At 41.3% G+C, this 54,881-nt stretch carries 45 protein-coding genes, 1 pseudogene and 1 other annotated feature; of the genes and pseudogenes, 7 read left to right on the plus strand and 39 right to left on the minus strand.

Annotated features, from left to right (window positions below):
- The first annotated feature begins 395 nt into the window (after positions 1-395).
- Both H4683_RS14225 and H4683_RS14230 read left to right on the plus strand, forming a co-directional pair.
- Entirely contained in the window at positions 396-1,109 is a 714-nt protein-coding gene (locus H4683_RS14225) for a YjgB family protein (RefSeq protein WP_192599491.1), read from the plus strand.
- 361 nt (positions 1,110-1,470) lie between these two features.
- Entirely contained in the window at positions 1,471-3,102 is a 1,632-nt protein-coding gene (locus tag H4683_RS14230) for a pyridoxal phosphate-dependent decarboxylase family protein (protein ID WP_192599536.1), read from the plus strand.
- 102 nt (positions 3,103-3,204) lie between these two features.
- On the opposite strand, the gene H4683_RS14235 is transcribed toward H4683_RS14230, so the two are convergent.
- The 6 genes and pseudogenes from H4683_RS14235 to H4683_RS14260 form a co-directional block, all read right to left on the minus strand.
- Complete coding sequence (locus tag H4683_RS14235; protein ID WP_192599492.1) at positions 3,205-4,947, minus strand: methyl-accepting chemotaxis protein; 1,743 nt, start codon at positions 4,945-4,947, stop codon at positions 3,205-3,207.
- Between the two features lie 529 nt (positions 4,948-5,476).
- Positions 5,477-5,671, minus strand: a pseudogene (locus tag H4683_RS14240) (NAD(P)-dependent oxidoreductase); the annotation flags it as partial.
- The gene (locus H4683_RS14245) at positions 5,665-5,814 is read right to left on the minus strand and encodes a hypothetical protein (RefSeq protein WP_192599493.1); all 150 of its coding nucleotides are present in this window, start codon (positions 5,812-5,814) and stop codon (positions 5,665-5,667) included. The pseudogene H4683_RS14240 and the gene H4683_RS14245, both read right to left, overlap by 7 nt.
- A gap of 33 nt (positions 5,815-5,847) precedes the next feature.
- Entirely contained in the window at positions 5,848-7,182 is a 1,335-nt protein-coding gene (locus tag H4683_RS14250) for a hypothetical protein (protein ID WP_192599494.1), read from the minus strand.
- A gap of 6 nt (positions 7,183-7,188) precedes the next feature.
- Positions 7,189-8,505 carry an amidohydrolase gene (locus H4683_RS14255; RefSeq protein WP_192599495.1) on the minus strand — a complete coding sequence of 439 codons (1,317 nt, stop codon included), beginning with the start codon at positions 8,503-8,505 and terminating at the stop codon, positions 7,189-7,191.
- Positions 8,502-9,695: a M20 metallopeptidase family protein gene (locus H4683_RS14260; protein ID WP_192599496.1), complete on the minus strand. Its 1,194-nt coding sequence runs from the start codon at positions 9,693-9,695 to the stop codon at positions 8,502-8,504. The genes H4683_RS14255 and H4683_RS14260 overlap by 4 nt, the downstream gene beginning before the upstream one ends.
- Positions 9,696-9,889: 194 nt before the next feature.
- On the opposite strand from H4683_RS14260, the gene H4683_RS14265 reads away from it, so the two are divergent.
- Complete coding sequence (locus tag H4683_RS14265) at positions 9,890-11,410, plus strand: AbgT family transporter (protein ID WP_192599497.1); 1,521 nt, start codon at positions 9,890-9,892, stop codon at positions 11,408-11,410.
- A gap of 225 nt (positions 11,411-11,635) precedes the next feature.
- Here the strand turns inward: H4683_RS14265 and H4683_RS14270 are convergent, their stop codons facing one another.
- Positions 11,636-13,759 (minus strand): serine hydrolase domain-containing protein, encoded by a 2,124-nt coding sequence (locus tag H4683_RS14270; RefSeq protein ID WP_192599498.1) that lies wholly within the window; start codon positions 13,757-13,759, stop codon positions 11,636-11,638.
- Positions 13,760-14,290: 531 nt separating this feature from the next.
- Here H4683_RS14270 and H4683_RS14275 point away from each other — a divergent pair.
- The 3 genes from H4683_RS14275 to H4683_RS14285 are packed head-to-tail and all read left to right on the plus strand — an operon-like array spanning position 14,291 to position 18,208.
- Positions 14,291-15,625 (plus strand): tyrosine-type recombinase/integrase, encoded by a 1,335-nt coding sequence (locus H4683_RS14275; RefSeq protein ID WP_192599499.1) that lies wholly within the window; start codon positions 14,291-14,293, stop codon positions 15,623-15,625.
- Between the two features lie 2 nt (positions 15,626-15,627).
- On the plus strand, positions 15,628-17,769 hold the full coding sequence (locus H4683_RS14280) for a site-specific integrase (RefSeq protein WP_338062476.1): 2,142 nt from the start codon (positions 15,628-15,630) through the stop codon (positions 17,767-17,769).
- Positions 17,735-18,208, plus strand: coding sequence for a hypothetical protein (locus H4683_RS14285; protein WP_192599500.1), 474 nt, complete (start codon positions 17,735-17,737; stop codon positions 18,206-18,208). Before H4683_RS14280 ends, H4683_RS14285 begins: the two co-directional genes overlap by 35 nt.
- 102 nt (positions 18,209-18,310) lie before the next feature.
- On the opposite strand, the gene H4683_RS14290 is transcribed toward H4683_RS14285, so the two are convergent.
- The 17 genes from H4683_RS14290 to H4683_RS14370 all read right to left on the minus strand — a co-directional run bounded on the left by H4683_RS14290 (position 18,311) and on the right by H4683_RS14370 (position 37,735).
- Entirely contained in the window at positions 18,311-18,658 is a 348-nt protein-coding gene (locus H4683_RS14290) for a hypothetical protein (protein ID WP_192599501.1), read from the minus strand.
- A 225-nt stretch (positions 18,659-18,883) separates the two neighbouring features.
- Positions 18,884-20,110, minus strand: coding sequence for an MFS transporter (locus H4683_RS14295; protein WP_192599502.1), 1,227 nt, complete (start codon positions 20,108-20,110; stop codon positions 18,884-18,886).
- Between the two features lie 64 nt (positions 20,111-20,174).
- Positions 20,175-20,439: a binding site (T-box leader), on the minus strand.
- 392 nt (positions 20,440-20,831) lie between these two features.
- Positions 20,832-21,770 (minus strand): alpha/beta fold hydrolase, encoded by a 939-nt coding sequence (locus H4683_RS14300; RefSeq protein WP_225942102.1) that lies wholly within the window; start codon positions 21,768-21,770, stop codon positions 20,832-20,834.
- Between the two features lie 353 nt (positions 21,771-22,123).
- Positions 22,124-23,095: an alpha/beta hydrolase gene (locus tag H4683_RS14305; protein ID WP_192599504.1), complete on the minus strand. Its 972-nt coding sequence runs from the start codon at positions 23,093-23,095 to the stop codon at positions 22,124-22,126.
- Positions 23,096-23,299: 204 nt separating this feature from the next.
- On the minus strand, positions 23,300-24,298 hold the full coding sequence (locus H4683_RS14310; protein WP_192599505.1) for an alpha/beta fold hydrolase: 999 nt from the start codon (positions 24,296-24,298) through the stop codon (positions 23,300-23,302).
- Positions 24,299-24,486: 188 nt separating this feature from the next.
- Positions 24,487-25,857, minus strand: a complete 1,371-nt coding sequence (locus H4683_RS14315; RefSeq protein WP_192599506.1) for a sensor histidine kinase — start codon at positions 25,855-25,857, stop codon at positions 24,487-24,489.
- Positions 25,854-26,528, minus strand: coding sequence for a response regulator transcription factor (locus H4683_RS14320; protein WP_192599507.1), 675 nt, complete (start codon positions 26,526-26,528; stop codon positions 25,854-25,856). Before H4683_RS14320 ends, H4683_RS14315 begins: the two co-directional genes overlap by 4 nt.
- A 549-nt stretch (positions 26,529-27,077) precedes the next feature.
- The gene (locus H4683_RS14325; protein ID WP_192599508.1) at positions 27,078-28,397 is read right to left on the minus strand and encodes a YjiH family protein; all 1,320 of its coding nucleotides are present in this window, start codon (positions 28,395-28,397) and stop codon (positions 27,078-27,080) included.
- Between the two features lie 63 nt (positions 28,398-28,460).
- Positions 28,461-29,714 (minus strand): imidazolonepropionase, encoded by a 1,254-nt coding sequence (gene hutI, locus H4683_RS14330; protein WP_192599509.1) that lies wholly within the window; start codon positions 29,712-29,714, stop codon positions 28,461-28,463.
- Positions 29,711-31,384 (minus strand): urocanate hydratase, encoded by a 1,674-nt coding sequence (hutU, locus tag H4683_RS14335; RefSeq protein ID WP_192599510.1) that lies wholly within the window; start codon positions 31,382-31,384, stop codon positions 29,711-29,713. The genes hutI and hutU overlap by 4 nt, the downstream gene beginning before the upstream one ends.
- Positions 31,385-31,544: 160 nt before the next feature.
- Positions 31,545-32,981, minus strand: a complete 1,437-nt coding sequence (locus H4683_RS14340) for a helix-turn-helix transcriptional regulator (protein ID WP_192599511.1) — start codon at positions 32,979-32,981, stop codon at positions 31,545-31,547.
- 669 nt (positions 32,982-33,650) lie between these two features.
- Positions 33,651-34,661 carry a GTP 3',8-cyclase MoaA gene (moaA, locus tag H4683_RS14345; protein WP_225942103.1) on the minus strand — a complete coding sequence of 337 codons (1,011 nt, stop codon included), beginning with the start codon at positions 34,659-34,661 and terminating at the stop codon, positions 33,651-33,653.
- A 4-nt stretch (positions 34,662-34,665) separates the two neighbouring features.
- Positions 34,666-35,238, minus strand: coding sequence for a molybdenum cofactor guanylyltransferase (gene mobA, locus H4683_RS14350; protein WP_192599513.1), 573 nt, complete (start codon positions 35,236-35,238; stop codon positions 34,666-34,668).
- On the minus strand, positions 35,235-35,468 hold the full coding sequence (gene moaD, locus H4683_RS14355) for a molybdopterin converting factor subunit 1 (protein WP_192599514.1): 234 nt from the start codon (positions 35,466-35,468) through the stop codon (positions 35,235-35,237). Before moaD ends, mobA begins: the two co-directional genes overlap by 4 nt.
- Positions 35,465-35,911, minus strand: coding sequence for a molybdenum cofactor biosynthesis protein MoaE (locus tag H4683_RS14360; RefSeq protein WP_192599515.1), 447 nt, complete (start codon positions 35,909-35,911; stop codon positions 35,465-35,467). Before H4683_RS14360 ends, moaD begins: the two co-directional genes overlap by 4 nt.
- Before the next feature lie 4 nt (positions 35,912-35,915).
- On the minus strand, positions 35,916-36,434 hold the full coding sequence (gene mobB / locus H4683_RS14365; protein ID WP_192599516.1) for a molybdopterin-guanine dinucleotide biosynthesis protein B: 519 nt from the start codon (positions 36,432-36,434) through the stop codon (positions 35,916-35,918).
- A gap of 44 nt (positions 36,435-36,478) precedes the next feature.
- A complete protein-coding gene (locus tag H4683_RS14370; protein ID WP_192599517.1) occupies positions 36,479-37,735 on the minus strand; it encodes a molybdopterin molybdotransferase MoeA in 1,257 nt (418 codons plus the stop codon).
- Positions 37,736-37,798: 63 nt separating this feature from the next.
- Between H4683_RS14370 and moaC the strand changes: the two genes are divergently transcribed.
- The gene (gene moaC, locus H4683_RS14375; protein WP_192599518.1) at positions 37,799-38,293 is read left to right on the plus strand and encodes a cyclic pyranopterin monophosphate synthase MoaC; all 495 of its coding nucleotides are present in this window, start codon (positions 37,799-37,801) and stop codon (positions 38,291-38,293) included.
- 19 nt (positions 38,294-38,312) lie between these two features.
- Here the strand turns inward: moaC and H4683_RS14380 are convergent, their stop codons facing one another.
- The 15 genes from H4683_RS14380 to H4683_RS14450 form a co-directional block, all read right to left on the minus strand.
- Positions 38,313-38,831, minus strand: coding sequence for a MogA/MoaB family molybdenum cofactor biosynthesis protein (locus H4683_RS14380; RefSeq protein WP_192599519.1), 519 nt, complete (start codon positions 38,829-38,831; stop codon positions 38,313-38,315).
- 105 nt (positions 38,832-38,936) lie between these two features.
- Positions 38,937-39,956: a ThiF family adenylyltransferase gene (locus tag H4683_RS14385; RefSeq protein WP_192599520.1), complete on the minus strand. Its 1,020-nt coding sequence runs from the start codon at positions 39,954-39,956 to the stop codon at positions 38,937-38,939.
- A 68-nt stretch (positions 39,957-40,024) separates the two neighbouring features.
- Entirely contained in the window at positions 40,025-41,515 is a 1,491-nt protein-coding gene (locus H4683_RS14390) for a nitrate/nitrite transporter (RefSeq protein WP_192599521.1), read from the minus strand.
- A gap of 298 nt (positions 41,516-41,813) precedes the next feature.
- On the minus strand, positions 41,814-42,461 hold the full coding sequence (locus tag H4683_RS14395; protein WP_192599522.1) for a response regulator: 648 nt from the start codon (positions 42,459-42,461) through the stop codon (positions 41,814-41,816).
- Positions 42,439-43,524, minus strand: coding sequence for a sensor histidine kinase (locus H4683_RS14400; RefSeq protein ID WP_225942105.1), 1,086 nt, complete (start codon positions 43,522-43,524; stop codon positions 42,439-42,441). The genes H4683_RS14395 and H4683_RS14400 overlap by 23 nt, the downstream gene beginning before the upstream one ends.
- A complete protein-coding gene (locus H4683_RS14405) occupies positions 43,521-43,985 on the minus strand; it encodes a GAF domain-containing protein (RefSeq protein WP_192599523.1) in 465 nt (154 codons plus the stop codon). Before H4683_RS14405 ends, H4683_RS14400 begins: the two co-directional genes overlap by 4 nt.
- A 50-nt stretch (positions 43,986-44,035) precedes the next feature.
- Entirely contained in the window at positions 44,036-44,716 is a 681-nt protein-coding gene (gene narI / locus H4683_RS14410) for a respiratory nitrate reductase subunit gamma (RefSeq protein WP_192599524.1), read from the minus strand.
- Positions 44,709-45,278, minus strand: a complete 570-nt coding sequence (gene narJ / locus H4683_RS14415) for a nitrate reductase molybdenum cofactor assembly chaperone (RefSeq protein ID WP_192599525.1) — start codon at positions 45,276-45,278, stop codon at positions 44,709-44,711. The genes narI and narJ overlap by 8 nt, the downstream gene beginning before the upstream one ends.
- Positions 45,271-46,863: a nitrate reductase subunit beta gene (narH, locus tag H4683_RS14420; RefSeq protein WP_192599526.1), complete on the minus strand. Its 1,593-nt coding sequence runs from the start codon at positions 46,861-46,863 to the stop codon at positions 45,271-45,273. The genes narJ and narH overlap by 8 nt, the downstream gene beginning before the upstream one ends.
- Positions 46,853-50,527, minus strand: coding sequence for a nitrate reductase subunit alpha (locus H4683_RS14425; protein ID WP_192599527.1), 3,675 nt, complete (start codon positions 50,525-50,527; stop codon positions 46,853-46,855). The genes narH and H4683_RS14425 overlap by 11 nt, the downstream gene beginning before the upstream one ends.
- Before the next feature lie 307 nt (positions 50,528-50,834).
- Complete coding sequence (gene ric / locus H4683_RS14430; protein WP_192599528.1) at positions 50,835-51,533, minus strand: iron-sulfur cluster repair di-iron protein; 699 nt, start codon at positions 51,531-51,533, stop codon at positions 50,835-50,837.
- Positions 51,534-51,806: 273 nt separating this feature from the next.
- Positions 51,807-52,295 carry a GyrI-like domain-containing protein gene (locus H4683_RS14435; RefSeq protein WP_192599529.1) on the minus strand — a complete coding sequence of 163 codons (489 nt, stop codon included), beginning with the start codon at positions 52,293-52,295 and terminating at the stop codon, positions 51,807-51,809.
- A 72-nt stretch (positions 52,296-52,367) separates the two neighbouring features.
- Entirely contained in the window at positions 52,368-53,291 is a 924-nt protein-coding gene (locus H4683_RS14440; RefSeq protein ID WP_192599530.1) for a helix-turn-helix transcriptional regulator, read from the minus strand.
- A 42-nt stretch (positions 53,292-53,333) separates the two neighbouring features.
- Positions 53,334-53,795, minus strand: a complete 462-nt coding sequence (locus H4683_RS14445) for a DinB family protein (RefSeq protein WP_225942110.1) — start codon at positions 53,793-53,795, stop codon at positions 53,334-53,336.
- Positions 53,796-53,822: 27 nt separating this feature from the next.
- Positions 53,823-54,596: a Cof-type HAD-IIB family hydrolase gene (locus H4683_RS14450; protein WP_192599532.1), complete on the minus strand. Its 774-nt coding sequence runs from the start codon at positions 54,594-54,596 to the stop codon at positions 53,823-53,825.
- Between the last annotated feature and the right edge of the window lie 285 nt (positions 54,597-54,881).

The following is a 54,881-nucleotide window of genomic DNA, read 5'->3' on the forward strand; positions in this document are numbered from 1 at the left end:
ATCAGTCGCTTCGCTAGTGGGATTGGTCGCTTGTGCGAAAGATCAGTCGCTTCGCTAGTGGAATTGGTTGCTTGCGCGAAAGATCAGTCGTTTCACTAGTGGAATTGGTCGCTTGCGCGAAAGATTGGTCGCTTCGCTAGTGGAATTGGTCGCTTACGCAAAAGATTAGTCGCTTCGCTAGTGGGATTGGTCGCTTAAGCGAAAGATTAGTCGCTTCGCTAGTGGGATTGGTCGCTTGAGCGAAAGATTAGTCGCTTCGCTAGTGGAATTGGTCGCTTGGCCGAAAAATTGGTCGCTTGCGCGAAGTTTGTAAAGATTTCCTCCCGATTGACTTTCTAAGATTACAAGTATACCCTTTTAAATAGTACATCTAGAGTTTAAAAGGAGATTTTTTTATGATTAAAACCATTAAACCCAAATCCATCAGTTTATCTGCATTAGTGATTGCCACTGTCGTTCTTTTTAGCGGATGCGCTATGGCAGATGAGAAATCCGATGCAAAACAAGAAAAAGGGCCAACCGAGCAAACAGAAACAGAAACCCCCACTAAAGATTACGGAATCGATAAAAAAGTGCATATTTCAGAAATAAATAAGAGTAATACGCCTCCTAAAAAGGGAAGGGTTGAAGAAAAAAACCCACCTACAAAAGTCAATGCCGCATTAATTCAACAAATCTATCAGTTTGGGCAAGAAGGGAAGGTCCCAGGTTCAGATTTTGTTTCGGGAATAGATCTAATCGATAATGTTCACGAATCTTGGGGAGATCCAGACGAACCTATCGGACCAGGTAACCCTTATGAAACCTATAGTTCAGGCGTAGGGAAAGGCACATTCGCCTTTGGTATTGGCCGGGGAGATATTATTTATGATATTCATTCCTTTGGTTCAGGCATTGATCAGAGTGTAGATTTTAGCCAAGTTTCGTTTCAAGATATTAAACAAACATTAGGAAATCCGACAGCCATTCGGAAAAATAACAAAGACGAAATTCTCGTTTATGCAGTTCAGGACTATGAAATAAAATTCATTGGTCCCCATGCCACACAAATGCTGCACCACATTTCTGTTTATTCACCAAAAGCAGCTGCACCTATGGGAAATAAATAAGGTATGGTAAAGATTTTTCTAACAAAAAATACGGAAAACCCCATCATTATAAGGGTTTTCCGTATTTTTAATTCAACGTGAGCCCTAAACTACTCCATCATCAGTTCATACACTAATCATTTGTTCATGCTCTTATTCTTGTTAACTTCACAAAAAAAAATGAAAACATTTTTAGAAATGATTTCCTTGATTAGTGACAATAATCCTCGAATAGGATACGATTATACAAGGCCTTTCGCATTATATTTAATAGCGTAAAAGAATTAAAAAGCAGAGACCTAACAAGGACATTAGGTTTATTTCATTAGTAATTCAATTAGACAACTAGATGAATCAGATGGAGGAAGTACACATGGAAATTATGAAAGAACTGCAACAATTATTTCCGAGCGCTGATGGTAATCAACAGCAAAGAGATGAATTAGTAGGCCACTTTAAAACGATTCTCGCTAGAATGGATGAACTAAAAGACCCTTTAAAATTAACATTGGGTGGTATGCCGAACTATACAGAAGATTATTATAACCGGATCATCCAAAATGCAGGGGTTCCAAATGAAGGTATTTCCATAGAGGAAACGATTGATAAACTAATGGAATTAGTGGAAGGTCATCGCTTTCTGAATAGTAACTACGTTGCAAATGCAACACCCTTACCAAACATTGCGAGTCTTTTAGGAAACTTAGTCATGGTTCTCTTAAACGGGAACAATCTGTGGGATGTGGATGGTTCCGCTGCAGCTAATGCAGAAGTGCGCATAACAAGCATGATTTCCAAAATTACTGGTTATGATCCACATCAAAGCGCCGGTTATACAACATGGGGAGGCCAGGGATCTATTTTCACTTCTCTACGTTTAGCGATTTCCCGTCAATTCCCTCATTCAAATAAAGAAGGTATTCCGAACAACCTTTACTGTTTTTGCTCAGAATTATCCCATTTCAGTCTCTATAAATCTGTAGAGGCGACCGGAATCGGTATTAATCATATGGTGCGCGTAAAAACGAATGATGATCATTCGATGAACCTGCTAGACCTCCATTGTAAAATGAATCAAGTAATCAAAAACGGGGGAATTCCCGTCTATGTATTAGCGACAATGGGTACAACCGACACGTTTGGCATCGATGATCTATACGGTATTAAGCAATTATTATTGGAAATCGAACAACAACATAACCTTCAGTCAATTTACATTCACGCGGATTCTGCGATGGGGGGCATGTATACATTTTTTAATGACTACAACTTTGATGTCAACCCACTCCAATTCGAGGTAGAAGTTTGTGACATACTAAAAAGGTATCATTCCCATTTAAAACATATGAATTTAGCGGATAGTATGGTTTTCGACTTTCACAAGTTAGGTCAAACCCCTTATATTACAAGTTTATTTTTGATGAAAGATAAAGAGATTCTGAAGTATGTTGACTTGGATGCCTCAGAAACGCCATATGTAGGGAACCGCAGTTACGGAAGCTATCATACCAGTTATACGCTTGAATGCACGCGGATGGGAAGCTCCATTCCAATCTATTCCTCTCTTTTGGCGTTCGGCATTGAGGGTTACCAACAGCTATTGGCGAATTATTTACGCGTCAATATAGCATTTAGAGACGCTCTAAAAAAAGAATTTTCAAATGTGGCGGTTACAAACGAAGTGTCTCCGGTTACGACGTTCAGATTCTATCCTGAAAGTGTTCGATGGCAAGCCGAACTTGCGGGTGATTTGATGAGCAAGGAAGTACATGAAATTAATGCGTATAATGAGAATTTCGCTGAATTGATTGGAATGGAAAGACATCGTATCTTCTTCGGTAATACCAAGAAGCAACGCTTGATTTCTGTTACTGATTCTGACAAACCCTTACCTGTATATGTTCATAAATTTTACACAACATCCCCGTACTCAACCGTTGAGGAAGTAGACCGATACATCCTTTTTTTGAAAGAGCATATGGACATTTATCTTAAGTCTCCCATTTTAGTATAAAGTAATAAAAAAGACAGGTGCGCGCTCACCTGTCTTTTTCATATAGTCAGTCTAGTCTCCGACGTACAGGTCGTGCTAATAGCACCCTCAGCCAATCAGTACCTATTTAAATTTAGAAATTGTAGTTTGAAGTACATTAGCCAATTGGTTTAGCTCTTTGGACGCATCAGCCAACTGATTGATTGATTCCACTTGTTGCTTTGTACTGTTTTCAATTTCCCTTGTAAACGTTGAGTTGTTTTGTGCGATTACTGTTAAATCTTTAACAGATGTCGTAACTTCTTCTGTTCCAGCAGATATTTCCTGAGTCGCAGCGGAAACACCTTCGATTTGTTGTGAAATTTTGTCTATAGTCCCCTTGATTTCATTGAATAGATCTCCGGTTTCCCCTGCAATTTTGGAACCTTTCTCCGCTTCCATTGTACCAATTGCCATTGAAGACACCGCATTATTCGTTTCGTTTTGAATTACTTCAATGATTTTTGAAATCTTCTCGGTTGAGTTGCTCGATTCCTCAGCTAGCTTACGAACTTCTTGCGCAACAACTGCAAACCCTTTTCCGTGTTCCCCGGCACGTGCCGCCTCAATAGCCGCGTTCAAAGCCAGCAAATTCGTCTGTTTGGAAATTCCCGTAATCACATCAAGAATACTCGTAATTTCATAAGAACGTTCTTTTAGGGAACCGATAATATCACTCGATTTTTTCACTGTCTTATTAATGATACCCATTTGGGAAACGGCTTCTCCAATGATTATCAGTCCTTGCTCCGCGTACTCTTCCATTTGTCTAGACACTTCAGAGACATCATTCGATGAATTGGCGATCACACTGAGTTCAACTGCAATCTGTTCAATTCCACCTGCTGATTCTATGACAGCCAATTCTTGTGCCTCAATTCCCATTGCCATTCGGTTAATATTGTCGTTTATTTTAATGGAGTTTTCTATAGATTGTTCGGAAACAGCTTTCACTAATTCCGATGATTGCAAGACGGTTTCCGATGTTTGCGTAATCTGTGCTATCATCGTTTGCAATTCCGCCGCCATTTCATTGAATGCCCCATTCATTTGACCCAGATCGTCTTCTCTTGTCGGCAAGGTAATATGCAGATTTCCTCCCCTCATCTCGTTGATGCCTTCCAACAACTGTTTAAGTGGTCTAAAATTTTTTCGGATAATCAATATTTGTAGGATAACAATGAGTATGATAGCAGGGATAAGAACAAGTAGTGATGAAATTAGAAACTTATGTGTACCATGCTTCACCATTTTGGCATCCACATCGACGCCAAAGAAAGCAAAGACTTCACCTGAATCATTGATGATTGGATACAGGACAGTAACCCACGTACCAAATAAGTCATCGTAAATTTCCGAAGTTGTAGTTTCCTTTGTTTCGTTTAATTCTCGGATTGATTTGATGATGGTTTCGGGTTGTTCATACAAATCACCGTTATTCATATCATTTTTTTTCAGCATTTCTACGACATGTGTCGAATTAGCGATGATCGTTGTTTCATTCTTATCCGTCATTGTCGCACCAAACACGTACCCCTGCGCAACGTTGGGGGTGAAAGTTGATATTTCATCCAATTGTTGCATTAATTTCATATGAGCTTCACTGTCAAAGTCTGCTTCCTTTTCCGACTGCGCCACTAAAGAAGCATCAATCTGCTTCCCCCAAAGCTCGGCAATTTCAGTCGCTTGGCGATCCATTTCCTCCGTCAATACCTCGTTTTGAATTTTCAAATTCGTCACGATAAGTATCGTTCCTACTAAAAGAATTAATATCGTCGTAGTAATAATGGACTTTGTACTAAAAGATAGCTTGTTCAATCTGCTCAATGCAAAAATCTCCTTCTACTATAAAAAATTATGTAGCCTACTATTATATCGACCCTCGCAGTAAGATTTATTGTTTTTTATTAAACTTCTATTTTTCTGGCAATATAGAAATGAATATAAGTAATAAAAACAAGATAGCGACGACTGAAGTAACACATTTTAATGCCTTGCATGCGAAATACGGAAAACCCCATTGAGATAAGGGTTTTCCGTATATTCAACTAAATTAATTCAGCCTATAAGTGTCCCAATATACTTCGCTTCGTCCATGCTTCCGGACGCCAAATCCCGTTTCTTCGGATAAGGTTCCCTCCGGGGATTATTTTGCATCATCGCTTCCACATTTGAATTCGCATCCTATACCCTACTAATCATCCACATTCCGTGTTCAGATTCCCTGTCAAGCAAACTCGGCATCATCTACTCATGACCTTTTTCTTTTCATTATAGTGGAAAAATGAAAAACACGGCCCCCTCGACAGGAGTCTACCGTGTTTTCATTCGACGTTAACAAGATGATAGCCTTATTTCAGAAGACCTTATTCTCCGGCTCCCTACCTTCCAATACGTCCATAATTGTTTGTGCATTCATGTTCATCACCGCAAGGCGCGTCTTCATACTGGCACTTCCGATATGCGGTAGAACAGTGACATTTGGAAGTGTTAGTAACGGATTGTCGAGTGGGACAGGTTCCGTTTCAAATACGTCAAGCCCCGCTACCCATCTACTTCAACTACTTCTTGCAATAAAATATCGCGCGGAACTGATTCACTTTCCGATTCCCACATCCCTACATCGAAATTCTTTTGGAGCGGATTTACCGCTTGATTGTCTAATTTTCGCGTAATATAGATTCTAGGTTTCATCAAATTCCCCCTATTTAAGTACCTGGCACGCATTCAATTCGGAATCGTTTCAGTGTCAAGTACTTGTGAAAACCGATAAATCTTCCTCCGTCTTCCACGACCGCCAAGCTGCTCTTCACCAACCAACGAAATCAAACCCAATCGTTCAAGTTCTGTGACAATACGACGACCATTCCGATCTGTACTTTTCATCCATAAAGCGACGTCCTGAGCAGTGAATGCTTTTTTTCTGTATTGGATTGAGTAAGCGTGCACCTTAGACGCAGTTTGGGGACTAATGGATGCTCCAGTAAATAATTTACCCCATTCGGCACCGAAGTTTTTATGCTCATATGACACATCCGAATCAGCAGACTCCAAGAGGCGAATTTGTTCATTTTCATCCACCAACACAAGGAGAGGTTCGTCAGTTTGGCGCGCATGTTGAAATGCCCGACGCACATTTTGTTCCGCTTGCATAGCAGTGCTGCCGTATCCGATTCCAATCCTAATTTGAAGCCCACTCTGCTTTTCAACCTGTTGCATTAGAAGATGAATTGTCCCTTTTTGTAACTCCTCTTCAATTTCACCAAACGTGGTGTAAATGAAATACAATCCATCTCCTAAAGTCATTAAAGAACCATGTAACACTTCCGCGGTCGATAATAATATTTCATGAAGCAACAGGGCTTGTCTTTTCAAGCGGAAAGAATAAGGCAAATTCCGAGTATGTTCTTCCGATAAAATTGCTTCGACACCGAGCAATACAATTTGTGACTGTTTGTACCTCGCGGTGTGAATACGCTCTTCCAACAATTCAATGACCATCATAATGGAAACATCCGATGGTATTATACGATATACCGGAAATCCTCGTTTTTTCAATTCATTGCGAACCGCCAAAATACATGTGAAGGCTATTTCTGTGTGACCCTTTTCAAATGCCTCAATATGAAAGTCTACAATTCCTTCCATAGGTTTATAGCCCTCATAGGGAAACGTTGTGAATTTTATATCCCCAAGGTTATAAAAGGATGTATTGCGCTTAATCGCTTCATCAGATAGCGTATCAATGCTCGCATGCTTGAAGATTTTACTTTCTACAAATATTCCTTCCAATAGGGCTCCTAAAAATCCAGAGCCCTGTAACGGAGCAAACGCAGCTTCTTCTGGCCGAATCCATCCCCGTTCGTAAGCGTAGTAATAGGGAGATTGACCTGAAAAAAACCATTGCTCTACAAGCTCTTTGTTCTCCTTCAGTATTCGGCCTACCTCGTCGACGACGGTATAGGTGAAGGGTACAAACTCAATTGTTTCATACTGTTGTCCAATTTCAAGGATTCTTTTCACTGAATCTACTGGTCCAATGACCCCGATTTTCACTTGCATTCACACTCAGTCCTTTACATTATTCCTACTATGATGATAACTGAGTAATCGAGTGAATGTCGAGACGGCTACAGGTAAAACTTTTTCATCATAATCAAATTCTGGATGGTGATGTGGTGCTTTTAAAGGGGATGCGATGATTATATACGTCGCTTTGCCACCTTGTGATTGGACGTCATTGATATAGGCAGTGGCGTCTTCCGATGCACCTAGCGCCGTTTCAGGTAAGATCGTGTTGACATAACAACTTCCTTGAAGCGCTTCACTGCCCCACTCAATCCACTCCGCATCACATGTTGCACTCTGCGCGTAGCCAGCTTCTTCAATGTGCGCTGTTGTATTGAACAGCAATGCGCTTGCTTGGATAATCCGTTCCGCTTCATTGCGCATATAGTCATTGAGCTTTGTCGTCGCACCCCTTGTTTCAATAATCATTGAGGCTTTATCCGCGACAATATTTCTGCCCGAACCGGCGTTTAGCATTCCGACATTTATTCTTGTTGCGCCACCGGAGTGCCTTGTGATGCCATTTAAATGAATAGCAGCTGAAGCCGCACTTAATAAGGCATTTCTTCCTTCCTCCGGACTCTTTCCTGCATGAACGGATTCACCCACAAAGGAAACGTCCAATTTCGTACTCGCTAAAAAGTGATTTGTCGTTAATGCTACTGTACCTACAGGTTCTTCCAAAAAACCGATATGCCCACTTAAAAAGTAATCTGCGCCCTTTGTCCACCCTTTTGAAACAATTGCCTGTGCGCCACGTCCACCTTCCTCGGCAGGTTGAAATAGCAGCGTGATTTTCCCCGTGAACTCTCCTATTCGGTCATTCAGCAGATGAGCCACACCTAAACCAATGGCTGCGTGGCCGTCATGCCCACAAGCATGCATACTTCCAAAACGAGCAGAAGCAAACCCCTCTGTTACAGGAAAATGGTTCGCCATCTCGGTTTCCTCAACAGGCAGCGCATCGATATCAAAACGGACGACCGTATGGGGACCTTCAATCTTACTATCAAAGACAGCTACACAGCCCGTCATTCCTCCACGCATTTTTTCCAACAATTCGCGGTCAATCGGTAAGCCGGAATTATAATAGCTGTTCAGTTCCTTTTCGGCTGGCAGGCCTTTCCGTGCTTCCCGACTCATGACTTCATCGCCGACAAATAACTCACAACTAAGTGTCGAAAGAATCGATAGGATAAATGCGGTCGTTTGAAACTCTAAAAAACCCGTTTCCGGTAGTTGATGAAGTGCACGGCGCCATTCTACCAACTTCTCTTGTAGCGCTTGTGTTTGCGCATCTATATGTGAATGGTTCATTGATCACTACAACCTCCCTTCTCTAACTTACGAAGAGCTTGTACGGCTACATCCATCATTAAATCCACGCCAATTTCCAGACAATCTTCATTTAAATAAAACTCGGCGTCATGAAGCGGCCTTTGCACTTCCACACCTTCCCTTGCACATCCTAACCAGAAAAATGCGCCTGGAATTTCATTTAAAAACCGGGAAAAGTCTTCTCCGCCGAGTGATGCGTTTACAGTTGGGGCAGCGTCCTTCCCTAGCATATTCACTACTCGACTGCGCACAAACGTAGCCCATTCAGGTGTGTTTACAGTGGCCTCATACCCGTTTGTGTAGACATATTCGATTGAAATTCCGTAAGCAATTTCAAATCCTTCAATCAGCTGAACTAATCTTCTTTTCACCAGTTCTTTAATCTCTTTTTTGTAGGTCCTCACAGTTCCTTCTAGCTTTACTTCATCAGCAATCACATTGTACCGATAGCCTCCAGAAATCGTCCCGACTGTAATGACTGCTGCTTCCAACGGATCTGTATTTCTACTTATGATTGTTTGAACCGCAGAAATAAATTCAGCCGCTATAACGATTGCATCTTTCCCCTCATGCGGCATACTTGCATGGCCGCCTTCGCCCTTAATAATCATACGGAAGGAATCAGAGGCCCCCATCATTTCTTTGTCCCTTATCCCAATTTGCCCAATCTTCAAATTTGGCCAGACATGTTGACCAAAAATAACGTCCGGTTTGAATTCATCAAAAACTCCATCTTCCAACATCGGGCCCGAACCGCCAACTGGCGAATTTTCTTCAGCTGGTTGGAATACAAGTAAGACCCTACCAGGAAGTGATGATTTTTCTGCGTTTAATCGTAGTGCTGTTCCGAGCAGCATGGCTGTATGCGCATCATGCCCACATGCATGCATGACTCCTGCGTTTTTCGATTGAAAATCTATTTCAGTCTTTTCCGTGATTGGCAATGCGTCCATGTCAGCACGCAATGCAATCGTTCCACCTGGTTTCCCGCCTTCAATAATTCCAAGGACGCCCGTTTTCGCAAATCCCGTTTGAAAAGGTATACCTGCTTGTTCCAAAGTCTTCTGTACCAGTTTGGATGTCTCGAATTCTTGTTCACTCAGTTCAGGATTCTCGTGCAAGTTTCTCCTTAAAGTAATCACTTTTTCTTTCCACATGTTTTTCTCCATAATTACGCCCCTTTTATTTATGGTAATTAACTTATATAATGTCCTTAAATAAATAATAACATAGATTGTATATACGTTATAACAAATGATTTTAAAGTTTTCGAAAAAATGTATTGCGGTAATCTATATTCTTTGCGTACAATAGAGAGTAGAATTCTATATTTCTCTATATTCTATTTTCGGGAGGGTTCCATATGTCAAAGCACCAAACAGATGAGCATCGTCAAAAAGGCTTTTTAGCCGCCGTTGAAAGAGCAGGTAATAAATTGCCTGACCCCTTCATGTTATTTGTTTACTTGGCTGTATTTGTAATTGTCACTTCATGTATTGTAAGCCTTTTCAATGTTTCTGTTGTTCATCCTAAAACAGAGGAAGTTTTAGCTATTAAGAGCTTGCTTTCAGGCGAGGGTATCCAGTACATTTTGACTTCAATGCTTACAAACTTTACTGGCTTTGCACCTTTAGGATTAGTTCTTGCTATGATGATTGGGATTGGCTTAGCTGAACGAGTTGGCTTACTCGAAGCCACGATTAAAAGAACGATCATGAAAGCGCCAAAGCGTCTCGTGTCGTTCACGATTGTGTTCGTCGGAATTATGGGTAACATTGCGTCAGATGCAGCATTCGTAATTATTCCACCCCTTGCGGCAATGGTTTATTACACAATTGGAAGACATCCACTCGCTGGGTTAGCTGCTGGATTCTCCGGCGTCGGCGCAGGCTTCACCGCAAACTTAATCATTAACGGGACAGATGGTTTACTGTCAGGGATTTCCACTGAAGCCATTAAAACCTTTGACCCGACAATGGTTGTAACACCCGTTGACAACTACTACTTCATGGCGGTATCTGTATTTATTTTAGCCATCGCAGGTGCTATTTTAACAGACAAGTTTGTAGAACCTCGTCTTGGTAAGTTCACACGTAAACTCGATAAAAAAATGGCGGCCCCGTCCGAGCATGAAGGCCGTGGGTTACGCAACGCAGGTATTGCAGGGTTCCTATACATCGCCTTGTTGGCAGTCGGTTTGTTCTGGCCCAGTTCCGTTCTTCGTAACGAAGATGGCGGCTTGATTCCTTCCACATTTTTAGATGGAATTATCCCGATTATATTATTCTTCTTCATTGTCGTAGGTATTACATACGGCCGAACGACAGGGAAGATTGAAACTTCGCGTGACATACCAAAATTCATGTCTGAAGCGATGAAAGACATGTCTGGCTACATCGTTCTCATATTCGCAGCTGCCCAATTCATCAGTTACTTCAATTGGTCTAACTTAGGCGTCTGGGTTGCAGTTAGCGGAGCAAATTTCTTACAAAACATCGGATTAACGGGAATCTCCGTTATCCTCGGTTACATTATTTTCACGGCATTACTGAATTTAATCATTTTCAGTGGGTCCGCAAAATGGGCGCTCGAAGCACCTATTTTCATCCCATTGTTCGCTTTCCTTGGCTACCATCCGGCATTCGTTCAAGTAGCTTATCGGATTGCAGACTCTTCAACAAATATCATCACACCCATGAACCCATATCTTGTTATTATTCTTTCATTCATGCGAGAATATGAACCAAAAGCAGGACTTGGTACGTTGATGGCATTAATGCTCCCTTATTCTTTAACATTCCTTGTCATTTGGATAGTGCAATTAATTGTATTCATCATGTTCGGTATCCCTTTTGGACCTGGGATTGGCGTTTATCTGCCATAAATAATATTGTGGGTACTTGCACCTGAAAAAATCCCTGGATCGGTTTAAACCGAACCAGGGATTTTTGAACTCATTCGAATAAGAGTCTTGTTTGTGAAAATCGATAATAGCCATACGTTTTAATCGAGGAAGGGGGTATACTCGCGACTCTATGGCCGCACAAAAAATACTGTCCTATACGGTCAGCAATGACAGTATAGGACAGCCTCATAGACAAGTTCGTATTTACTTTTTCAATGAAATCACAAACTTGGAACCGACCTCGCCTGCAAATACGATCCTACCGTTCTCTGGTAATAAGACCTGATTCTTACCGCTGACTACAGTGTGGTTAATGCAAATACCTGCTTGATCATATACAGCAAAGGAGCCCTTCGAAGGCACCTTAACCGTCATGACCTTTCCTTTGGCAGCCACAGGCACTGAATACCATTTGGCATAGCCGTCCGCTTGGATTATTGTCGAAGATTGTTTACCCGAATAGAGCGGTTTTACAAGTTCCTCACTAGCGTATACATTACCTACTGCCTTAACATACTCTAATCCATTCTTCTTAATGAAATTGATTTCCATCGTATCACGACCAGCCATACCAGGGATTTGCAGTTGGTTTACTGCTTTGTTTGCTCCAATAATCTTATTATTCGACATATAGCCAACCCCCTTGACGGTATCAATAGGTATGATTGGTGTAGCATTGAGGTAGACCGTTGATGTATATTTCTCATTCACCAAATAATATTTTTTACCTTCACGCTTTTTCCATGAGGTAGTTATATCCCGGGATAATTCATTGACTTCAAGCTTCTCTGCACTATATTCTGAGAAAGCTAACTGTCCAAGCCCCGGTACGGATATATAGGAGCGGGACCACAAGTAGGTGCGTCCATTTTTCTCCACAACGAATTTTAACTTTTCTGTGCCTTCATCGTTTACAAAAGAACCATCAGCCGTATACGTATACTTTTGGGCAGGGTTATTCGGAGCTGTAAGCGTCGATACAGACAATTGTCCGGTAGCTTTCATTTCTACCTTCATTATCGAATTCGCACCACCATAATTACCTGCATACTGGGATACTTCCTTCGGCATATCTGCCTTTATAGGCATGCCATACGACTTCTCCGGTTTCCGTTCTTGAATAATACCCTTCTCGTGAAGTGCGCTGAGTAACAGTTCGCTCGCAATGAATTGATCTGTTGTGCTTGAACCACCTGAAGAGACAACGGCCGCAGCCATGTTATATTCCGGGAGCACAACTAATGATGAATGATACGCCATTGTATCTCCACCTTTTGTAAGTGCCTTGATGCCGTATTCGTTGAATGGGAACAAGTTCACACTGTCCCATCCTAATCCGTATGAAACGGACGTATCGCTATCCTCTGGCCACAAGCCTCTTTTATATTCTTCTTGTGCCATAGCTTCTACCGACTTACTAGAAAGAATATCATCGATCTGTCCCGTGAAGATTTGTGAGAATTTCGCGAGATCTTCAGCTGTGGAGTAAATGCCTCCAGTGGCAATGATGTTATAATTCTCTTGTGGAAGTTGTCCCTTATACAGAGGGGAATAGGTCCCAGCCATTTTCGCTGGGTTCATAATGTCCTGTGGTGTTTTGGTATGGTTCATGTCCAGAGGCTTAGTAAAATATTTGTGTATAAACGCTGTAAATCCCATGCCACTAACTCTCTCTACCAGAATCTCAGCTAGCGTAAAACCGTCGTTAGAATATACTGAGTATGCTCCTGGATCTGCCTTTAGGCTTTGTGTCTTTAATTGCTGTAACAATGTATCATGTGCATACGTATCATTATCCCCATATAATGTCGCATTACTGCTCGAGGTTCCGAGAAGACCTGAGGAATGATTCAGCAGCATGCGCGGCGTAATCTGTTTGTAACGGTTATCTTTCATCTTAAAGTCAGGTATATAGTTCACAACCGGAACATCCAAATTGACCTTACCTTCATCGACAAGCTTCATAACAGACGCGGTGAGTACCATTTTGCTCGTTGAACCTATGCCATATATCGTATTTGAAGTAAGAGGTACTTTATCCTTTAGGTCGTTTTTGCCTGCATGCCCGGAGATCACAATTTCTCCATCATCGACGAGCGCATATTGCAGACTTGTAGTACCGTAAGTTTCTGTTAGTAACTTGGCTTTCTCAGTAACTATTTTCTTCGTCGCATCAAAAGAAAGATGACTGCTGTTACTCGAAGCCGGTGCGGCCATTGCAGATAGTGGAGCTAGGATCGTTAGCACCAGGGTTGCTGCGATTATTGAAGTTCGTGTTCTATCTGTTCTCGTGCCCATCCTCGTTTTCATTACCTCTTTTATTTTCATTCGTATCTTCTCCTGTCCTCTTCGATTTATTCGGCTACCTTAACGGGCCGCTAAGTAAAGCTTATACAACGAAGATGTACTCCGTATGACGACAATATGTACAGAGTATGAACAGGCAAAAATAATGGGCATCATATGCAAGGAAGCTTGCACATGATGCCGTAGCATGGAGTTCGGATATTCGGACAACCGTGATTTTGATATCTTGTTTGATGTTGTATATACGAACAAACAGTGAAAAAACCGTCCCTTAGGACGGTTTTTATATCACTTATATTCATGTACAAAATAGTGGAGGGACACTCTGTAATATTAAAGACAAGTAATTGTACACGATGACTTATCTCGTCGTGGCTTGTTTATAATGTTACACACATTATAAAAATGCGTATTACTAAAAGTAAATTTTAGTAATGCGCATTTTTATTTTGGCTAACATTTCCCATAGTTTTATTAAAAGGTTAAACAATTTACAATTACGCAGAAAAGTATTAGATTAGAACTAACGTTCTTTATTGGAGGGATTAATAATTGTATTGGTATGAGTATTGTCCGAAACATGTTGAAAGTAAATATCAGCTGTTAGTATTTAAAGATAACAAGCCCTTTCTACCTTTGACAGACTATTACCAAGATTGTTTAGGGCGAATTGATAAGAGTTCTGCAACATCTTATTTAAAGTGCTTATTACCCTTTTTTAAGTGGCTAGAGGAAGAAAGTAACTATCAGGGAAACCGAGTGCAATGGAATGAATCGGAAGGTAAGATACGTGTAGCGGTTGAGGATTATTTACAGCATAAAATGAGCTGTAAAGTTCGTGATAAAGACTCATTTCGTTTTGTGAATTTAACAAATAAAAGCCCTACTACCATTAGTCGTTTTTTATCGGCATTAAAGTCATTTTACAAGTCTATGATTCGATTAAAATACTATCCGCATCATAACCCTTTAATTGATGGGCAAGCTATTCTGCATAGCTATAAAGAAGAAGTTAGAGGTGTTCGAGAAGATAAACCTAGAATGCCTTCAGTTGCAGGAACAGAAGATCCTGCCACTCACCGAAGATTAACAGATTCCTATTTTAAAATCATCAATGAAGAATGGCAGCCTCAAATTATTGATGATATGAATTTACCTTATCAAGTTTATCAAGCAGGGAAAAGGGTAAATTGGTCGCAACGTGAAATGATTATAGCTCGTATGTTATTCGAAACAGGAGCAAGGGCATCGGAAATTATTGAACTAACTGTTGGAGATTATCGTCAGCGTAAAAATCATCAAGAGGTCAGTACGTTTAACAAAGGGAGTCATGGTAGGAAGATCAAGTTCCTACGTTTTAGTAAAGATACAGTCAAGCGGTTGTTTAACTATATAGACACCGAGAGAAAATCCTATGATGAAAACCATTTAGAATTTGATCAATTACCTGACGATGCGCCAATTTTCTTATCTGCAAATGGAACAGCATTTACATATCATGCATGGTACTATCATTGGAAACGAGCAATGATAGTCAATGAATTGAGTTTAAATCCACATAAAGCAAGACATTGGTTTGTCACTTCCCGCCTACGAGAAATTTATAATGTTTCCAAAAGTGAAGCTGAAATTCAACAGCGTAAAAACGAATTGATTAAATATATGAAATGGAAAAATCCAGATACAATGAATGTATATGAACACCATTTCGACGAAGCAAAACATCGAGAAGCCCATGAACATATGCTGGAACAAATGGCACAAGGAGAGCAAGAATACACCAAGCAGCGTAAATCGTCAAGAAAACCAAGGTTGGCAGTCATTGAAACAACAAATATTGAACTGATCGATGAAGATTTACAAGAATTGTTAGAAGGGCTGGAATAAAATTGACTGACGCAACGCAACTAAGACCAGCAACGGAATGGTATGATAAATGGCTTGGAAAAATGGATACAAAGCTAATGTGCCTGCAAAATAGCCGAAGCGAGTTTTTAATCGACAAAGTAGATGAACGGATTCTTAACTATCTTAATAATAATTGCTTAAATTTTGATTGGAAGAATCACTTATTATTGATTACATTAATCGAAATAGCTCAAAATAAAGATTTCAAAACTATTCAACGGACTATTGGGATCTTAAACACACGATTTAAGGATATTTTTACTAATTTTAATATTACTAGATTTTTAGATTTCGATGTAAATGTTCATTTATATGCATATTTGAAAATAGAGGTTTTCCCTAACGATTCTAACAGCAAAAGGAGCACTCTATTGAGTAGTTATACTGGGGCCGAGTACACTACAAAGAAATGGATTCATAACAACTTATCTTTTGAAGAACAAGAACATTATAAACAATTTCTACTGCAACCTACTTCGTTTGATTCAAAAGATTTTTCATTTCGAAAATTAGCAGAAGAACAAGCTCAAACTATTCGTAAAGATGAAACAGATGCTATTGTTCCAATGCTTCCAACGATACGTGCAGAAGCAAATTTACGATGGAATCAGATAAAAAGACTACGTGATGCCTTTCATCAACAAATAGAGGAGTCAGAAACTAAATCATTATCACTACCAATTGAATTTTATTATGATGAACCAGAACGTATTGGTGAGAGATTTCATTTTCGTTTATGGGACAAACCATCTTTTGTATTACACCACCAAACATGCTTTTCGGAAATTATTATAAAACAAGCAACACAGAAGAAAGTAACTTATTCTGATAAAAACAATGCTTATTTCCTTGAGTTTATTCGTGCGGAATCAATAGAGGACGAATCAGAAGGAGAAGGTCTTTGGTTTAATGAATTGATTGAATCTAATGTTCTTGGAGAATGGACTCGATCTAGACCTATTGAAGAACATGAGCGTATTTTAGAGTTTTTATCTTTATGGGGCTATGAACAAGAGCATCCGCAAAAGCCCCTTCCATTTTGTTCTCGCCATAAAGGTATTTTAACACCGTCAACCTTTGTTACTTTGCACAAAGACAAAGCACAAGGTTTATTAATTGATGTTGAGCCATTTTACGCAGCTTGTACATTTGGTCTATTAGCTATAGATATTTTAACAACCACTGGTGCAAGAATTAATGAATTACTTCAAATCAATAATACGAAAGAATGTATCCTTATAAAAAAGGTTAAAGAGAAGTTGCATTTCTCATTTAAAGTTATTCCTAAAGGACGAAATTCTTTAGAAGAATTCTATATAAGTAAACAGACTATGGAGCATATTCAAACCGTAGCAAGATTGCTGAAAGAGCATTATGCTGTCGAGAAAATTCCGAGTAATTTATATAGATATGAAAGAAAGCATCTTTTCCCTAAGCCTATGCCCTATTATTTTCAATACGAAGGTAGGACAATGAAAGAGACTTCTATATACAGTTCCATTAGATTCCTCCTTCATGGATTGATTTTTGAAACACAAAGCGGTAAGCCTGTAACAATCAAGACGCACCTTTTACGCCATGCTTTTGCAACAGAAGCAGTCCAGCGACAAAACATGAATATTGATATTGTCGCAAAGATGTTACATCAGAGGGATTTGAATGTAACAGCCTATTACTCCGAACCAACATCATCGCAAATCGCTGAATCAGTAAGTGAATTACATGATGTCATTTCAAGCTATGTCGATATTGATGATGCGTATTTAAGAAGCCCTAAAGAACTGCAACAGCAATTTGATGAACACACTGAAAAGGTTGGTGTATATAACAAAGTGTTAGGTGGTACTTGCGTGACCGATTTCGTGTGTCCAACTAAAATGCAATGCCTAGGTTGTAAAGCAAAAGTACCTGAACCAGACCAAGAGGATGAACTTTTAGAAGTTATTCAATTATCAAAAGATATGGAGAAACGCTTCAAGCAAATGGGGTTAGAGGTTGAAGTTCGTAAAGCAAAAGAAATGGCAAAGCAAGCTAAAATCGAACTAAAAGAGATTGACTTGATAAAAAAATATAGAGAGGAACGTCGTTATGAACCAATCACAAAGGGCAATCCATTCAGATAAGCGACAATGGCTTGATAAAGTGCATCAGCAACGTAAAGACCGTTCACTTACTATCGGTATTCAAACGATTGATTTTCTCGTAGAACAAGGGATTCCCGTAACTTATCACAACATTAGTAAGCATTCAAAAGCATTTGATGAAAAAGGAAAAGGCATCCATCAAAATACGATTAAACGCAATGAGGAACTCCATTCTTATTATCAAAAGCATAGCAGAACGTATAAAGTAAAAAATACGCGCAAAAAGCCTGTAATACCCTCTACATTTGACGAAGCATCTTTAAGAAGGATTTCGTCTGAACGTGATGTAACCATCGCCAAAAAGAGGTATATGCAGCTTTCGAAGGAGGAATTGGTGAATAGATTAGTAGCGGTTGAAAAATACGTTGCAGAAAATCAAGAGCGATGGGTAACTAATCAATTTGAGCAGTTCAAATAGATAATTAATGAGATACAAAAATAGCCTTGTTAAATTACTTTTAACAAGGCTATTTTAACTATCTTGTTCAACTAAAGCACCCGTTAGTTTAAGTGAAAAGTTTCACAATTGACCATCATCTTTTTTTTTTACTTCTTCCGGAAATAAAAAACTAATAAGTTCTTTAAACATACTTTGTTGATACATAGATAGGAGGATTTCTTGAATAATTTCTTCATATTTTATATTTAAAGTAGATGAAATGATTGTAATTGTTTGATTTAAAGATGGTAAATCTTTTTCGAATAATTCGGGAGGGAATTCCGGGTCTTTCCTTAAACTATCATGTTCTTGATGTAAACGACTTGATAGATAGGACATAATATATTCAAGTTTCTTTTTATCTTCTTCAAAAATACCTAGAGAAAGAAGTAGATGCCAGTATGGTTTTTTTATATTAGGTTCTACCAAGATAGAAAGACGTTTTAAACTTTGTTCTAAAGAATAAATTTTCCCCTCTAATTCTTCAATTTTTTTTGCTGTTCATCTTTCATGTTAATTCCTCTCTTCCTACATTTGCTGAAATCCTCTATGTCCTTTTAATTCCTTATTCAACTAAACTGCCCCGTTAGTTCAATAAACTACTGGTGCAGTAAAAGGCTTGCCGATTACTTTATCGATCAAGCCTTTTTATAATTAACTGTTTAAAGAAGCAGCACCTTTTTTAAAATATTCCTTCCGTTTTGCACCTAATACAGCTTTCAATGCCATTAACCCGAATAAGAAGAATGCAAATGAACCTATTAACCCCACAGGACGAATCGAAGTTAATTCAGCAGCTAAACCTATTAATACCGTTAAAGCAATAATGAAACCTGCTTCAATAACACTAAAGATGCTTCCGAACCTTCCCATCATCTTCACAGGAACATGATTTTGGTAGAAAGTCAAATACCCTGTATTTGCAAACGTTACAGCAAACCCAATTAAAAATACACCAAGCGCTGCACTAAAAAAGCCATTCGAACTATAAAGTCCTATATAACCTATTGAGGTAAAAATGGTACCAAAACCTATTAAAAAATTAACTGCAAGCTGTTTCGAAAATACTGAATTAATAATTGAACCTATTATAAATCCAGCTCCAAAGATACTTAATAAAAACCCATAATTGGTATCTGATATTGAAAGTACTCCTTTAGCAAATGCTGCCTCGAGAGAATCTATTGCAGTCATGAATATTGTAGTACCGCTAAATAATAAATATATCTTTGTGACATAGGTATAATCCTTACTGAAATTAAAAACAACCCGAAAATCATTTTTTATCATATCCCATGTAAGTCTTTGTCCCTCTGTCTCTTTGAGTCTTGAATCAACATTAGGTAGCATCATAATAATAAGAGCCGAAAAAAATAAAGCCACTGCATTCACATGGATGGCAGTATAAGGAGTACCCATCCAAAATAAAACCCCAGCAATGGTAGGACCTATTAGTGAACCACAAGAGTTGATAAAATTACGTAGTGCATTAAAGCGTTGCCGATCTTTCTCAGGTATTAGTTTAGTCATATAAACCATAGATGTAGGTTGAAAAATAGCACTTCCCATATTAATGATAAACGCTAGTATATAAACATAAATAAGTGAAGGTAAAAATGGAATTAACGCAATACATAGTGCTCGGAAAACATCTAATCCCATCATAAGTTGTCGTGTATTTACCCGATCAATTAAACTACCTGCCCAAGCATTCGAACATATAGTTGCAATTGGACCAAGTATATATAATAAAGCAATCGCAAGTGGAGAACCTGTTTCATTCAATATAATTAAATTTAGTGCGATTAGGTAAACCCATCCACCCACATTTGAAATTCCTATTCCTCCTAATAGCATTAACGGATACTTCCATCTGGACATGTTCACCACTCCTTTTTATTTTTTTGTAAAACAAAATAAAAAAACTCACCCCCAAGATATTTATCTTGGGGGCGAGTCATGTCGCGGTGCCACCCCAGTTCACCTCCACATTTCTGCAGAAGCCTAATCGAGTACTGCTTTGTGAATAAATCACCTGCGATACTCTATCTCGTTAACGTGAGAATACGTTGCATCATTATTGTTCAAAACAAACAAATCCAATGCACAGCTCCAAGCCTTGTTTCAACACATTTCCTATCCCTCTTTTTCAGCTACCAGAGGTCTCTGTAGATAGTACGTGTGTTTACTCTTCTTTTCACAGCTTTTTATATAGATTTATATATATATATTACACTATTTTGAATTAAAATTCAATACAAAAAAGAATATTACTAATTATCTCTATAACAGACATAGAAATATTTGCATTTATAGTATTGTTGTTACAGTAATTATTTACTTCATGCATACCACAGCTTATTCTTCTTCAACTAACCTGCCACGGTAGTTGAAGAACGGATAAAAAAACACATATACTATACTTTTATTTCATAAATATATTCAGATTATATCTTTAATCACAAATAAAAACTGAACTACTACAAGAATTAGTTCAGCTTAAAAATAGCTTATTATAATGTTGCACATTGTATAAAAGATACTGATATATTAAGTGCTCTACGTTATCTCTTGACTTTTAATAAAACCTTTTTAAGTACACTTATTTTATTTCTCCCATAAATCCCTTAAAGTTTTCAACGATTGCTTTTGATTTCGTGTGGTGTAGATAATGTTCTCCTTCCATTGTCATTACTTTTCCATGTACTGAATCTTTTACTTGCTTTTCATGCAGGGGTATCCATCCTTCTACACCTGTATTATTCGCCTGTATAAAGAAAATAAGAGGAAGATCTTTAGGGAATGTTAAAAGTTGAGCCCCTTTAAAATTAGAAGAAATATGTTTCATTTCATTCAAGGTAGTGGCATTATTCGAGTTTTTATTCGAAATAATTCTCATTTGTTCTTTTGTTTGATCATCAAATGATAATCCTACATATGGGTCACCACTTAGTTTCTTGATCATTCGTAGAAGACCTGATTGTTCGAGAAACGCAAATGTTTTTAACGGGAATTTAACATCCATACCAGGCTGTGTTGGAACACTACTATCAATCCCGACAAATGCACTCACCTCGTTTGGATATTTGTTCACATAATCCAGTCCGTAAATGCCTGCAATGGAATGGCCCATTAGCGTGTAACGGTCAATATTAAGTTGCTGTAAAGCTTCATGAATTTCACTTACAATATTCTCTGTGCTTCGCTCTTTTTCGGTTTCATCACTTAATCCATAACCGAAGGGCTCGATCACGACAACTTTGTAAAATGGAGATAATTCATCTACGAGCAGCTTAAAATCAAGTGCTGGTGCTGCTGTTCCATACCCTGGGAGTAGCACGACGGTTTCTTCGCCTTGTCCTTGAATCAAAACATTCATATTTTTCCCATCTACCGCTACGTACTGACCATAGGACTCTATTTTCCCTTGCTCCGATTTGTTGGAGATCATATTCACGATAAAAACAATGGCTAGAAAAAGCACTATTGCTATGGCTATAACTCCTATTGATTTAAGTATAATATTTAACGTTTTTTTCATCATTTATGCACGAGGGTGTAGAGCGACAATTGAAGCTCATTTTCTACCTATACTCGTGCCTACCCTCCTTCTCATTTTTATTCCCTCTCATTGGTTCTACTTATATCTTCTCCTGTCCTCATCTGTTTATTGGGCTACCTTAATGAAACATTAAGGTAAGTTTATACGACGAAGATGGACTCCATGTGACGACAATATGAACGGAGTATGAACAAGAAAAAAAATGCTGCGACGTCACATAGAAGGAAGCTTGCACATGAGCCGTAGCATGAATAATGCAGGGACAGCGTTTGGATAATCCGATCGATACAACATTATTACGTCAAATCGTAGAGGGACCTTTTTCAGTGCACTTAGTTTATTTCTTCCATAAACTCTCTAAAATTTTCAACGATTTCTTTTGATTTAGTATGGTGTAAATAATGTCCTCCTTCAAATGTCATCACTTTTCCATGCACAGAATCTTTTACTTGCCTTTCATGCAGTGGTATCCATCCTTCAGTCTCTGTATCATTCGCTTGTAAAAAGAAAATAACAGGAAGACTTTTCGGGAATGCTAAGTTTTCAGCTGCTTTAAAATTATAATTAAAATTTTCGCCTTCACTTAAGTTGTTGGGATTAAACATGTTTTTGAGAGAAAGAATTCTAATTTGTTCTCTTGTTTCATCATCAACTGTTGGTGTAACAGGTTGGTCAGGACTTAGTTTCATTAGCAATCTGAAGAAACCTGACTTTTTGAGGAATTTATAAACTTCTGTTGGAAATTCATCATCCGTACCGCCTTGCGTTGGAACACTGCTATCAATCCCAACAAATGCACTTACTTCATTTGGATATTTATTCACATAATCCAGTCCGTAAATTCCTGCAATGGAATGGCCCATTAGCGTGTAACGGTCAATATTAAGTTGCTGTAAAGCTTCATGAATTTCACCTACAATATTCTCTGTGCTTCGTTCCTTTTCGGTTTCATCACTTAATCCATAACCAAAAGGCTCGATCACGACAACTTTGTAAAATGGAGATAATTCATCTACGAGCGGCTTAAAATCAAGTGCTGGTGCTGCTGTTCCATACCCTGGGAGTAGCACGACGGTTTCTTCGCCTTGTCCTTGAATCAAAACATTCATATTTTTTCCATCGACGGTTACAGACTGACCATAGGGTTCTATTTTTCCTCGCTCCGATTTGTTGGAGATTATATTAACTATAAAAACGATGGCTAGAAAAAGCACTACTGCTATGGCTATAACTCCTAAGGATTTAAGTATAATGGCAAGCGGTTTGCCCATCCTTTTTTTCATTACCTCTTCTTTTGGTTTCATTTTCATCTTCTCCTATCCTCGTCTGTTTATAGGGCTACTTTAAACTAGCCGTTAAACATAGCTTATACGACGAAGATGTACTCCCCGTGACGTCAATATGAACTGAATATGAACAAGAAAAAAATGCTACGGCGTCACATGCAAGGAAGCTTGCACTGATGCCATAGCATGGAGAATGCGGGGACAGCGTTGAGATAATGCGAATTATTTTATTTCATGCATAAATCCTCTAAAGTTTTCTACGATTTCTTTTGCTTCGGTACGATGTAAAGAATGGCCACCTTCCATTGGCATCACTTTTGCATGTACAGAATCTTTTACTTGCGCTTCATGCTCTGGTATCCATTGATCATATCCTTCTGGCTTATTCGCATCTACAAAGAACATAACGGGAAGATTTTTCGGGAATGTTAAATTTTGAGCTGCAACAACATTAGAATCCATATTTTTCATTTCATTTAATATGTTAGGATTATAACTGTTTGTGTTCATAAACATTCTCATTTGTTCTTTCGTTTCATCATCATATGGCACTGTAGCCAACGGATCAAGATCAGTACCCAGTTTCAGGGAAAATCTCAAGAGACCTGATTTGTAGCCTAGTTTGATAATTGCTAATTGTGAAGATGTAACCTTTAAACTTACCATTGAGCCCATCGTTGGATAACTGGTATCGAGCCCAACAAATGCACTCACTTCGTTTGGATATTTGTTGACATAATCTAGTCCGTAAATGCCCGCAATGGAGTGGCCCATTAGAATGTAACGGTCAATATTAAGCTGCTGTAAAGCTTCATGAATTTCACTCACAATATTCTCTGTGCTTCGTTCCTTTTCGCTTAGATCACTTAATCCATAACCAAAAGGCTCAATCACGACGACTTTGTAAAATGGTGATAGCTCTTCTATTAACGACTTAAAATCAAGTCCTGGTGCTGGTGTTCCAAGACCAGGTAGGAGCACGACGGTTTCTTCGCCTTTTCCTTGAATCAAAACATTCATATTTTTCCCATCTACCGTCACAGACTGACCATAGGGTTTTATTTTACCTTGCTCCGATTTGTTGCAGATCACATTCACGATAAAAACAATGGCTAGAAAAAGTACTATGGCTATCGCTATAACTCCTAAGGATTTAAGTATCATGGTAAGCGGTTTGCCCCTCCTCTTTTTCATTACCTCTTCTTTTGGTTTCACTCTCATCTTCTCCTGTCCTCGTCTGTTTATTGAGCTACTTTAGACTAGCCGTTAAACATAGCTTATACGACGAAGATGAACTCCCCGTGACGTCAATATGAACGGAATATGAACGAGCGAAAAAATGCTACGGCGTCACATGCAAGGAGGCTTGCACATGATGTCGTAACATGGAAAATGCAGTTAGTCAGAATCTAACTATCTGTTGATGGAGTGATTGGCAAGGTGACAATGACGGTTGTTCCTCGGCCGGGCTCACTTTCCGCTCGGATGTAGCTTTGATGAAGAGATATGACCTGTTTAACGATGGCAAGTCCCATACCGCTACCGCCATACTTACGACTGTGGGAACGATCGGCCTTAAAAAACCGCTCGAATATACGTTTCTGATCCTCAAGGGAAATACCAATGCCCGTGTCGGATATTCGGACTGTCACGTTTTTGAAATCTTGTTTGGTGCTGACGGTAATAACGCCGCCATCCTTGGAAAATTTGATGCTATTGCCGATTATATTCGTCCATACCTGGTTTAATAGATCATGATCAGCCGTGAGGCGAACGACCTTCAATTTGAGCTCGAAACGGATGTTGCGGGCAGACCATTGTGGCTGGAGTGCCACAATTATCCGTCTAATCTGTTCATCAAGGCTAAACGTGACCAACCGCAATTGCTGTGACTGCGATTCAAGCAAACTCAGCTTGAGCAGGCCATCGCTCATTTTGGACATCCGATCTGCTTCGGCGATGATAATATCAAGATAACGGCCTCGTTCGTGATCTGCGATGTCTACTTGCTTAAGCGCCAAGGCATATCCGGATATCGAAGTGAGCGGCGACTGAACTTCGTGCGATACGTTCGTTACGAATTCCCTGCGCATCTGCTCAAGCTGCTGCAAATCGTGCATCATTTCTTCGAAGCTGCGAGCCAAAGTACCCAGCTCGCCCTTTTGCTTAATATTCAGCTTGACGTTGAAATCTCCAGCTGCTATACGCTTGGTCGCTTTTGTCAGCTTTTTGATCGGTCTTACTAGGAATACAGAGGCAACCAGAATAAATAAGCTTCCTGTAATCAACGAACAGATTGCAAAGATCAATCCCCACTTTATAACAAAAGAGGTAGAAGGGGGGGAGAGCGTTTCCAAAAACATCGCTTTCGTTCCCATTTCCGTTTTCAACGGCAACCCTAAAAGGACCGTAGCAATACCATTCGGAGTATCTTGAACAACTCCTCCATCTACTACTTTCTTTAGTTGTTCCATCGTCACAGTGGCAGGTTTATGGCCGTTAAGTTTTCCGTAAGACTGGAACTGACCCGTTGCTTCGTAAATTCGAATATGATAGGAATCGAGCTGCTTCATTTCACTTACGAACGAGTCCGCTTCACTTAATGAAAGGGTCTTATAAATCCGGGCGATGTCTTGGCCAAAGTTACGTAAGTTGATTTGCGCGTTTTCGTTCAATTTTTCTTCAAATATCCAAGTTGACACGAAAAAAGAAATGATTGTGCCCCCGATGACAGAGACTAAAAATGTCAGGACAACACGTATATATAAGGATTTGATCATTCGTATACCTCAAGGCGGTAACCAAGCCCACGTACTGTTTCGATACGAAAATCAGGTGTAGTCGAGAAGCGTTCGCGCAGTCGTTTAATATGCACGTCTATCGTTCGTTCATCTCCTGCATAATCGATTCCCCAAATCTGATCGATCAACTGCTCGCGCGTATAGACTTGTCCGGGTGTTCCGGCAAGCTTAAACAGCAATTCGAACTCCTTGAGCGGCAACGTGAGCGACTCCGTCCCTCTCATCACCTTATATGTCTGTCGATCAAGGATGACGTTGCCGAACTGGATCGTTTGCGTGGAGCCAATCCGGTATCGTTTCAGTAGTGCCCTAACACGAGCCGTCAACTCCAACGGATCGAATGGTTTCGTCAAATAATCATCCGCTCCAAGTTCGAACCCTTTCACTTTCTCCCATGTTTCGCTCCTCGCAGTCAGCATAAGTATTGGAATAGTAGGATTGGCCCTTCGGAGCTCTTTGCATAACGTCCAACCATCCATATTCGGCATCATAATATCGAGCACGACAAGATCGACATGCTTCGCGGCATAGACAGTCAGTGCTTCCTTACCGTCTTCGGCTTCGACTATTGCGAATCCGTCATTGCGTAGAAATAAACAGACGAGTTCACGAATATTTGCATCATCGTCAGCAACCAGTATAGTAGGCATCTATTCCCTCTTTTCTTGTTTTCCACCCCAAATTGAAGTAATCATTATACTATAATTTAACTACCCCTATTCTTCCTAATAATCAAGAACAGGAATATCATTAATTGATTTCGTCATTACCCTGAATCTTTTCATCTTCAATAAAAGCCTCCCTTACACCGTAAAGAAGTCGGTACTTCTTCCATTGACTCAAAAAGAACAACCTGCTTTTTTTAATTTCTACCAAGCTCTGAATCGATTATTCATGCATCAGTTCAACAAGAATTCTTTCAAACCCCAATCATTTATCAGTTCTTCAGTCCATGTTCGAATCATATTACTCATGCTTTCACCTCTTCACTATGCGACACCATTTCATATTGACGGATGCCTAGTACGGCATTCAAGACCCGGTACGGATGAGTGGCTAATTCTTATCCGACGGTTCCCCCCCTTCCCACTGTATGTTGCATCCTAGGTTCAGTGGCTCTGACCGGCGCCCACAAAAAAGTCAGCTATCAAAACACATAGCTGACTTTCTCTTCTATACTTCTTCTATCAAGTCATACCCTACAACAATAAATACGCTATTGGGGTGACGATGAGCAAAGTTAAAATGACACGTTGGAACCAAATTACGATAAGTTGTGGGATCGTAATTGGAATTTCAGTAGATACGATACAGGGTACAACAGCTGAAAAAAATATAATCGATGATACGGAAACGACCGCGATAACAAATTTAACGACCAATACCGATTTGACCACTAGTAATGAGGGCAAGAACATTTCCGCAATGCCAAGTGCACTTGCTTTTGCAACGAGCATTGGTTCCGGCAATTGAAGTAATAATGTAACTGGATAAAAAACGTAGCCCAGCCAATCAAATACCGGTGTGAACTCTGCTAATACTAGACCAAGTAAACCGATGGAAAGGATTGACGGCAAAATAGCCATTGCCATAAGAATACCGTCACGTACATTCGTCCATATGTTATTAGCGAAGGTAGGTGCATTCGCAACCGTTTCAGTTGCCTCATTCCACGCAGCGACAAAACGATTCCCCACTGGCTTGGCTTCGGGTTGCGGTATAGATCCTTCGTAATATTCATTTTTAATGGAACATAGTGGCCAGATATGAACAGTAATTGCAGTTACAATGAATGTCACGATTAAAGTGACCCAAAAATATAAATTCCAAATCGGCATTAAATCTAGTGTTTTTGCTACGACTACCATGAATGTAGCAGATACTGTTGAAAATCCTGTCGCAATGATTGCAGCTTCACGAGCTGTATACTTTCCTTCTTTATAGACACGGTTCGTTATGAGAAGCCCCAAGGAATAAGAACCTACAAAAGATGCCACTGCGTCAATCGCCGAACGGCCTGGCGTCTTCCAAATCGGGCGCATGATAGGCTGCAGTAAAACACCGATAAATTCTAGCAAACCATAACTGACTAGTAACGCTAAAAATACAGCTCCAATTGGCACAAGAAGCCCTACTGGTATGACTAATTTATTCAGTAAAAACGGACCCATACTTGGTTCAAACAGCCATGCAGGACCTACGTTAAAAACGAGCAGAATACCTACAACAAAACCTATCACTTTGAAAACTGAAAAGACAATATCAACTTTCGACTTATTCCATTTACCAGAAATGAATGGATAAACAGCACCCGCTAAAATTACAAGCAATGCGTAATAGGGCAATACGCCACCTAGGCTTGTTTGAATCCATGTCACCATATGATCCAACATAATCGAACTCTTTTCACCTATTGTCACCGGTACAAAAAACATAAAAGCGCCAATAAAGCTAAAGACAAAAAACTTCCACATACCCGTGTTTGAACCCATCTTCTTCGTTTCCCCTACCTGTTGCATCTAAACTCCCCCTTTTCGATAACGCTTCTCCCCTAATAGACTGTATATCTATTGCATAGGTGCTTAGCCTACAACTTGAATTCCCTTTTTCCAGACCGTTCCTACATGATTCACCCCAAACAAATATTGTAATTCTTGATAAATTGATACATTCCACATAACCACATCACCTTGTTTCCCTACTTCCAATGAACCGACGCAATCTTCCATCTGAATGGCACAAGCAGCATTGATTGTCGCTGCTACAAGTGCTTCCGCTGGTGTCAACCGCATTGATATACAAGCCAAATTCATGACGAGCGGCATGGATGTTGTCGGAGAAGATCCTGGATTGCAATCCGTTGAAATTGCAACGGCAACACCCGCATCAATCATCTGACGGCCTTGCGCCGCCTCTTCTCGTAAATAAAGTGCTGTTGCCGGCAGTAAACAAGCAATGACACCCCTTTCAGCCATTTGTTTAATCCCATCATCGGAAGCTTTTAATAAGTGTTCTGCCGAGATCGCTCCAACTTTAGCAGCCAGTTCTGCACCACCGTAGGATTCAATCTCATCAGCATGAATTTTCGGTACTAACCCTAGTATCTTACCCGCTTCTAAAATACGTTCTGATTGATCTGGTGTAAATACACCTTTTTCACAAAACACGTCATTGAATATCGCTAACTTCTCTGCTGCTACGCGAGGAAGTATTTCATTCACAACTACATCAATATACGCTTCTTCCTTCCCCTTATATTCCTGGGGAACAGCATGTGCACCCATGAAGGTCGGAACGATATCAATCGGATGAAGTTCATTCAAACGCTTCATTACACGTAATTGTTTCAATTCAGTTTCCAGGTCAAGCCCATATCCACTTTTCCCTTCAACGGTCGTTACACCGTGTTGTAAAAATGAATCAAGACGGAGCGTTGTTTGCGCTACCAGCTCATCTTCCGTTGCTTCACGCGTCATTCGAGTTGTCGAATGGATTCCTCCACCCGCATTCATAATATCCATATAAGTAGCACCCTCAAGACGCATTTCAAATTCATGTTCACGACTGCCACCATATGCGAGATGTGTATGCGGATCGACTAATCCCGGTGTCACTAAATGACCTGTCGCATCGACAATATCCGCTTCTATAGAGCGAGTTTCAAACAAGTTTTCGAGCTCGTTTGTCGTTCCAACCGCTACAATTATCCCATCCTCAATCCATACACTGCCGTCTTCTATGATGCCAAGTTCCGACATCTCCTCCCGGCGGCGTGGTGCATTTTCACCAGACAACGAGACCAATTGGGCTGCATGTTTTATCCACAAAGGCCTCATAGATTTGAGCCTTTTAACATCGGGATTTTTATTCCTTTATCACGAGCAGTCTGAATCGCCAGGTCATAACCTGCATCTGCGTGGCGGACTACGCCCATTCCTGGATCCGTCGTCAACACACGTTCGATACGTGCTTCTGCATCTTTAGTTCCATCGGCTACAATTACCATGCCCGCGTGTTGTGAATAGCCCATACCTACACCACCGCCGTGGTGGAAAGATACCCAAGTTGCACCGCCTACAGCATTAATCATCGCATTCAAAATCGGCCAGTCTGAAACAGCATCAGAACCGTCTTTCATCGCTTCCGTTTCACGGTTTGGAGATGCAACAGAACCCGAGTCGAGATGGTCACGTCCAATAACAATTGGAGCACTCAATTCACCGCTTGCCACCATGTCATTGATGATCTTCCCGAAACGTGCCCTCTCGCCATACCCTAACCAGCAAATACGAGAAGGGAGTCCTTGAAATTGAATTTTCTCTTGTGCCATCTTAATCCAATTACAAAGATGCGTATTGTAGCTAAATTCACGTAAAATAACTTCATCTGTTTTTCGAATATCTTCCGGGTCTCCTGATAGCGCAACCCAGCGAAAGGGCCCTTTGCCTTCACAAAATTGAGGACGAATGTACGCGGGTACGAAACCTGGAAAATCAAATGCACGTTCAATACCTTCATCTTTTGCGACCTGACGGATATTATTTCCATAGTCAAATGTAATTGCACCTCTATCCATCATCTCGACCATTGCAGAAACATGCTTCGCCATAGACGCTTTCGACCGCTTAACATATTCTTCAGAATCTGCATGACGTAATTCAGCTGCCACTTCAAGTGTCATACCCTCCGGTATATAGCCATTCAATGGATCATGTGCAGAAGTCTGGTCCGTCAACACATCAGGGATGAATCCGCGTGCAATCATTTCCGGCAAAATCTCAGCAGCATTTCCTAGTAAGCCGATAGATAGCGCTACCCCGTCCTGTTTCGCTTTTTCCGCCAGTCGAATTGCTTCGTCAAGCGAATCTGTTTTGACATCTGTGTAGCGTGTTTCAATACGGCGGTCAATACGGGTCTCATCTACTTCAATTCCGATACAGACCCCGCCTGCCATCGTCACTGCTAAAGGTTGAGCGCCACCCATACCTCCTAAGCCCGCGGTTAGCGTAATCGTTCCCTGTAATGATTCTCCGAAATGCTGTTTCGCAAGTTCAGCAAAAGTTTCATATGTTCCTTGAACAATTCCTTGCGAACCGATATAGATCCAGCTTCCCGCTGTCATCTGCCCATACATCATCAACCCTTTTTTATCAAGTTCATGGAATGTATCCCAATTCGCAAAAGCGGGAACGATATTTGAATTTGCAATTAACACACGTGGCGCATTTGTATGTGATTTAAAGATTGCCACTGGTTTACCTGACTGAATAAGTAAAGTTTCATCATTTTCTAATTCTTTCAATGAATGGACGATAGCGTCGAAGCTTTCCCAGTTTCTCGCTGCCTTCCCAATTCCACCATATACAACTAAATCTTCAGGATGTTCCGCCACATCGGGATGTAAATTATTCATCAGCATACGAAGAGCCGCCTCTTGCTGCCAACCTTTCGTATTCAACTTTGTCCCTGTATATTGAACTACCTTGCCTAATGTATCCGCTTTCACTATTAAAAACCCCTTTCGCTATACTTTAATTGTATAGCGAAAGTTCCGAAAGTTTTTTTATAAAATGGACTCTTTATTATAAATAGTCCCTTATTTCATTAAATTAAATAACCAATTTATAATCTGTTGATCAAAACATTCTCTAATAGATAGCTTAATTTTATGATTGTCGGTAATCCAATGGAGAAACTCCAGTAGTTTTCTTGAATTTCGCACTGAAATAGGTTGGGTAGGTAAATCCCGTCAACCTTGAAACTTCTGTAAGTGGTATATCCGTCTCCTTCAACAGTCTTTTCGCTTCCCTGATGCGAACCCTCAACAATGCATTTCTAAATGACATGGCCCCTTCTTCTGCAAACTTCCGGCTAAGTGTACTTTTATGTAGTTTCAATTGATCTGCACAAGCAGTTAAATTCCAAGTGGAATCCCAGTAATTTGACTCTATTAATTCGCGTACCTTCTCATCCAGATTTCGACCAATAGTAGACATTGCTTTCGAAGTAGTTAGCAACTGTGCCGTAAATGAAATGAATACCTGAAGGATTTGATACATAACTGGCTCACGGATTATATCTTGAAAAAGTGCATGATACGCTTGTTCCAATGCATTTGTTTTCAAGGATTTCGCAGTCATATATCGACGAATTTGAGCAAGAATACTCGTAAGACGTACACGTACCATTTCAGGGTCAGGATATGGTGACTCAAGTGTCAAAAAATCGTGCTCCAACCATTCACGTATGGCGATAAGATTTTGCTTTTCCAACATTTCAATCCATTCTTGTTGTTCCACTGGCGAGAGAAAAGGATCCATTTCTCTCCATGTAAGATTATTATTCACGGTAGTCAAAATATCGTAGCCATCGTAAAAGATACGTTCCCGATAGCGACGCATTTTTTTGTAGAGTACATGGTAACTCGTATTATCGGTAGATTCGTATAAGTAGATTGTTAGCAAAGCATCGGATTGATTTTTCCACTGCGAGAAAAAGACACGATAAGCCTCTTGTAAAAGTTCGATTTCTTTTAAGCGATGGACGACGACAATAAAGTCAGGGAAAGCAAATACATTAAATAATGTTGGAAACGCATACCCTTTCAGTACATTAACTAGATATGTTAGCGAGTCCATTTGCGACGGTACAATCATACTTATCAGAATTGAATGCGTCGGCTGCTTGTCGCCCAACAATAGATCACCATACTTTACAATGGATTCATCCGCTTGAACCGGGCGCTTTGAATTCGCTTGTTCATTTCTCCAACGAAAACGGGCTTGCTGTACATGTTTCATTAAACGTTCAGGTTGAAAAGGTCGGAACAACACATCTTCAGCTTTATGCTGTAACGCATGATAGACGGTTTGGAAAGTACGCTCAGAGGATAATCCCAACCAAATCGCATGGGCTGGTAAGTTGAAGTCTTTTTTCGTACGAAGATCCAAATCAACAATATATAAATGGATATCATGATAGTTCGTCAACAATGACCAGTCCTCAACAATAGTTTCCACTTTCATATCATTCCATTGTGAAGTCAGCATCCATTTCAAGCCCTGCGCTTCGAGTAAATCTCTCGTAAGAATGAGTATATTCAAAGAAACAACCTTCTTTCATTTTCTTTATACGATTGTATCTTATATCCCATTTCCTGAATAGAATACCTTATCGATGAGTACCTTTACGCAACACTTATGACAATTAATAGTTCGGAATAAAGAGACACACGAAAAAACCAACCATTCATAAACTTAGCGAGTTTCCAATTTACTCTATTAAATTGTAATATATTTCTGCATAGATTTATGCACCCAACGTCACTTGATAAATCGATACATTTACTTTCAGTTCGTTCGCAATAGAGATTATCTCATTATCTGTAGTTTATCTCCTCAACTTCAAGCGGTGGGTGGCCAGGCACGCGAGAATCAAGGAGTTCAATGGACAAATATGTTACAGTGAATTCAAAAAAGGAGTGAGAAAATGAGCGTGAACAGAGAAGATTTTAATAAGCTGATCGAAGCAGTTCCGAAAAAAATGGGCTGATGTGGAACGGTATCTAAAAATTTCGACTATGCCTGAAGAAGAAGCAACCGAAGAAGATTTGGAAGCGTTTAGGTAGGCTGAAATTGACAAGAAAAACGGAGATCTTATATCCCTAGATGAATAAAAGAAAAAACTGTTCAATGGACAAATATGAGGTTGAACTATCTAAAAAAACTGGAAAATCAATTCCAATCAAAAAAAAACGCCACCGAAGTAGCGCCTCACCCACCAATATAACTCATGCCAATTTTCTTCCGACTTTTCGCCGTTTGTTCGGTCCGCTCATCCGAATAGCGGTCGGCACGACGTTTCCACACACCACTGATTGCATCAAGTAACTCCGCATCTGTCAACCCACTACGGATTAACTCCCGTAGATCGAATCCCTCCGACGCGAACAAACAAGTGTACAATTTGCCATCCGATGAGAGCCTTGCGCGCGTGCATGATGAGCAGAATGATTCTGAAACAGATGTGATAAAACCAACTTCTGCGCCGTTATCCGCATAGCGATAGCGCTTTGCAACTTCACCGTAGTAGTGCTGTTCAGCTGGTTCGAGTTCGTACGCCGCCCTCAACCTATCGTAAATCTCTTTCTTCGTTACAACTTTTTCAAAGCTCCAGCCATTATCATTGCCGACATCCATGAATTCGATGAAACGCAGCGTGATGCCTCGTTCTTTAAAATAGGCAGCCATTGGAAGAATTTCACTTTCATTGATCTCTTTTTGGACCACCATATTCACTTTAATGTCAAAGCCAATGTTTTGCGCAAAGTCGATACTGGAAAGGATCAAGTCCGGTTTGATGCCGCGTCCATTTAATTGGCCGAAAATAATTGGATCAAGTGCGTCAAGGCTCATATTTAACCGACGGAGACCCGCATCATATAACGGCTGTGCGTATTGACGTAGCAATACACCATTCGTCGTCAACCCGATGTCTTCAATTCCATCGATTTTCATCAGCTTCGCAATTAATTCAGATAGGTCCCTACGCAAAAGTGGTTCACCACCTGTTAAACGAAGCTTTTTCACACCGAGCGCGGCAAACAGCTTGGCAAAGCGTTCGATTTCCTCAAATGACAACAACTCGTTTTTCGGCAAGAAAACATAGTCATCCCCGAAAACTTCCTTCGGCATGCAATAGGCGCATCTGAAATTACAACGATCCGTCACCGATATGCGAAGATCCCGAATCGGTCGACCAAGCTTATCTATGATTGCATCCAATTCCTCAGCCCCTTTCCAATACGTCTGGCGTATTAATGTTCGTGAATACTCGTGCTTCATCTTCGGTCAATAAACATCCATTAGCCCATGTCACTCCGCTTGCTGAAAGTATATTCATCACACGGAGTTGCTTACTTTTCAAGGCTTGCTGCAATACAGTTTTCATCGTGCGGTCCCATATGGAAACGAGCGGATGATGTCGTCCTCGCGAAATAACCGCCGTAACGTTGGTTTTATGATATTTCATCAACTTACTTATGACCGCTCCGTCAACATACGGCATGTCGCAAGGCAACACCATATAGCGGTCCGCTTCCACGGATTCCATCGCAGACAGGATCCCTGCAAGCGGACCGAGTCCTGCATAGTTCGCCACGTCAATTCGTACGTTCACTGTTGGTGGAAAACTCGCCACAAGTTCGGGTCGCGTTACGACTATAACCTCGTCACAGACCGTTTCCAGGGCTTCCATCGCAAATGTATAAAAGGATTTATTATTCAGTTTCGCGAACGCTTTCGGCGAACCAAATCGTCTCGACATTCCACCTGCCAACACTACGCCAACCGTCTTCATCATCCACCACTCACTGGAGGAATAAATGCACAAACATCACCAGACTGGATGACATCTTCCTTCAAAGCATACTCTTCATTCACGGCCACATGAACTGTATTTTTCCCGAAACCTGGATAGGTATCTTCGGCCCAGTTGAGTAGTTCCTGAACCGTCATCGAGTTTTGTTCAATCGTCTCCTCTGACTTTCCTGTCAGTTCACGTAATCGCGCAAAGTAATTCACTTTGATCATTCCGCTACATCCCCTTTCTCAGGATATTTTTTCTGCCCGCCAATCCACTCTTCGCCATCTTCCCAGATTTCCTTCTTCCAGATAGGAACGATTTCTTTAATGCGCTCAATTGCATATTCATTGGCTTCATAGGCTGCTTTTCGATGTGGTGATGACACAGCAATCAGGACGGCGATATCTGAAATATGCAATTCACCGATTCGATGAACAATGGCGACTTTCACGCCCGGCCATTTATTTTCCATTTCTGCGCCAATCTGAGCAAGTTTCTTCTCCGCCATCGGGACATACGCTTCGTAAGCTAAATAGACTGTACGAACCCCGTGCGTCCACTCGCGTACATGTCCCGCGAACACGGTGACAGCTCCCGCACCTGCATGAAGGACATAATCCGTATATTTTTGTGCTTCTATCGGTGTTTCAATAATTTCAAATGGTTTCACGGTACTACTCCCTTCCAACCCAATCGAGTAGCCAACAATCTAACCGCTCGACTTCTATCCTAGATTCAATATGTGGAACGCTGGCTTCGACAACCGAACAACCGACAACAAGCTGAATTCCCTGGAGACTTCGCAGTTCATCCCACTCTTCTTCATTGCGAAGCAGAACGACTTTATCTCCTTGTTCCTCTTTATATCCTTCAATAAATAAAATATCCGGATTGCCGAGTGTAACAAGCTCTTTTAAACGAATGAATTCCAGCTCTTCATTCAACAATAACTGAACTGCGCCGCCGCCCGAAACAGCCGAAACATCCGCACCACTAGCGAAAAACTGCATCGTATCTGTCGATGAATCCGGCATACTAAGTGGATCACTATGCCCATGATGCTTTAAGACAGCGACCGTAAAACCCTCTTTTTTCAATAAACGAACCCATCTCGCAAGGAGTGTCGTCTTGCCACTATTTTTATAGCCCACAACATGGAGTGTCTTCAAAGGAGCCACTCCTAGTGTCTTCAAAGGAGCCACTCCTAGTGTCTTCAAAGGAGCCACTCCTAGTATCTTCATAGCATCCACTTGTCCACACCTTCATCTACCCCAAGAAGAAGAACGTCAACGTCCATTCCCGCTGTAAATCCTCGAGTTCCACCTGGTAAAACGATAATCGAATTGCCCCGCGCGATTGACGACACGGCACTTGATTTATTAAAACCAGCTGGGCGAACAATTGCCCCGTCTAGTGTGGATTCGTAAATCGCCCGTACAAAGCGGGTGAATGGGTTCGCTTTGGTGAAATCTTCTCCGAGAACCGCTTTGGCATAAGGTAAATACATATTCTCAGAGCCCATCATTTTCAATAACACAGGCCTAACGAAAAGTTCAAACCCGGTAAAGCATGCAGATGGATTTCCGGATAAACCAAATAGATGTTTTCCTTCTGCAATTGCAACGGTCGTCACACTTCCAGGACGCATCGCGACTTTATTGAATAAAACATCGGCACCTAGCCTATCATACACAGCAGGTAAATAATCGAAATCCCCGACCGAAACGCCGCCTGTCGTGATAAGAACATCCGTCTCACAAAGCGCTTGTTTCACCGTTTCCATACACATATCGAGATCATCCGCAAGCATGCCATATGATCTAGTCGTAAGCCCCATACGCACCAGTTGCGCAGCAATCATTGGCCCATTCGAATTGCGGATTTTTCCGGGTGTGAGTTCATCCTCTACCTCAAGCAGCTCCGTCCCTGTCGATAAAATACCGACAATCGGCTTTTTCGCAACAAACACCTTAGCATAGCCGAATGTCGCAAGAAGTCCAATTGTTCCTGGATGAATAAATGAACCCGACTTAATCAGCTCCTCCCCATTCTTCGCCTCTTCGCCACGTGCTGAAATATTCTCACCGGAGGTAAATGGTTTGCGCAATGTAAATCCTGTAGCTGTCTCAACCGTTTGTTCCAACATGACAACTGCATCAGCATTGTCCGGAATCGGTGCGCCAGTCATAATACGGACCGCCTCGAACTCGGCAATTCCACGTTTTGCGGACTGTCCTGCCCCGATATGATCAATAACGGTGAAAGCTTTCCGATTTTCGCCAGATGCCCCTATCGAATCTTGTGAGCGGATGGCAAAACCATCGTATGGAGAGCGTTCAAATGGCGGCATATCATGTTTTGCAAGTATCGGTTCCGCAAGAATTCGCCCATATGCTTCCCCGAGTGCGACTTTTTCCGTACCAGTCGTTTTAACGTGTGCGACTACGCGTTCTATTGCTTCCGTCACAGCAATCGGTTTCCTCATTTCCACCATTACACATCTCTCCTTTTTTCACATGGTATACTGAATTTAAAACGAATCGAAAGGATGTCCCCCATGTCTAAACTGACACATTTCAACGAACAAGGCCGGGCCAAGATGGTCGATGTCTCTGACAAATCCGAAACGTTCCGCACAGCAATCGCAAAATCATCCATCATTGTGAATGAATTGATTCACGCGCAAATTTCCGAAGGGTCAAATAAAAAAGGAGATGTCTTCGCGGTTGCACAAGTGGCTGCAATCATGGCTGCCAAACAAACATCAACAATCATCCCGATGTGTCATCCACTTCCGTTAACCGGAATCGATGTTCACTTCGAGTGGAACATCGATGCTCCAACTTCCCATTACGAAGTATCGATAAAAGCTGAAGTAAAAACAAAGGGACTCACCGGCGTTGAGATGGAAGCACTTACTGCCGCATCCGTTGCAGCGTTGACAATCTATGATATGTGCAAGGCGGCCGGCAAGGAAATGGTTATCGGCCCAACCTATCTTCAACGCAAGACTGGTGGAAAAAACGGCAATTTTGAACGTATAGACAGTTAACTGTTTGTACGTTTTTTATTTATTCATCATACAAATGCTTTGTAACTTCATGAACGATGTGATGCAATTCTGGTAAAACAAGTTTTTCCATTGCAAGTTCAACCGCTTTTACTGAGCCAGGAAGGGAAAAAATCACTTTATCTTTTACAATACCCGCTGTTGCCCGACTTAACAATGCTTTAGAACCGACATCTTCTGTATAGCTAATCATTCTGAACAATTCACCGAACCCATCGATTTTCTTTGTAAAATAAGGCTCAAGCGTTTCAGGGGTGACATCTCTAAACCCTAAGCCTGTCCCTCCTGTCGTAATGATGCCGTGAATGCTAGGATTACGGAGCCATTCTTCGACAATCGACTCAATTTCCATTTTGTCATCCTGGCAAATCCATGTTTCGAATATTTTATGTCCTGCTGTTTCAAGCATTTGACGAATCGTCCAACCACCTCTATCGTTCGAAACATTTCGCGTATCACTCGTCGTGAGAACACAAAATATTAACTGTTTTCCCTGATCAAATTCATGTTCATTTGACAACACTTACACTCCCTTCCACTATATATGACGAAATAAAGAATTCCATTGAAGACGCCATCGCACAGTTTATATAGTTATTCATCTGTTCAACTTAACTAGTAGCCATTATCCGAAAAATTGGTGGTACATTTTTCTACCGGTTCGTATATCCTTTAAACCATGAATAAGCATGCGGCTATTTGCGAAGACGATGCACCGATATCCATTAGAATTCATCTCGATAAAATAAGGGGTTTTCCTATATGGACTTCCGAGGCGTCTGGCAACTTCCTCCACCTCGTCCAATGTGAGTATTCGCCCGCCTGAAGGGGTAATTTGCACGGTGTCACGTCCACAAAGAACTGCATAATTCGTCCCATCACCCGCTTGAAGGGATGGGTAAGACGGTTCAGAGCCACATGTTTCGCATACGGGGTTTTTCATACGGGTAATCCCTGCATCTACATTCGTATTAGTCCAACTATCGTAATGGAGCACTTTTTTACGCATTGCACCCTCATTCCCCGACACCCATTTCAGCACTTCCGCACTTTGATGAGCAGCCGTAATTTGTACGGCGGGTGCAATGATACCCGATGTATCACATGTTTCATTGACCGCAGGAAGGATAGGGAGGAGGCATCGGAAACAAGCGGAGTTCCCTGGTACAAATGGAAATATTGTGCTTGTACTCCCTACACATGCACCGTAGATCCACGGGATACCATTTTTCCATGCGACGTCATTTATCAGTAGCCTCGTCTCAAAATTATCCGTTGCGTCCACAATGATGTCGGCTTCTTTAACAAGTTTTTCAAGAAGAGGACCGTCGATATGATCAAGGACTGGCGTAATTTGTGCGTCACTCCGAATCGCTTTCAATCTGTCCACTGCCGCCACCACTTTCGGCGTACCGTCAATGGCGTCCTGCTCGGTGAACAATTGCTGTCGTTGCAAATTCGATGCTTCAACGTAATCCCTATCCGCAATAATCAATTTACCGATACCCGCACGGATAAGTGTTTCTGCAACCGCCGTGCCGAGTGCACCACAACCAATAATGAGGACGCCCGCGTGTTGGATGCGATCCTGTCCTTCATTGCCGATAGGCTTAAAAAGAATTTGTCTTGAATAACGATTGTCCACTCGTGATTCCCCTTTCCAATGAACAATAGAGCGGGGGCTTCCAATCAGTTCGACCGGACGCCCCCTGCTCATTTTGGTGTTATATCATTGAATGTCCCGACATACCGAACGATATCTCCGGAGTCGTCTTTTACTGCCACAATCGATAGCAGTTCAAGATATTCTTCGCCGTTTTTGCGTTTATTCCATAACTCGCCTTGCCACTGTCCGTCATCACCTATCATTCCCCACATGTCCTTATAAAAATCAGATGACTGTCTGCCGGAGCTGAGTATATTCGGATTTTTGCCAAGCGCTTCATCCTCAGTGAATCCAGTCAGCGTCGTAAAGGCAGGGTTTACCGCTTTTATATACCCTGTCGCATCTGTGACGATAATGCCTTGCGCTGTCGAATTAAATACGTCCTTCTGTAGACTAAGACGATCCATATAATAAAGCCAGACAACAAGCACGAGACTTGCTAGCGCCACTTGTGAAAATGCCATAAAGCCAATGGAATAAGAACCTGTCATCGAATGGATAATCGCTAATAGTAGTGGTGGGAAAAAGCCGCCAAGCCCCCCCATCATCGATACAATCCCATTAGCTATGCCTGCTTGTTTATTGAAATAAAAGGGAACAAGTTTGAAAATGACGCCATTGCCGATTCCCGCTGTACTGGCAATCAGCATGCTACCCACCGTGTACAATCCAATTGACGGTGAGAATGCGAGAATGATTGCAGCAACCGTGAGCCCTGCGAAAACACCCATCAGAAGGAATAAGGGTTGGAATTTATCCGCCAGCCATCCGCCAACCGGACGAAGGAACGTCGCAACTGCGATAAAACCAGCGGTCCGCATCCCCGCGTCAACCTTCTCAAGCTCAAAATACGTGACGAGAAAGTTAGGTAGGAAAATCGTGAATGCAACAAACGAACCGAATGTGATGAAATAAAATAGCGAGAAGAACCATAGTTTCTCATTTTTGTAGACGCCTTTAATTTGCTCGACAATCGACGTTTTCACTTTCACTTCATGTCTATCACCCAAAATGAAGTTCAATGCCGCAAAGAGGAGAAGTAGCACAAGATACAGTTTGACAGTCATCGACCAACCGACTTGCGTAGCGATTACAGGAGCCGCGAATGTCGAAATTGCCGTCCCCATATTCCCCATTCCATAAATCCCGTTGACAAGACCATGCTTCTCTTTTGGATAGTACTTCGGCAGCGATGTAACACCGACGGAAAATACGGCTCCCCCAATTCCGAGGAACGTCCCACCAATGATCAGATCGGCGAACGAAGATGCCGCACTTATGTAGAACACCGGAAACAGTAATAATATGAAACTTGCGAGAAAAATGATTCGCGCTCCAAATACATTTGCATAGTAACCTAGTGGAATTCTTAAAATAGATCCCAGAACGACTGGCACAGCTGTAACAATTGCAAGTTTCTCCGCCGGAATTGCGATATCTTCCCGTATGAATGGCAGAAGCGAAGAAATGAGTACCCACACCATGAAACCGACAACAAGGTTCGCCGTCTGTAACGGCAACTGTACTTTTTTAATCATTCAAATCAGTCCAATCCTGAATTTTAGTTTTGAATGAAACCAGAATTGATTCCCTCGTAATGATTGTAACTTCTCCCATTCGGATGAAATAGTAGGCGACACCCGTTTATGGAGGAGGGAAATCCCTACATTGGAATTCCTATAAAATGGAGGTATACAGTTGTTCGTACAGCTCGTCTTGTTCCACAATCCTGAGTATGTTGTTGACCATTGGAAAAAGAATGGATTCCTCTTTGACGAAATGGACTATGATTACTTCGAACGCTTCTCCTGCATCGTCAGACCATCCAAATCACCTTTAGAAATTCAAAAGCTTCTTACGTAATGCATATTCTACAAGTTCCGGTCTCCCTTTCAATTGGAGCTTTTCCATAATTTTAGACTTATGGGCTTCTACTGTCTTCACTGAAATATACAGTTTTTCTGCAATTTCCTTATTGCCATACCCCTTCGCGACGAGCGGGAAGATTTCAATTTCACGTTTCGACAAAATTTTGAAAGGATCCGTTTCCACCCCATCGGAATCCTTTTTAATGAATTCTCGAACAAGCGACGTTGCCATCGCCGGATGGATATAGGTCCCGCCCTCATGAACAGTCCGTATTGCGGCTAACAACTCTTCGTCGGGAGCATTTTTCAAGACATAGCCTGATGCCCCATTCTTTAAGACATGAAACAGATACTCCTCGTCATCATACATCGTCAGAATAACGATTTTTGTTTCTGGAAAATCCTCTTTTATTTTACCGGTGGCGATAAGTCCACTTTCACCAGGGGGCATGCTCAAATCCATAAGCAATATGTCAGGATGGTATTTGGCAACGAGATCATACGCTTCCAATCCATCTGCCGCAGTCGCAACGACTTCCATATCCTCTTGATAATTCAGTATGAGCATAAAACCACTGCGCACAACTGCATGATCATCTGCGATTATGATTTTCATCTGGCTCGCCCTCCTTTTCCAGTGGTATTTCTAAAAAAACAACCGTGCCTTTTTCAAGTTCTGAAAGAACGGAAAGCTTCCCTTCGACAAGTTCTGCCCGTTCCTTCATCCCGTAAAAGCCCAAACCTGTCCCCTTTGGATTGGTTGTATTCATCTCAAATCCTTCTCCATCATCAATTACATGTAATTTCAAAGACCCATCTTCTTCAAATAATCGGACAGTGATATCGTCAGTACATGCGTATTTAAGTGCGTTAAATACCGCCTCCTGACAAATGCGATAGACAACCGTCTCCACCTCACCCCTGTAACGTTTCGCTTGTAACTCCGCGGTGAAATGGACAATCAATCCATAGTTCTTTTCAATCCACTTAAAATGCGTCCTAAATGCAGCTTCAAGCCCTAAATCATCTAGGGTCGCCGGTCTCAGTTCAACGGATAGATGACGAATATCATCCAATAGCCGCATTAGCGACCCCTCCGTCTGTTGTACTTTCTTCAATACATCCCCGTCAATACTCATATACTTCAAAACCCTTAGGTCAACTAATGCACTGAGCATTTCCTGCGCTACGCCATCATGCAGTTCCCTCGAAATCCGTTTCCGTTCATCTTCCTGAGCTTTTATGACATTTTTCATCATCGTTTTCTGATTAAGCGATTCCTGGGTTTTATATTGTTTCGTCAAATCACGCAACATAAATACACGGATTCCCTTTTCTACATCAATTGTCTGATAGCTTGCCGTATAAGGGATAACTCCCTTCCCTTTCGTTTCCAAATACACTTGAAACGAACTTAAATCATCTTGAGGATTTTGCATATAACATGATGTACATGTACGAAGTTCCTGCTCATTCGTATATCCTTTACAAGAAAGACAAATCGCTTTCGTATCCCCTGCCGTCATCCGATTAAGTACCTCAGCATCTAAAATGAGCCGAGCCGCACTATTCATGGAAATCACTTTTCCACTCGAGTCAAAAAAGAAGATAGCCTCAGCCGAATTGTCGTACATCTTCATTAACAGCTCCGTCAATTGAAAATCACTTATGCGGTTCAATTCTCGATCATCTCCTTATTATAGAATGGACCGAATTCTGAACCTATCACTTGTTGAAATTCAGTAAATCCCTCGAGCGTCAATGTATTTTCGGTACGGTATCCTACAAGCAGCACACCTTTGACTCGATTATATTTGTAGAGCGGAATCGCTCCGAAGCTTTTCAATCTTTCCGTCACGATAATCGGATAGTTGAATAGATCATTTTTTCCAAGTATCGTTTCCGCATCCTCTACAAGCATCGGTTTTCCCGTCTTAAAGACTCGTCCCGCAACCCCTTTCCCTGTTTGAAGTACAATCTTTCGGTACCGATTACTCTGATTTCCCGTCACGAACACCCATCTAAGTTCGAAACGACGTTCAGCTGATTGCACAAGGGCGATTGCGACAAAATCAAAATCAAAACGATCTTTTATCTGCTCAATTTCCTTCTGATAATCAAAATTACCCTGTGAATTCACAACCAATACCCCCTATATAGAAAAAGGGCTTATCCGCCCTCTTTCCTTAATCAATTCTTTGGGTTTCTTCTATATAGGATATAGCTTCTTCTAACATAATTCAACGGTACGCTCCATACATGGACAAGTCTTGTGAAAGGCCACATCGCAAAAATAAGGAATCCAGACAAAATGTGAAGTTGAAATGCCAAAGGAACAGTCGACATGAGACCTGCTTCCGGACGGAAAATGAGCAGTGAACGGAACCAGATGGAAATCGAATCTCGGTAATCAAATTCAGGTTTAACCGCATTTGTGACGACGACGCTATAGATACCGATGAACACAATAAAAAGCAAAAGTGCGTTTACAATAAGGTCTGATCGAGATGATAATTCCCGAACATTTTTCAACGTAACACGGCGCGCCGTCAAAATAAGCATACCCGCAAGTGTGACAAATCCAAAAAATCCACCGACCCAAATCGCACCCATATGATACATATGATCGCTAACGCCAAGTGCACGCGTCCATTCCTTCGGTATCCCAAGTCCAACGACATGGCCGCCGATAACCGGCATTATCCCAATATGGAACAATAGACTACCAATCATTAATAGCTTCTTTTCAATAAACTCACTGGATTTTGCCGTCCAACCAAATTGATCATTCCGATACCTGAATAGATGTCCCACAACAAAGATTGCCATGCAAAGGTAAGGGAAAATAACCCATAAAAATTGATTAGTCATTGGCAGGTTCCTCCTGACGGATACAAGACTTAAATGTTTCTCTTATGCCCTTGATAAGATGAAAATAGGGACTATTGTATTTCTCAAGTGCCTTCATTAAATTGTACGTCCCGTCCTCCATGACTGCGAGTAGCATGGAAAAACTTTGTTCCGCCCTTGGATCCCCTACCCATTCAGCTGCATAAATGAATTCACACATAAGCGGCAGGAAATCGGATAATTCACTATCCGGCATGTTTAGGCCAAACATTTCGTAAAGCACTTTCAACTTCGCTAGCATCTGACCACGTTCTTTCGCATCTTCATACTTCACGAATGTCATGAACAATGTTGAATCTTTCTGGAAATCGAATGTATAGGTATACATTTCCTGAATGTCATCCATGCTTAATTCATGCATCCGACCCCAATACGTCTCTACATCTTCATAAGCCGGATGGGAAGAGTCAAATGACTCTTCCAAAACCGATGGGTGGAAACTAAGCTTTTCAGGATACGTAAGTTGATGGGCGAAGAAGCCAAATGCATGTTTTTCATTGTATAACTTCTGTAAATCAATCACGCCAGATTCCCCCATAGAAATTTTCTTCATAAATCTCCTTACCTGACTTGGCAGGCGCTACAGGCCCGCAGCCATCGCAGCCTCCTTGGGCACTCATTGGAGAGGAACTTTGGCTCGTTCCCATGCTAAAGTCACCCATCTCATTGTATCCAGCAGAACCTTGTGAACGATACATATTCATATGGCCCTCTTTATGAGAGGTTGGAACGACGAAACGATCCTCATATTTCGCTATTGCAAGCAATCTATACATCTGCTTTGTCTGCTGTTCTGTAAGGCCCACACGTTCGAGGCGGGATACGTCAAATTCCTTCCCTGATGACGCCGTACGCATGTAGGAACGCATCATCGCCATACGTTGCAATGCCCCTTTCACAGCTTCCGTATCTCCGGCAGTTAGCATATTCGCCAAGTACTGAATTGGAATCCTCATCTCTTCGATGGCTGGAAAAATCATATCCGGATTTTTAATTGAATCTTTCCCTTCGAAATAGTTCATAATTGGGCTCAATGGTGGCACATACCAAACCATTGGTAGTGTGCGATATTCCGGATGAAGCGGGAATGCAAGCTTATACTCGATTGCTAGCTTGTAAACCGGCGAGTTTTGTGCCCCTTCAATCCATTCTTCTGAAATTCCATCTTTCCTTGCTTGTGCAATTACTTCTGGATCGTTCGGGTCAAGGAACAAATCACATTGAGCTTCATAGAGATCCTTTTCATCTGGTGTTGAAGCTGCTTCAAGTACGCGATCCGCATCATAGAGTAGGACACCCAAATAACGGATTCGACCTGTACATGTTTCAGAACAGACTGTTGGTAGTCCTGATTCAATCCGTGGGAAACAGAAGGTACATTTTTCCGCCTTATTCGTTTTCCAGTTGAAATAGACTTTCTTATATGGACAGCCCGTCATGCAATAACGCCAGCCGCGACAAGCCTCTTGGTCGACAAGGACGATGCCATCCTCTTCACGCTTATACATTGCTCCCGACGGACACGATGCGACACAGCTAGGGTTAAGGCAGTGTTCGCATAGACGTGGCAAATACATCATAAATGCTTGTTCAAAGTTAAACTTGATTTCTTCTTCGATTTTCTGAATATTCGGGTCTTTCGGTCCTGTTACATGGGCACCGGCAAGTTGGTCTTCCCAGTTCGGTCCCCATTCAAGATCCATATATTCACCTGAAACGACAGACTTTGCGCGAGCAACTGGTGTATGTTTGCTATTCCCCGCCGTCGTTAATTTTTCATAATCATATGTCCAAGGCTCATAGTAATCTTTCATTTCAGGCATGTCAGGGTTATAGAAAATTTTACCCAAAGCGACTTTAGATAGTTTTGAACCAGATTTCAGTTCGAGTTTCCCTTTTTTGTTGAGCTGCCAGCCGCCTTTATACAATTCCTGGTCTTCCCATCGCTTCGGATAACCGATTCCTGGCTTCGTTTCAACGTTATTAAACCACATATACTCCGCACCTTCACGGTTCGTCCACGTTGTTTTACACGTTACACTGCATGTATGACAGCCAATGCATTTATCAAGATTCATAACCATCCCTATTTGCGCTTTAATCTTCAAGCCAATTTACCTCCTTCATCTTGCGAACTGCCACGTACACATCCCGCTGATTTCCAATTGGTCCGTAATAGTTAAACCCGTAGCTAAGTTGCGCGTAACCGCCAACCATTTGCGTCGGTTTCATATGAATACGAGTCGGCGCGTTATGGCTTCCGCCCCGTTCTTCTGTAATTTCGGAACCCGGCACTTGGATATGCTTATCTTGAGCATGATACATAAACATGGTCCCTTTTGGCATTCTATGGCTGACGACCGCACGGGCTGTGACGACGCCGTTTCTGTTGTATACCTCAAGCCATTGATTATCATCGATGTCATGTTCTTCTGCATCTATATTCGATATCCAGACAGTCGGACCACCACGGAATAATGTGAGCATATGCTGATTATCCTGATACGTTGAGTGGATATTCCATTTGCCATGCGGCGTCAAATACCGGAGCACGAGTGAATCCTGTCCGCCGATAATTTGTTTATCACGCGGACCAAAAACCATTGGTGGCAATGTCGGCTTGTAGACCGGCAACGCTTCACCGAAGTTAAGGAAGAACTCATGGTCAATATAGAAATGTTGTCTTCCTGTTAATGTTCTAAACGGAACGAGTCGCTCGATATTCGTTGTAAATGGTGAGTAACGGCGCCCTAACTTATTTGAACCGCTGAATACGGGTGTCGGTATAACTTCCCTTGGTTGTGCCGTAATGTTGGCAAATGTGAAACGTTCCGCTGCCCGGTCAGCCGAGATGTCCTTCAGCTCCACCCCTGTATCCTGTTCAGCCGCTTCGAATGCGCGCTGCGAAACTCTCCCATTTGTTGCGGATGAAAGTGTAAGCATCGCTTCAGCTGCATGTTTTGCGGTATGCAATTTCGGAAGACCATTTTTGATTGTATCGTCGAAATATGTGCCATTAATGCCCTTCATCATTTCATATTCTTCGGCTACAGAGAAACTGACACCGTGTGCCCCAACCCTACCTGTCGATAGTAACGGACCCAGCGTGACGTATTTATCATAAATTCCCGTATAATCTCGCTCGACAATTGTCATGCCCGGCATCGTTTTTCCTGGTATCGCCTCGACTTCACCTGTTTTCCAATCCCTTACTTCCCCATATGGCTGTGCAATTTCCTGTATGGAATCATGCGCAAGCGGCGTTGTGACCAGATCCTTATAGACGCCTGGAAGGTGAATCTTCGCCATCTCGGAAAATGTTTGTGCAATCGACCTGTAAATATCCCAGTCGGAACGGGATTCCCAAAGTGGGTCAACCGCTGGATTGAATGGATGAACAAATGGATGCATATCTGTCGATGAAAGATCGTGCTTTTCATACCATGTCGCTGCGGGTAGAACAATATCTGCGTACATCGGCGTTGCCGTCATACGAAAATCTAGCGCGACAAGCAAGTCAAGTTTCCCTTTCACTTCATCCCGCCAAACCATTTCTTCGGGCTTCACATCTTCATTCGCTGATGCAAGAAGTCCATCCGAAGCACCGAAAAGATGTTTCATGAAATATTCTTGTCCTTTTGCGGAACTAGAGACAAGATTTGAACGCCAGACAAATAATGTCCGTGGGAAGTTCTCGGGTGCTCCTGGATCCTCCGCAGCAAACTGGATTTCGCCGTTTTTCAATTGTTCAAGAGTATGGTTGACAATTTCCTCTGTTGTTGTCTTACCTTCTTTAGCCGCCTCTTCGGCGAACAGCAGACTGTTTTTATTGAACTGTGGATAAGATGGGAGCCAACCAAGTCTTGCTGCTAGTACATTGTAGTCCGCCGGATGTTTGTAGCGGGCTTCTCCACCAGTTGGTGACATGAGCAGTTCTGCACCCATCTCCTCGTATTTCCACTGATCAGTTGCAAAGTAGAAGAATGATGTTGCATTTTGTAAACGGGGGGGTGCTTGCCAGTCTTTAGCAAAGGCAATCGTGCTCCACCCTTCAATCGGACGGCATTTTTCCTGTCCTACATAATGCGCCCATCCACCACCGTTGACCCCTTGTGAAGCCGTAAGTGTAACCAGATTCAAAATGGATCGATAAATCGTGTCACTATTGAACCAGTGGTTAATGCCCGCTCCCATGATAATCATGGAACGACCGCCCGTATCCAAGGAATTCTGTGCGAATTCGCGTGCGATTTGTGTGACAAGCGCAGGTTTAACATTCGTAATCTTCTCTTGCCAAGCTGGTGTATAGAATGATTCTGCATCATCATAGCCTTTCGACTCTAAATCACTACCGATTCGATTAACACCGTACTGACTAAGCATAAGGTCATGGACTGTTGTCACCAGACGTTCCGTACCATCTTTGAAAATGACTTTTTTCACCGGGATTGGCCGCTTGAAAGTACCATTTGCAACATTATCAAAATACGGGAAGACCATCTCAATCCATTCTGCACCATGATTAGCAACGGACAATGCTGGTTCAACGCGCGTACCATCTGCATTATCGAGAATGAGATTCCATTTAACATCCTCTTCCCAACGCTGCCCCATCGTGCCATTCGGGACGATGATTTCATTGGTCGTTTCATCGTATATAACCGGTTTCCACTCAGCATGCTGTGATTCGCTGCCAAGATCGCTTGCGCGGAGGAAACGGCCAGCCTTATATGATTCCTCGTGTTCGTCAAGCATGATTAGGAATGGCATATCCGTATATTGTTTTGCATAGTTCAGGAACATGGGCTCTTTCCGCTGTTGATAGAATTCATCTAAAATGACATGTGTCATCGCTTGGGCAACAGCTGCATCTGTACCAGGATTCGCCGCAATCCAATCATCTGCATGTGTGACACTCTCCGCGTAATCCGGCGCAACGGAAACAACTTTCGTTCCCTTATAGCGCACCTCCGTCATGAAGTGAGCATCTGGCGTTCTTGTGAGCGGTACATTCGAGCCCCACATGATGAGGTATCCCGCGTTGAACCAATCACTTGATTCGGGAACATCCGTCTGTTCTCCCCAAATTTGCGGAGAAGATGGCGGTAGATCAGCATACCAATCGTAAAAACTAAGCATTTCACCACCGAGGAGTGAAATGAAACGGGCGCCTGATGCATAACTGACCATCGACATTGCTGGAATTGGTGTGAATCCTGCAACCCGATCAGGCCCGTATTTCTGGATTGTATAGATTAGCTGAGCGGAAATGAGCATTGTCGCATCACGCCAATTGACACGGACATGCCCCCCTTTTCCACGTGCTTTTTTGTATTCCACCGCTTTTGTCGAATCTTCCACAATACTAGCCCATGCCTTAACAGGGTCCTGATGTTCTGAAAGTGACTGATTCCACATGCGCCATAACTTTCCGCGTATGTAAGGGTATTTCACACGTAGAGGACTGTATTCATACCATGAAAAGGACGCACCTCGAGGGCATCCCCTGGGTTCGAATTCCGGCATATCGGGGCCACAAGAAGGGTAATCGATCTGCTGGTTTTCCCATGTGATAATGCCATTTTTAACGAACACTTTCCAACTGCATGATCCCGTACAGTTCACACCATGCGTTGTACGAACTACTTTGTCATGCGACCACCGTTGACGGTACATGTTCTCCCAATCCCTACTCTTTTCTTCCAGTACACTCCAGTTACCTGAGTAGCGCTCAATCGGTTTAAAGTAATTTAGCCCAAATTTTTTCTTCATCAGAAAAACTCACTCCTTTTCAGAATGATGAACTAATGAGGTGATTCATCAATTTGTCCATTCATATGCTCTTTATGTTAGAGAGTAATTGGCAACCTTTCTATTGGGGAATGTCCTATATCGGGGGTGTCATTCCCTCATTAAATTCATGTTTAATCCAACATAAAAGACCGCCTGCTCTATTTCCCTAGTGAGCAGGCGGTCTTATTATTGAACAATCCGTGTTGAACTAGAGAATTCCATTGAATCCGCTATGGCGCTAGGCTGGCTTCGGCTCGCCCTTGGAAGGCACCTTCGCTGTATTAGATTAAATTGCGTCGCGCACACGATTGAAGAGGACATTATTTTCGAGATGGATATGTTCAAACGTATCTTTTTCAAGCTGTTCAAGCCGGGCGTAGACAATCCGGTAGGTACCGCATGCATCTTTAGGAGGTGTAAAGTTGTTCGTAATGTCACGTAGTTCATGCAACAGTTTTCCTGCATTATCATGTTCTTGCTCAAGTTCTGCTACATGGAGTTTCAATTGTTCTTTCAGTTCAGGCGTCGGTTTCTCCATGAATTCCAGAATAAGAGGAAAAACATTTTTATCTTCATCATCCGTATGAGCAAGAAGTTCAGCCCGCAACGTTTTGAAAATTTCTTGAATCCGTAAGAGATGCGGATGCCTTTCCCCATGAACACGCGCTACTTTCGTAATATATGGTGCAAGCAAAGGCAATTCTTCTTGTAAGTTAGCGTGATACTTTTCTTGAATATATGCGATAAGCGTTTTATTGCCGAAAGAAGTCGGTTCCAAACTGCTTCGTGTAGCTTGCTTCCGTTCAATTATTTTTACGCTGGCTAATACTTTTTCTGGATTAAGATTACGGCCTTCCGCGGCTTCTTTAAGTGAAACTTTCCCACCGCAGCAGTAATCAATCCTCATTTCCCTAAATAGATCCGCACTACGAGGAAGTGCCGTGACAATAGCAGAGACTTGTGTATCGAGTGTAAGTTGACCCATTGGTTGTTCCTCCTCCATTCGATTGTGAGAATAGTTCTCAATATTAATTATATAGAACTAAAAATATAGCCGATAGTAGGGAGCACCCTTGTTTACGCTGGTTAAGACCATTATTTCCACGATTCTAACACCAACTTCGCGATTCTAGTGGATCCGACAATTTATACTTTCTATCAAAAAGAGATCCCCCATAAGTCGTAAACTACCGACTTATGGGGGATCTTCAAAATATATAATTACCGTAATATGGCTGACGTGAGACCCTATTTTCTACTAGGCATTAACCGCAATATAAATATCTACTTGCGCTTCCCGCGGATCAGCGCAGCGCTCATCATATACTTCGAAATCACCTGTGTATGTTCTCTCAACATCCGCTTTATCGGACCAAGCCCAAATATCTTGCCAAAGGTTGATAACGACATCTGGAAACGGACCCTTTTCAGATGTAAAAACGACATATTTGGATGCCGGAACTGTCTTAACAACTAACCCTTCAGAAGGTGTATTATGAGAACTCACTTCTAAGCCAAGTGTTATGCTGTATTCCCCATTCATGCCATTTTCATAATCCGAGTACAGTCCATATATCACATTCGGGTTTACTGGATTAGCAATCTCTTTTGCTACCTTCTGTCCATAAAAACGCTCCCATAATCCTGAGATTTTTGCGTTTGCTGTCATTTCATTTGCATTTGTCGTCCTTACCGATGTCCCCATTATACTAAATTGTGCTTTTTCTATCATTACTGGATTCGTCATCTTTCATCCCCGCCTTTTTAGGTTTGTACTCACTATACCAACCTAAACCTGACAGCAGTATGTCATATTCGCTTACTTATTTTTTTCATAAATATGAAACATTTTTCTTACCTTGTCCTTAATGATTTCTCTTATGTGAATGGGTTCCAGTACCTCCACTTTATCAGTAAAACTTAAGATAAATCCATAGAGCCATTCATCTTCAGGAATTTCTACCTTTACAATAGATTGTCCGTCCTCTATCAACTCTACTCCAAACATATCCACCATCTTGAGACGAATATCAGGATGAAATGCTAATTTCAATGAAACTGTATTTTCGGGTGAATACCATGCTTTATCCCAAGGAAGTTCGGATAGATTAATTGCTTTTCGAATGAACGATTCATTGCACAACTGAAGATCTTTTATCCTTGCCAGCTTAAAAAGACGAAACTCATTCTTGAGAAGACAATAGCCATATACATACCAAGTCCGTCCTTTTTGCACGAGCGTATGCGGTTCAATTGTGCGAGATGTGACCAACTTATTACTATCCGAATAGGTGAATTTCACACAAATACTTGCTTCGATTGCCTGTTTAACGATTGTTAGCTTCTCTTTCACATAAACACTCTGACCCCACGGACTTTCATCGATAAAAACGTAGTCAATAGATGATTTATCCTTATCTCCCGCAATCCCAGTTATCTTTTCTAATACCGCTTCCGCATGGGGATCCTGATAAGCAGTAAGCACACTTTTCAAAGCAATTGACATAGAGTTAAGCTCTTCCTTTGTAAGAATTTGCTTATCTATTCTGTATCCGTCAATTAGACTAATTCCCCCATCTGCACCCTGGTAACTAATCACGGGTATTCCTGCACTACTTAGCGCTTCGACATCTCGATAGACTGTACGAATCGAAACATCGAATAGCTCGGCGAATTCCTGCGCCTTTACTTTTTTACGATTGATTAAGATCATTGTCATGGTTAATAAGCGATTGAGTTTCATATCTACTTCCTTTGCCGTTTCTTTATTTTCATCCAGACGTTTCTAAAATAACTCCCTAAATATAAGGTCAGAAGACACAGGTTTTAATCCTATTTCCCTAGACCAAACAGATAATTGTCCTATATGATGAATTTCATGTGATAGTATATGACTGATTACTTTTTCGAATGGGAACGATTTGGTAGTACTATTCTTACTCTTAACTACCAAACTTCTATCCTCAGCTTCGGAAGTATATGATTTTATGAAGCACCGTGTTACTGGTTTGGTTAGGTTAGAAAATGTCTTAACATCGTTAAGGCATGATATTTTATTTATATCTTTAATGATAACAGGGGTTCCTTGCATTTGATTAACCCATATTTGTTCGCAATCAATTACATGAAACAAATTATGTATAATGCTCCCCATACCACCGATACGTTTTTTCTTGAGCTCTTCATTTGAAATTGTTTCACACCATTTAAACCATTCTTCTCTGATTTGCCAATTATACAAAAACATATCTATCAAACAGATCACTCCTAGTGGTTAAATTATCCCATACTTTTTTAATGCAAACTCGATTCCGTCTTCACTTGATTTTTTAGTTACGAAATCTGCAACCTTTTTCAAGTTTTCATTACCATTCCCCATAGCTACACCAAGTCCTACTAATTCCAACATGTCTATGTCATTCTCCCCATCACCAAACGCTATAGCCTCTGATTTATCAATGTCAAAGTACTGCAATACTTTTATTATGGCTAAAGATTTAGATACCTCTTCTTGTAATACATTCAACACAAAAGGGTGCCATCGCTTAAATGTTAGATGTGGAAATTTCCGAATGTATTTCTCAACCGTTTCATCAGTTGCATACAAACACATTAAGTATACCTCTTGATTATAAATCAGTTGATTTATCGCAGGATATTCATTGAGTGACAATGTTTCCTTCAATGCATTTAAAACTTCAGCATCTTTTACACCGTTCATACTAAAATCTTCAGTGAAGAATGACAGACCATGATTCTCTGTGTGTGCAAATTCAAACACTTCTCGAATCACATTTTTATCCATCGGCACTTTATGAACAACCTCTTGATTGTGCTTCACATACGCTCCATTTGCCGTGATGAAAGTGTCTATTCCCAATCCTCTTATTTCCCTGCACATAGATAACGGTCTTCCTGTTGCCGCTACCACCCTTAGTCCCTTATTTTTCAATACTTTTATAGCTTCTTTGGTATTCTCTGAAATACGTCCATTTTCATGATCCGTAATCGTTCTATCAACATCGAAAAACACAATTTTGTAATCCATAAAAATCCCCTTTAGAAAAATTAGTTAATAACGATTTTCGAAAAGTATATTCCAAAAAAATCATGATTATTCTTTTCTATCAAGACTTTTTTATTACCCATTAACAGTAGCGTTGCATAAATAATTTTACTCGTTGTCAAATTGGCTGTTATTTGGATGCTCGACCGTGGAGTGAATATTCAGATATGTGTACCTGTTCAAAAAATAAAAAAGACAACAGGGGCTAATAGGATAGTCATTATCCACAATTTAACAGTTTCTATTTATAATCTACAAACAGGGGAT

It is taken from the genome of Sporosarcina limicola, from assembly GCF_014873855.1.
Lineage (GTDB): Bacteria > Bacillota > Bacilli > Bacillales_A > Planococcaceae > Sporosarcina > Sporosarcina limicola.

Bases quoted from the DNA above. Each gene is read 5' to 3' on its own strand.
- H4683_RS14255 (WP_192599495.1), bottom strand. From the start codon at position 8,505: ATGAACCATTCACATATAGATGCGCAAACACAAGCGCTACAAGAGAAG.
- ric (WP_192599528.1), bottom strand. From the start codon at position 51,533: ATGGGTCAACTTACACTCGATACACAAGTCTCTGCTATTGTCACGGCA.
- H4683_RS14250 (WP_192599494.1), bottom strand. From the start codon at position 7,182: ATGCAAGTGAAAATCGGGGTCATTGGACCAGTAGATTCAGTGAAAAGA.
- H4683_RS14285 (WP_192599500.1), top strand. From the start codon at position 17,735: ATGAACCAATCACAAAGGGCAATCCATTCAGATAAGCGACAATGGCTT.
- H4683_RS14435 (WP_192599529.1), bottom strand. From the start codon at position 52,295: ATGACGAATCCAGTAATGATAGAAAAAGCACAATTTAGTATAATGGGG.
- H4683_RS14295 (WP_192599502.1), bottom strand. From the start codon at position 20,110: ATGTCCAGATGGAAGTATCCGTTAATGCTATTAGGAGGAATAGGAATT.
- H4683_RS14370 (WP_192599517.1), bottom strand. From the start codon at position 37,735: ATGGTGGAAATGAGGAAACCGATTGCTGTGACGGAAGCAATAGAACGC.
- H4683_RS14265 (WP_192599497.1), top strand. From the start codon at position 9,890: ATGTCAAAGCACCAAACAGATGAGCATCGTCAAAAAGGCTTTTTAGCC.
- H4683_RS14440 (WP_192599530.1), bottom strand. From the start codon at position 53,291: ATGAAACTCAATCGCTTATTAACCATGACAATGATCTTAATCAATCGT.
- H4683_RS14225 (WP_192599491.1), top strand. From the start codon at position 396: ATGATTAAAACCATTAAACCCAAATCCATCAGTTTATCTGCATTAGTG.
- moaC (WP_192599518.1), top strand. From the start codon at position 37,799: ATGTCTAAACTGACACATTTCAACGAACAAGGCCGGGCCAAGATGGTC.
- mobA (WP_192599513.1), bottom strand. From the start codon at position 35,238: ATGATGAAGACGGTTGGCGTAGTGTTGGCAGGTGGAATGTCGAGACGA.
- hutI (WP_192599509.1), bottom strand. From the start codon at position 29,714: ATGAGGCCTTTGTGGATAAAACATGCAGCCCAATTGGTCTCGTTGTCT.
- H4683_RS14445 (WP_225942110.1), bottom strand. From the start codon at position 53,795: ATGTTTTTGTATAATTGGCAAATCAGAGAAGAATGGTTTAAATGGTGT.
- H4683_RS14315 (WP_192599506.1), bottom strand. From the start codon at position 25,857: ATGATCAAATCCTTATATATACGTGTTGTCCTGACATTTTTAGTCTCT.
- H4683_RS14310 (WP_192599505.1), bottom strand. From the start codon at position 24,298: ATGAGAGTGAAACCAAAAGAAGAGGTAATGAAAAAGAGGAGGGGCAAA.
- H4683_RS14245 (WP_192599493.1), bottom strand. From the start codon at position 5,814: ATGAAACCTAGAATCTATATTACGCGAAAATTAGACAATCAAGCGGTA.
- H4683_RS14395 (WP_192599522.1), bottom strand. From the start codon at position 42,461: ATGAAAATCATAATCGCAGATGATCATGCAGTTGTGCGCAGTGGTTTT.
- H4683_RS14305 (WP_192599504.1), bottom strand. From the start codon at position 23,095: ATGAAACCAAAAGAAGAGGTAATGAAAAAAAGGATGGGCAAACCGCTT.
- narI (WP_192599524.1), bottom strand. From the start codon at position 44,716: ATGACTAATCAATTTTTATGGGTTATTTTCCCTTACCTTTGCATGGCA.
- H4683_RS14230 (WP_192599536.1), top strand. From the start codon at position 1,471: ATGAAAGAACTGCAACAATTATTTCCGAGCGCTGATGGTAATCAACAG.
- H4683_RS14260 (WP_192599496.1), bottom strand. From the start codon at position 9,695: ATGGAGAAAAACATGTGGAAAGAAAAAGTGATTACTTTAAGGAGAAAC.
- H4683_RS14320 (WP_192599507.1), bottom strand. From the start codon at position 26,528: ATGCCTACTATACTGGTTGCTGACGATGATGCAAATATTCGTGAACTC.
- H4683_RS14450 (WP_192599532.1), bottom strand. From the start codon at position 54,596: ATGGATTACAAAATTGTGTTTTTCGATGTTGATAGAACGATTACGGAT.
- H4683_RS14425 (WP_192599527.1), bottom strand. From the start codon at position 50,527: ATGAAGAAAAAATTTGGGCTAAATTACTTTAAACCGATTGAGCGCTAC.
- H4683_RS14270 (WP_192599498.1), bottom strand. From the start codon at position 13,759: ATGAAAATAAAAGAGGTAATGAAAACGAGGATGGGCACGAGAACAGAT.
- H4683_RS14325 (WP_192599508.1), bottom strand. From the start codon at position 28,397: ATGCAACAGGTAGGGGAAACGAAGAAGATGGGTTCAAACACGGGTATG.
- moaD (WP_192599514.1), bottom strand. From the start codon at position 35,468: ATGATCAAAGTGAATTACTTTGCGCGATTACGTGAACTGACAGGAAAG.
- H4683_RS14300 (WP_225942102.1), bottom strand. From the start codon at position 21,770: ATGAAAAAAACGTTAAATATTATACTTAAATCAATAGGAGTTATAGCC.
- H4683_RS14390 (WP_192599521.1), bottom strand. From the start codon at position 41,515: ATGATTAAAAAAGTACAGTTGCCGTTACAGACGGCGAACCTTGTTGTC.